This window comes from Sphingosinicella soli (genome assembly GCF_014199685.1).
GTDB classification, from domain to species: Bacteria; Pseudomonadota; Alphaproteobacteria; order Sphingomonadales; family Sphingomonadaceae; genus Sphingosinicella; species Sphingosinicella soli.
The window spans coordinates 1-56,122 of sequence record NZ_JACHNZ010000020.1 but is presented as its reverse complement, the minus strand read 5'-3'; the positions used below and the strand labels follow the sequence as shown (position 1 = coordinate 56,122).

Annotated in this window: 54 protein-coding genes and 1 pseudogene (1 of these 55 cut by a window edge); 30 read left to right on the top strand and 25 right to left on the bottom strand. The window is 66.9% G+C overall.

Going from position 1 to position 56,122, the window contains the following annotated elements:
* The 4 genes in view from GGQ98_RS09890 to gluQRS are tightly spaced (at most 56 nt apart) and all read right to left on the bottom strand, a layout consistent with a single transcriptional unit that may run on beyond the window.
* Positions 1-10: the start of a cob(I)yrinic acid a,c-diamide adenosyltransferase gene (locus GGQ98_RS09890; protein WP_184068771.1), read on the bottom strand. 545 nt of this gene lie to the left of the window's left edge; only the first 10 of its 555 coding nucleotides appear in the window; it begins with the start codon at positions 8-10; its stop codon lies off the left edge, out of view.
* Positions 11-14: 4 nt separating this feature from the next.
* A complete protein-coding gene (locus GGQ98_RS09885; protein ID WP_184068768.1) occupies positions 15-218 on the bottom strand; it encodes a twin transmembrane helix small protein in 204 nt (67 codons plus the stop codon).
* A 55-nt stretch (positions 219-273) separates the two neighbouring features.
* Positions 274-1,230: a DUF481 domain-containing protein gene (locus tag GGQ98_RS09880; protein ID WP_184068765.1), complete on the bottom strand. Its 957-nt coding sequence runs from the start codon at positions 1,228-1,230 to the stop codon at positions 274-276.
* A gap of 56 nt (positions 1,231-1,286) precedes the next feature.
* Positions 1,287-2,132 (bottom strand): tRNA glutamyl-Q(34) synthetase GluQRS, encoded by an 846-nt coding sequence (gene gluQRS, locus GGQ98_RS09875; protein WP_184068762.1) that lies wholly within the window; start codon positions 2,130-2,132, stop codon positions 1,287-1,289.
* Positions 2,133-2,300: 168 nt separating this feature from the next.
* Here gluQRS and GGQ98_RS09870 point away from each other — a divergent pair, with 168 nt between their 5' ends.
* Together GGQ98_RS09870 and ppc are read left to right on the top strand one after the other, a co-directional pair.
* Positions 2,301-2,879, top strand: a complete 579-nt coding sequence (locus GGQ98_RS09870) for an HNH endonuclease (RefSeq protein ID WP_184068758.1) — start codon at positions 2,301-2,303, stop codon at positions 2,877-2,879.
* Positions 2,880-2,925: 46 nt separating this feature from the next.
* A complete protein-coding gene (gene ppc / locus GGQ98_RS09865) occupies positions 2,926-5,625 on the top strand; it encodes a phosphoenolpyruvate carboxylase (protein ID WP_184068755.1) in 2,700 nt (899 codons plus the stop codon).
* Positions 5,626-5,737: 112 nt separating this feature from the next.
* Here the strand turns inward: ppc and dapE are convergent, their stop codons facing one another.
* Positions 5,738-6,874 carry a succinyl-diaminopimelate desuccinylase gene (gene dapE, locus GGQ98_RS09860; protein WP_184068753.1) on the bottom strand — a complete coding sequence of 379 codons (1,137 nt, stop codon included), beginning with the start codon at positions 6,872-6,874 and terminating at the stop codon, positions 5,738-5,740.
* A 41-nt stretch (positions 6,875-6,915) separates the two neighbouring features.
* Between dapE and GGQ98_RS09855 the strand changes: the two genes are divergently transcribed.
* Positions 6,916-7,368 (top strand): cupin domain-containing protein, encoded by a 453-nt coding sequence (locus GGQ98_RS09855; protein WP_184068750.1) that lies wholly within the window; start codon positions 6,916-6,918, stop codon positions 7,366-7,368.
* A gap of 17 nt (positions 7,369-7,385) precedes the next feature.
* Here GGQ98_RS09855 and GGQ98_RS09850 read toward each other — a convergent pair whose 3' ends face one another.
* Positions 7,386-8,153, bottom strand: a complete 768-nt coding sequence (locus tag GGQ98_RS09850; RefSeq protein WP_184068748.1) for an alpha/beta hydrolase — start codon at positions 8,151-8,153, stop codon at positions 7,386-7,388.
* Between the two features lie 50 nt (positions 8,154-8,203).
* Positions 8,204-10,465 (bottom strand): NADP-dependent malic enzyme, encoded by a 2,262-nt coding sequence (locus tag GGQ98_RS09845; RefSeq protein ID WP_184068745.1) that lies wholly within the window; start codon positions 10,463-10,465, stop codon positions 8,204-8,206.
* A 104-nt stretch (positions 10,466-10,569) separates the two neighbouring features.
* Here GGQ98_RS09845 and mutS point away from each other — a divergent pair, with 104 nt between their 5' ends.
* The 3 genes from mutS (at position 10,570) to GGQ98_RS09830 (ending at position 16,496) form a co-directional block, all read left to right on the top strand.
* A complete protein-coding gene (gene mutS / locus GGQ98_RS09840; RefSeq protein WP_184068742.1) occupies positions 10,570-13,164 on the top strand; it encodes a DNA mismatch repair protein MutS in 2,595 nt (864 codons plus the stop codon).
* A 2-nt stretch (positions 13,165-13,166) separates the two neighbouring features.
* Entirely contained in the window at positions 13,167-15,896 is a 2,730-nt protein-coding gene (locus tag GGQ98_RS09835) for a [protein-PII] uridylyltransferase (RefSeq protein WP_184068841.1), read from the top strand.
* 315 nt (positions 15,897-16,211) lie between these two features.
* Positions 16,212-16,496 (top strand): hypothetical protein, encoded by a 285-nt coding sequence (locus GGQ98_RS09830; RefSeq protein ID WP_341534182.1) that lies wholly within the window; start codon positions 16,212-16,214, stop codon positions 16,494-16,496.
* On the opposite strand, the gene GGQ98_RS09825 is transcribed toward GGQ98_RS09830, so the two are convergent.
* The 3 genes from GGQ98_RS09825 to recF all read right to left on the bottom strand — a co-directional run bounded on the left by GGQ98_RS09825 (position 16,444) and on the right by recF (position 20,800).
* Positions 16,444-17,241, bottom strand: a complete 798-nt coding sequence (locus GGQ98_RS09825) for a universal stress protein (RefSeq protein WP_184068739.1) — start codon at positions 17,239-17,241, stop codon at positions 16,444-16,446. The genes GGQ98_RS09830 and GGQ98_RS09825 overlap by 53 nt on opposite strands.
* 87 nt (positions 17,242-17,328) lie before the next feature.
* Positions 17,329-19,695 carry a DNA topoisomerase (ATP-hydrolyzing) subunit B gene (gene gyrB, locus GGQ98_RS09820; protein ID WP_184068736.1) on the bottom strand — a complete coding sequence of 789 codons (2,367 nt, stop codon included), beginning with the start codon at positions 19,693-19,695 and terminating at the stop codon, positions 17,329-17,331.
* A gap of 7 nt (positions 19,696-19,702) precedes the next feature.
* Positions 19,703-20,800, bottom strand: coding sequence for a DNA replication/repair protein RecF (gene recF / locus GGQ98_RS09815; RefSeq protein WP_184068733.1), 1,098 nt, complete (start codon positions 20,798-20,800; stop codon positions 19,703-19,705).
* 49 nt (positions 20,801-20,849) lie between these two features.
* On the opposite strand from recF, the gene GGQ98_RS09810 reads away from it, so the two are divergent.
* Complete coding sequence (locus GGQ98_RS09810) at positions 20,850-21,563, top strand: hypothetical protein (RefSeq protein WP_184068730.1); 714 nt, start codon at positions 20,850-20,852, stop codon at positions 21,561-21,563.
* A gap of 45 nt (positions 21,564-21,608) precedes the next feature.
* Here GGQ98_RS09810 and dnaN read toward each other — a convergent pair whose 3' ends face one another.
* The 3 genes from dnaN to GGQ98_RS09795 form a co-directional block, all read right to left on the bottom strand.
* Entirely contained in the window at positions 21,609-22,709 is a 1,101-nt protein-coding gene (gene dnaN, locus GGQ98_RS09805; RefSeq protein WP_184068727.1) for a DNA polymerase III subunit beta, read from the bottom strand.
* Positions 22,710-22,889: 180 nt separating this feature from the next.
* On the bottom strand, positions 22,890-23,531 hold the full coding sequence (locus tag GGQ98_RS09800; RefSeq protein WP_184068724.1) for a CoA transferase subunit B: 642 nt from the start codon (positions 23,529-23,531) through the stop codon (positions 22,890-22,892).
* Positions 23,531-24,238 carry a 3-oxoacid CoA-transferase subunit A gene (locus GGQ98_RS09795; RefSeq protein ID WP_184068720.1) on the bottom strand — a complete coding sequence of 236 codons (708 nt, stop codon included), beginning with the start codon at positions 24,236-24,238 and terminating at the stop codon, positions 23,531-23,533. The genes GGQ98_RS09800 and GGQ98_RS09795 overlap by 1 nt, the downstream gene beginning before the upstream one ends.
* 102 nt (positions 24,239-24,340) lie before the next feature.
* Here GGQ98_RS09795 and GGQ98_RS09790 point away from each other — a divergent pair, with 102 nt between their 5' ends.
* On the top strand, positions 24,341-24,994 hold the full coding sequence (locus GGQ98_RS09790; RefSeq protein ID WP_184068718.1) for a histidine phosphatase family protein: 654 nt from the start codon (positions 24,341-24,343) through the stop codon (positions 24,992-24,994).
* A gap of 33 nt (positions 24,995-25,027) precedes the next feature.
* Positions 25,028-26,242, top strand: a complete 1,215-nt coding sequence (gene rlmN, locus GGQ98_RS09785) for a dual-specificity RNA methyltransferase RlmN (protein WP_243451802.1) — start codon at positions 25,028-25,030, stop codon at positions 26,240-26,242.
* 23 nt (positions 26,243-26,265) lie between these two features.
* Here the strand turns inward: rlmN and GGQ98_RS09780 are convergent, their stop codons facing one another.
* A complete protein-coding gene (locus GGQ98_RS09780) occupies positions 26,266-26,733 on the bottom strand; it encodes a septal ring lytic transglycosylase RlpA family protein (RefSeq protein WP_184068715.1) in 468 nt (155 codons plus the stop codon).
* Between the two features lie 129 nt (positions 26,734-26,862).
* Here GGQ98_RS09780 and GGQ98_RS09775 point away from each other — a divergent pair, with 129 nt between their 5' ends.
* From GGQ98_RS09775 to GGQ98_RS09745, 7 genes are all read left to right on the top strand, one after another.
* On the top strand, positions 26,863-28,086 hold the full coding sequence (locus GGQ98_RS09775; protein ID WP_184068712.1) for an SAM-dependent methyltransferase: 1,224 nt from the start codon (positions 26,863-26,865) through the stop codon (positions 28,084-28,086).
* Positions 28,083-28,823: a lysophospholipid acyltransferase family protein gene (locus GGQ98_RS09770; protein ID WP_184068709.1), complete on the top strand. Its 741-nt coding sequence runs from the start codon at positions 28,083-28,085 to the stop codon at positions 28,821-28,823. The genes GGQ98_RS09775 and GGQ98_RS09770 overlap by 4 nt, the downstream gene beginning before the upstream one ends.
* A 122-nt stretch (positions 28,824-28,945) precedes the next feature.
* Complete coding sequence (locus GGQ98_RS09765; protein ID WP_341534181.1) at positions 28,946-30,352, top strand: efflux transporter outer membrane subunit; 1,407 nt, start codon at positions 28,946-28,948, stop codon at positions 30,350-30,352.
* Entirely contained in the window at positions 30,349-31,749 is a 1,401-nt protein-coding gene (locus GGQ98_RS09760; RefSeq protein ID WP_243451801.1) for an efflux RND transporter periplasmic adaptor subunit, read from the top strand. Before GGQ98_RS09765 ends, GGQ98_RS09760 begins: the two co-directional genes overlap by 4 nt.
* Positions 31,739-32,440, top strand: coding sequence for an ABC transporter ATP-binding protein (locus GGQ98_RS09755; protein ID WP_184068701.1), 702 nt, complete (start codon positions 31,739-31,741; stop codon positions 32,438-32,440). Before GGQ98_RS09760 ends, GGQ98_RS09755 begins: the two co-directional genes overlap by 11 nt.
* Positions 32,440-33,648 (top strand): ABC transporter permease, encoded by a 1,209-nt coding sequence (locus tag GGQ98_RS09750; protein WP_184068698.1) that lies wholly within the window; start codon positions 32,440-32,442, stop codon positions 33,646-33,648. Before GGQ98_RS09755 ends, GGQ98_RS09750 begins: the two co-directional genes overlap by 1 nt.
* Positions 33,649-33,728: 80 nt before the next feature.
* Positions 33,729-34,163, top strand: a complete 435-nt coding sequence (locus GGQ98_RS09745) for an RrF2 family transcriptional regulator (protein ID WP_184068695.1) — start codon at positions 33,729-33,731, stop codon at positions 34,161-34,163.
* Here GGQ98_RS09745 and GGQ98_RS09740 read toward each other — a convergent pair.
* From GGQ98_RS09740 to paaG, 6 genes are all read right to left on the bottom strand, one after another.
* Positions 34,114-34,338: a DUF2783 domain-containing protein gene (locus GGQ98_RS09740; RefSeq protein ID WP_184068692.1), complete on the bottom strand. Its 225-nt coding sequence runs from the start codon at positions 34,336-34,338 to the stop codon at positions 34,114-34,116. The genes GGQ98_RS09745 and GGQ98_RS09740 overlap by 50 nt on opposite strands.
* A complete protein-coding gene (locus GGQ98_RS09735; RefSeq protein ID WP_184068689.1) occupies positions 34,335-35,894 on the bottom strand; it encodes an FAD-dependent oxidoreductase in 1,560 nt (519 codons plus the stop codon). The genes GGQ98_RS09740 and GGQ98_RS09735 overlap by 4 nt, the downstream gene beginning before the upstream one ends.
* Before the next feature lie 4 nt (positions 35,895-35,898).
* A complete protein-coding gene (locus tag GGQ98_RS09730) occupies positions 35,899-36,858 on the bottom strand; it encodes an MBL fold metallo-hydrolase (RefSeq protein WP_184068686.1) in 960 nt (319 codons plus the stop codon).
* Positions 36,859-37,090: 232 nt separating this feature from the next.
* Positions 37,091-37,669: a TetR-type transcription factor C-terminal domain-containing protein gene (locus GGQ98_RS09725; RefSeq protein WP_184068683.1), complete on the bottom strand. Its 579-nt coding sequence runs from the start codon at positions 37,667-37,669 to the stop codon at positions 37,091-37,093.
* Between the two features lie 78 nt (positions 37,670-37,747).
* Positions 37,748-39,760, bottom strand: coding sequence for a phenylacetic acid degradation bifunctional protein PaaZ (paaZ, locus tag GGQ98_RS09720; protein ID WP_184068680.1), 2,013 nt, complete (start codon positions 39,758-39,760; stop codon positions 37,748-37,750).
* Between the two features lie 23 nt (positions 39,761-39,783).
* Complete coding sequence (gene paaG / locus GGQ98_RS09715; protein ID WP_184068677.1) at positions 39,784-40,572, bottom strand: 2-(1,2-epoxy-1,2-dihydrophenyl)acetyl-CoA isomerase PaaG; 789 nt, start codon at positions 40,570-40,572, stop codon at positions 39,784-39,786.
* 73 nt (positions 40,573-40,645) lie between these two features.
* Between paaG and paaI the strand changes: the two genes are divergently transcribed.
* From paaI to GGQ98_RS09675, 8 genes are all read left to right on the top strand, one after another.
* Positions 40,646-41,140, top strand: a complete 495-nt coding sequence (paaI, locus tag GGQ98_RS09710; protein ID WP_341534180.1) for a hydroxyphenylacetyl-CoA thioesterase PaaI — start codon at positions 40,646-40,648, stop codon at positions 41,138-41,140.
* Positions 41,137-42,339, top strand: coding sequence for a 3-oxoadipyl-CoA thiolase (pcaF, locus tag GGQ98_RS09705; protein WP_184068675.1), 1,203 nt, complete (start codon positions 41,137-41,139; stop codon positions 42,337-42,339). Before paaI ends, pcaF begins: the two co-directional genes overlap by 4 nt.
* Before the next feature lie 140 nt (positions 42,340-42,479).
* Positions 42,480-43,466 carry a 1,2-phenylacetyl-CoA epoxidase subunit PaaA gene (gene paaA, locus GGQ98_RS09700; RefSeq protein ID WP_184068672.1) on the top strand — a complete coding sequence of 329 codons (987 nt, stop codon included), beginning with the start codon at positions 42,480-42,482 and terminating at the stop codon, positions 43,464-43,466.
* Between the two features lie 14 nt (positions 43,467-43,480).
* Positions 43,481-43,765: a 1,2-phenylacetyl-CoA epoxidase subunit PaaB gene (gene paaB, locus GGQ98_RS09695; protein WP_184068669.1), complete on the top strand. Its 285-nt coding sequence runs from the start codon at positions 43,481-43,483 to the stop codon at positions 43,763-43,765.
* Positions 43,765-44,517: a 1,2-phenylacetyl-CoA epoxidase subunit PaaC gene (paaC, locus tag GGQ98_RS09690; protein WP_184068666.1), complete on the top strand. Its 753-nt coding sequence runs from the start codon at positions 43,765-43,767 to the stop codon at positions 44,515-44,517. The genes paaB and paaC overlap by 1 nt, the downstream gene beginning before the upstream one ends.
* Positions 44,514-44,981: a 1,2-phenylacetyl-CoA epoxidase subunit PaaD gene (gene paaD, locus GGQ98_RS09685; protein ID WP_341534179.1), complete on the top strand. Its 468-nt coding sequence runs from the start codon at positions 44,514-44,516 to the stop codon at positions 44,979-44,981. The genes paaC and paaD overlap by 4 nt, the downstream gene beginning before the upstream one ends.
* 8 nt (positions 44,982-44,989) lie before the next feature.
* Positions 44,990-46,069 (top strand): 1,2-phenylacetyl-CoA epoxidase subunit PaaE, encoded by a 1,080-nt coding sequence (gene paaE, locus GGQ98_RS09680; RefSeq protein ID WP_184068663.1) that lies wholly within the window; start codon positions 44,990-44,992, stop codon positions 46,067-46,069.
* Positions 46,070-46,162: 93 nt separating this feature from the next.
* Positions 46,163-46,840, top strand: a complete 678-nt coding sequence (locus GGQ98_RS09675) for a PEP-CTERM sorting domain-containing protein (RefSeq protein WP_184068660.1) — start codon at positions 46,163-46,165, stop codon at positions 46,838-46,840.
* 21 nt (positions 46,841-46,861) lie between these two features.
* Here GGQ98_RS09675 and GGQ98_RS09670 read toward each other — a convergent pair whose 3' ends face one another.
* Together GGQ98_RS09670 and GGQ98_RS09665 are read right to left on the bottom strand one after the other, a co-directional pair.
* Entirely contained in the window at positions 46,862-48,487 is a 1,626-nt protein-coding gene (locus GGQ98_RS09670; protein WP_207791338.1) for a long-chain fatty acid--CoA ligase, read from the bottom strand.
* A gap of 8 nt (positions 48,488-48,495) precedes the next feature.
* Positions 48,496-48,975, bottom strand: a complete 480-nt coding sequence (locus tag GGQ98_RS09665; RefSeq protein WP_184068657.1) for a 2,4'-dihydroxyacetophenone dioxygenase family protein — start codon at positions 48,973-48,975, stop codon at positions 48,496-48,498.
* Between the two features lie 168 nt (positions 48,976-49,143).
* On the opposite strand from GGQ98_RS09665, the gene GGQ98_RS09660 reads away from it, so the two are divergent.
* The 5 genes from GGQ98_RS09660 to GGQ98_RS09640 all read left to right on the top strand — a co-directional run bounded on the left by GGQ98_RS09660 (position 49,144) and on the right by GGQ98_RS09640 (position 53,153).
* Complete coding sequence (locus tag GGQ98_RS09660) at positions 49,144-49,929, top strand: SDR family oxidoreductase (protein ID WP_184068655.1); 786 nt, start codon at positions 49,144-49,146, stop codon at positions 49,927-49,929.
* Between the two features lie 2 nt (positions 49,930-49,931).
* Entirely contained in the window at positions 49,932-50,684 is a 753-nt protein-coding gene (locus tag GGQ98_RS09655) for an SDR family oxidoreductase (protein WP_184068652.1), read from the top strand.
* A gap of 10 nt (positions 50,685-50,694) precedes the next feature.
* Complete coding sequence (locus GGQ98_RS09650; protein ID WP_341534178.1) at positions 50,695-51,249, top strand: VOC family protein; 555 nt, start codon at positions 50,695-50,697, stop codon at positions 51,247-51,249.
* A 14-nt stretch (positions 51,250-51,263) separates the two neighbouring features.
* Entirely contained in the window at positions 51,264-52,556 is a 1,293-nt protein-coding gene (gene paaK / locus GGQ98_RS09645) for a phenylacetate--CoA ligase PaaK (RefSeq protein ID WP_184068649.1), read from the top strand.
* 66 nt (positions 52,557-52,622) lie between these two features.
* Complete coding sequence (locus GGQ98_RS09640; protein ID WP_184068646.1) at positions 52,623-53,153, top strand: dihydrofolate reductase family protein; 531 nt, start codon at positions 52,623-52,625, stop codon at positions 53,151-53,153.
* A 199-nt stretch (positions 53,154-53,352) separates the two neighbouring features.
* Here GGQ98_RS09640 and GGQ98_RS09635 read toward each other — a convergent pair whose 3' ends face one another.
* Together GGQ98_RS09635 and GGQ98_RS18805 are read right to left on the bottom strand one after the other, a co-directional pair.
* Positions 53,353-54,114, bottom strand: a complete 762-nt coding sequence (locus GGQ98_RS09635; RefSeq protein ID WP_184068643.1) for a helix-turn-helix transcriptional regulator — start codon at positions 54,112-54,114, stop codon at positions 53,353-53,355.
* Between the two features lie 16 nt (positions 54,115-54,130).
* The gene (locus tag GGQ98_RS18805; protein WP_341534177.1) at positions 54,131-55,225 is read right to left on the bottom strand and encodes a helix-turn-helix transcriptional regulator; all 1,095 of its coding nucleotides are present in this window, start codon (positions 55,223-55,225) and stop codon (positions 54,131-54,133) included.
* 277 nt (positions 55,226-55,502) lie between these two features.
* On the opposite strand from GGQ98_RS18805, the gene GGQ98_RS09625 reads away from it, so the two are divergent.
* Complete coding sequence (locus GGQ98_RS09625; RefSeq protein ID WP_184068640.1) at positions 55,503-56,048, top strand: TonB-dependent receptor plug domain-containing protein; 546 nt, start codon at positions 55,503-55,505, stop codon at positions 56,046-56,048.
* Here GGQ98_RS09625 and GGQ98_RS18375 read toward each other — a convergent pair.
* Positions 56,024-56,122: pseudogene (locus GGQ98_RS18375) on the bottom strand (IS481 family transposase); the annotation flags it as partial. The gene GGQ98_RS09625 and the pseudogene GGQ98_RS18375 overlap by 25 nt on opposite strands.

The window sequence follows — 56,122 nt, the reverse complement described above, 5'->3', positions numbered from 1 at the left end:
GTTTCACCATGACGTCAGCCTCCGTTGCGGGTCATCAGGATAAGGACGATGACAAGCAGAACGGTGAGCCCCTGCAGCAGCACGCGATAACTCATCAGCCGGTTCGATTGCCGGCCGGTGATATCCTTGCCGCGCGCCATCACGATGATGCCGCGCACGAGCACGGCGGCGGTCGCAAGCGCGCCGATGACGATGAGAGCGATGACGAGTCCGGTCATGGGGCCAGAGTCATAGGGGTTTCGGCGCGCTTGTCACCTGTCGGCATAACGGCGCCTAGAATTTGTAGACGAGGCTGGCGCGCGTGACGGTATCGGTCTTCACCTTGTCGTCGGGCGGATCGGTTTCGTGCTTCACGTCGAACGACAGCCGCGTCGAAAGATTGCCGATCAGCTTGGTGGTGAGCGCGCTGTTCGCGAACAGCGTGTCGTTACCGTTGCCCACGACGAAGCCCGCATCCTCGGTGAAAACCAGATCGCCGATCACCGTCCAGCGCAGCGTGGTTTTGCCGCGCATGCTCAGTTCGTTCCGGCTTCGGTCGGCGTCGGGTTCCATATCGTCGAAGACGAAGCGCGTCTGGCGAAGCGCCGGACCGCCTTCGAAGACCAGCCGAAGGCGCGGCTTTTCCGCCGCGATCCAGCCGAAACCGGCCGATTCGGTGAAGCGGCGGTTGAAGCCCGCGAACCGGTCGCTTTCCCAGCCGACGAAGCCGAAGGTGTAGAAACGCGGGCTGAACCGCTGGTCCGCCTGATAGGATGCGCTGTAGCGCTCGCGCGTGCGCTCTCCGTCCGATTCCTGAAAATCGGCTTCGGCGAACAGGCGGTGCCGCCAGGTCAGCCCCTGCTTCACGAGATCGATCTTGCCCGAAGCGCCGCGCTGATCGGTGTTGCCCGTGGTGAAGGTCGCGCCGACCGCCGCCTCGCCTTCCCAGCCGTTGGTGAAGCCCTGCGTGGCGAGCAGCTGCCTGCGCTGCTTCTCGGCCTCCTGCGCGGCGCGGATTTCCGAAACCAGCGCATCGATCTCCGCCATCGCCTGCGGCTGTGTGCGCCGCGCGAGCGCCGCGATCGTATCGAGCTGGCCGGGCTCGGCGGCGCGGATCATGTCGCTGACGGCGGCGGGCAGCACGCCTTCGGCGGGGCGTTCGGTGGGGGTTTGGGGCGGAGCTTCGGGCGGCACCTGCGCAAGCGCGGCGGACATCATGAAAAAAGGGGCGCCGAGCGCGATACGCAACACGTGTCGATCTCCTCGTTTCGCCCCCCGGCGCGGCCCGCCTAGCAAAAGTCGCCGCGTCAGGCAAAACCGAGTTGATGCTTTATGGCGTCTGCGGAGACGCCCCGTGCGCGAAGTTCGGCGAGTGTCTCGGCGCGGTCGCGTTTGGCGAGGCGCTTGCCGTCCGGGCCCGTGAGCAGCGCGTGGTGGTGATAACGCGGCGTCGGCAGGCCGAGCAGCGCCTGCAGCAGCCGGTGGATGTGCGTCGCCGAAAACAGATCCTCGCCGCGGACGATATCGGTGACACCCTGCAGGGCGTCGTCGAGGGTGACGGAGAGGTGATAGCTGGTGCCGGCGTCCTTGCGCGCGAGCACGACGTCGCCTTCGGCCTCGAGCGCTGCCGCGATGTCGCCGCGCGCGGTGTCGTGCCACGAAAGCGGCCCGGTGATTGCGGCGGCGCGGGCGATGTCGATGCGCCACGCGTGCGGCTCGGCCATGCGGCGCGCGCGCGTTGCCGCGTCCAGCGCGCGGCAGGTGCCGGGGTATAGCGGCTGCGCGCCGTGCGGCGCGGCGGCGGCTGCGGCGATGTCGGTGCGCGTGCAGAAACAGGGGTAGACGAGATCGGCCGCCTGCAGCCGCGCGAGCGCCTGGGCGTAGTCGTCCCTATGCGCGGACTGGCGGCGCACCGGCGTTTCCCACGCAAGGCCGAGCCAGGCGAGATCTTCGTAGATGCCGTCGATATATTCGGCGCGGCAGCGCGCCGTGTCGATATCCTCGATCCGCAGCAGAAAACGCCCCCGGCGCGCCTCGGCAAGGCGGAACGCGGTCAGCGCCGAAAAGGCATGGCCCAGATGCAGCCGCCCGGTGGGGCTCGGCGCGAAACGCGTGACGACCGTGATGACCGGCTCTCCCGAAAATCTTGGCACATCTGCACAAAGCGCATTGACCTCAACCCAGATCAAGTGGTGTCATAGCGGCGACACACAATACGCTGTAGGGTACGAAGAGTAGAGTTGCGGACGGCCGGTGCGGCCGCCTTGCGTGCGACAGGGTAGGCTAGCATCCCGGCGGTCCGCAGGATTGCGGGCTGGTGCATGTACACGACCGAACTTCTCGAAGCGCGCGCGGTGTCGCCGGAAAGCTGTCCGGCGCTGGTGCTGAACGCCGATTATACGCCGCTGTCTTATTATCCGCTCAGCCTGTGGTCTTGGCAGACGGCGATCAAGGCGGCGTTTCTCGACCGTGTTTCCGTCGTCGCCGAATACGATCGCGTGGTGCACAGCCCGCGCTTCGCGATGCGGCTGCCTTCGGTCATTGCGCTGCGGGATTATGTGAAGCCCTCGTCGCACCCGGCGTTCACGCGCTTCAACCTGTTCCTGCGCGATCGCTTCTCGTGCCAGTATTGCGGCGCGCGCGGCGATCTTACGTTCGATCACGTCGTGCCGCGCGCTTACGGGGGGCGCACGACATGGGCGAACGTCATCACGGCCTGCGCGCCGTGCAATCTGCGCAAGGGCGGGCGCACGCCGGCGGAGGCGCACATGGCGCTGCGCTCTGCCCCGCGCCAGCCGACCGCGCACGAGCTTCAGGTGAACGGCCGCGCGTTTCCGCCGCACCACCTGCATGAAACGTGGCGCGATTACCTCTATTGGGACACCGAACTGGAAGCCTAGACGTTCTGCTGTTGCGGTGCAGCATCGGCGGGAATAGCCTTGCCGCATGAGCCCTGTTCCCCTTCGCCAGCCCGCCATGCTTTCCGACCGGGACGAGGTGCGCCACCTCGGCCGCCTGCTCGGTGACGTCATCCGCGATTTCGACGGCAAGGCCGCGTTCGACACGATCGAGGCGCTGCGGCAGGCCTCCGTCGCGGTCCACCGCGACGACGGGCCGGAACGGCGCGCGGAGCTTGCGCGGCTGCTCGCCGGGCTCAGCCTCGACGACGCCGTGCGCTTCATTCGCGGCTTCCTGAACTTCTCGCTGCTCGCCAACATCGCCGAGGACCGGCAGACGGGACTCGTGCCCGAGGGCGCGGAAAAGCGGCCGGAACGCCTCGAAGGCGCGCTTGACGAACTCGCACGCCACGGCGTCGCGCCGGGCGAGGTCGCCGCGACGCTCGCGGGCGCGCTCATCTCCCCCGTGCTCACCGCGCACCCGACCGAAGTGCGGCGCAAGAGCGTGATCGACCGCGAAAGCGCGATCGCCGAGCTTGTCGCGCGGCGCGCGGCAGCGGCGGACAGGCAGGCGATCGATTCCGAACTTTACCGCCAGATCGCGCTGCTCTGGCAAACGCGCCCGCTGCGCGCGGTGCGCCTGCTCGTCGTCGACGAGATCGCGAACGCGCTCTCCGTGATGCGCGACAATCTGCTGCCCGTGCTCCCGGCCCTGCATCGCCGCGCCGAGACGCTGCTCGGCGCCGACGTCGGCAGCTTCCTGAAACCGGGAAGCTGGATCGGCGGCGACCGCGACGGCAATCCCTTCGTCACCGCCGAAACGCTGCGGACCGCGCTCGCCGGGCAGGCGCGGGCGGCGCTGCAATATTATCTCGGCGAAGTGCACCGGCTCGGCGCCGAGCTTTCGATCAGCGCGTCGATCGCCCGCATCACCCCGGAGCTTGCCGCGCTCGCCGACGACAGCGGCGACGAGTCGCCGCACCGGCAGGACGAACCCTATCGCCGCGCGCTTTCGGGCATCTACGCCCGGCTCGCCGAAACCCACGCGGAGCGGACCGGCACCCGCCCGCCGCGCGCCTCGGCACTGATCGCGGAAAGCTATCCGGGGCCCGGTGCGCTGGTTGCCGATCTGGAGGTGGTGCGCGCAAGCCTCGTCGCGCACGGCGGCGAGCGGCTGGTGGGCAACCGTCTCGACGATCTGATCCGCGCGGTGGGCATCTTTGGTTTCCACCTCGCGTCGCTCGACATGCGGCAGAACAGCGGCGTCCACCGCGCGGTCGTCGCGGAGCTGCTGCGCGAGGCGGGCGTTTGCCCCGACTACGAAGCGCTCGGGCCGGATGAACGGACGGAACTGCTGCGCCGCGAACTCGCGCACCGGCGGCTGCTCGGCAGCCCGTTCGCCGACTATTCGGAGGTCACGCAAAGCGAACTCGCGATCCTGCGCGCCGCCGCCGAGGCGCACGCGCGCTACGGCCCGGCCGCCGTTCGCAACTATGTCATCTCGCATTCGACCTGCGTTGCCGACCTGTTCGAAGTGTACCTGCTTTTGAAGGAGGTCGGCCTCTACCGCCCCGGAGACGTGCCCGCGTGTGACGTCATGGTGTCGCCGCTCTTCGAAACGATCGAGGATCTGGAAGCCGCGCCCGCCGTGATGCGCGCCTTTCTGGCGATGCCCGAGTCGCGCGCGCTCGCCGACGCGCGCGGCGGCGTGCAGGAAGTGATGATCGGCTATTCGGACAGCAACAAGGACGGCGGCTATCTGACGTCTAGCTGGGCGCTGTTCGAAGCCTCGCGCGCGCTTGCCGACGTGTTCGCGGACGCGGGCATCCGGCTGCAGCTGTTCCACGGGCGCGGCGGTACGGTCGGGCGCGGCGGCGGATCGGCGTTTGCGGGCATCCGCGCGCAGCCGCCGGGCACAGTGGGCGCGCGCATCCGCATCACCGAGCAGGGCGAGGTGATCGCCTCCAAATACGGCACGCCCGCGCTTGCCGCGCTCAGCCTGGAAACGATGACGTCAGCGACATTGCTCGCGACGCTGGCGCCGCCGGAGACCGACCCCGCCGACCTCGCGCGTTTCCGCGCCGCGATGGAGATGCTGAGCGGTTCGGCGCGCGCCGCCTATCGCGGCCTCGTGTATGAAACGCCGGGCTTCAACACCTATTTCCGCGCCGCGACGCCGGTGGGCGAAATCGCGGAACTGAAGATCGGTTCGCGCCCGTCGTCGCGCACGAAATCCGACCGGATCGAGGATCTGCGCGCGATCCCCTGGGTGTTCAGCTGGTCGCAGGCGCGCGTGATGCTGCCGGGCTGGTTCGGCGTCGGCGCGGCGCTGATCGGGTTCAGCGACAAGGGGCTGCTGCGGGCGATGAACGCGCAGTGGCCGTTTTTCGCCGCGACGCTTTCGAACATGGCGATGGTGCTCGCGAAATCCGATATCGCGATCGCCGCGCTCTACAGCGAGCTGGTGGAGGACGAGGCGCTGCGCGCCGAGGTGTTCGGCACGATCAGCGCGGGCTGGAAGCGCACGCACGATTCGCTGCTGGAGATCACCGGAAAGACCGACGTGCTCGGCGACGATCCCGTGCTCGCGCGCCGCATCCGCATGCGTCTGCCCTATATCGAGCCGCTGAACGCGCTGCAGGTGGAACTCATCCGCCGCTACCGGCGCGGCGAGACGGATGCGCGCGTGCGCGAAGGCATCCACCTTACGATCAACGGCATTGCGGCGGGGCTGCGGAACAGCGGGTAGGCGCAATCCCTCCTTCGCGGGAGGGGCCGATGGGGCGTATCCTCAAGCCCGGCGTGGAGCAGTGAAACTGCCCCACCCCAACCCCTCCCCTGAAGAGGAGGGGCTTTACGACTTACGCGAAATAATCCCGCAAAATGCGCCCGTAGATGCGGGTGAGCGCGTGGAGGTCGTCCACGGCGATATGCTCGTCCACCTTGTGCATCGATAGCCCCGGCAGGCCGAATTCCACGACCGGGCACAGGCGCCGGATGAAGCGCGCGTCGGATGTGCCGCCGCTTGTCGAGAATTCGGTCTCGATGCCGGTTTCGGTGCGGATCGCGTTTGCCAGCAGCGCGCTGAAATCGCCCGGCGCGGTGAGGAACGCCTCGCCCGAGATTTTCGCCTCGACGTTCGCACCCGCCGTTTCGCGCGCTGCGACCGCCTCGATCCACTGCACCAGGCCCGCGCCGGTGTGTTCGTCGTTGAACCGGATGTTGATCCGGGCTTCCGCCGTCGCCGGGATCACGTTGGTCGCCGGGTTGCCCACGGTCATGTCGGTGATTTCAAGGTTCGACGGATCGAACCACGCATTGCCCGTATCCAGTTCGCGCGCCTGCAGCGCGTGGAGGATGTTGACGAGATGGCGCACGGGGTTGTCGGCCATGTGCGGATAGGCGACGTGGCCCTGCGCGCCCTGGACACGAATCCACACGTTCACCGAACCGCGCCGCCCGATCTTGACCATGTCGCCGAGGCGCTGCCGGCTGGTGGGCTCGCCGACGAGGCAGTGGTCGGGGACGTTGCCGGTCGCCTCCATCCAGTCGAGCAGCGGCTTCGTGCCGAACGTGGCGGGGCCTTCCTCGTCGCCGGTGATGACGACGCTGAGCGAGCCGCGCGCGGGAAGGTTTTCGGCCGCCGCCGCGACGAACGCCGCGATCGCGCCCTTCATGTCCGCCGCGCCGCGCCCGACGAGCTGGCCATTCCGCACCTCGGCGGCGAACGGCTCGACCGACCAGCCCTCGCGGCTGCCCACGGGAACCACGTCCGTATGTCCGGCGAAGGCGAAATGCGGGCCTTCCGTGCCGATCCGCGCGAACAGATTGTGCACCGGGCCGTCGGGCGCTTCGCCCCACATGTGACGCCAGACCCTGAAGCCGATCGCCTCCAGCGCTTCGGCGAGCACGGCCTGCGCGCCTTCGTCGCGCGGCGTGATGCTGGGGCAGTGGATGAGCGCGCGGGCGAGCGCTAGCGGATCGATGACAGCGGACATGAGAGGGGCTTATACCCGTGTCGCGCCCTTAAGGAAGCACCATGCCGAAACTCGATCTCGATGCGATTCCCGAAGTCTGCCGCACCGGCTATCCGGCGCCCCACAACGCCGCCGTCGCGGGGCGTCACTACCGGCGGCTCGCCGCGCCCGGCGGGCTTACGGATTTCGGCGCCAACCTCTGCCGCCTGGAACCGGGCGCGTGGTCGAGCCAGCGCCACTGGCACAGCAGGGAAGATGAATTCGCAATCGTGATTTCCGGCGAGGCGGTGCTGGTGACGAACGCGGGCGAAACGCTGATGCGACCGGGCGACTGCGCGGCGTTCCCGAAGAACGACGGCGACGCGCATCATTTCGTGAACCGTTCGAACGCGGACGCGGTGCTGCTTGTCGTGGGCAGCGATGTTCCCGACGATACGTGCACCTACCCCGACATCGACCTGCATTTGCCCCGGAACGACGGGCCCTTCACGCGCAAGGACGGCAGCCTGTTCTGATCGATCCGTGGGTAGCCTTACGCGAACTGCCCGAGAAAGGCGTCCATCTCGGCCGCGACCTTTTCGCGGACGGGATCGTGGAACAGCCAGTGCCCCGCGCCGGGGATCTCGCGGTAGTCGGTGTGGCCGGTGAGCGCGCGCGCCGTCGCGCGGGCGACCGCGATCGGCGTGATGCGATCGTGATCGCCGACCAGCACGAGCGCAGGCATCGAAAGCCTGTCGTAATCCACGCGCGTCGCGCGCGTCTTGTCCGCCCACGGCATGGAAATCTGGAACAGCACGCGCCCGGAATCCCAAACGAGCTTGGCGATTTCCGCATTGGCGATGTCGGCGGGCACTTCGTTGAAGATGCCCCAGCGGGCGCGCTCGGCATCGATTTTGGTCGGCTGCTTCCACCACTGGCGCTTCACCGTGATGCCGAACACCGTGCGCAGCGGGGCGATCGACAGGCTCTGCGCCGTCGCCGTCGGCGCGGGCGACAGCAAGGCGAGACCGCGCGCGCCGGTGGCTTCGGCGACCTTCTGGGCGAGCATGCCGCCCATCGAATGGCCGACGATCACCGGGCTTTCGGGCAGCGTGCGCACCGTGGCGGCTACAGCATCGACATAATCCTGAACGCCGATGCTCGCGAGGATCGGCGAGGGCGGCGCGTCGGGATCGACATCGTGATAGGGCAGCGCGGGCACATGGACCGCGTGACCGGCCGCGCGGTAGCGATCGGCGAACCAATCCCAGACGTGCGGCGTGGACCACATGCCGTGAATGAACAGAAGCGGTGGCTTCATCATGGTTTCAGACTAAAGCCTCCCCCGGCCGTGTCAAAATCAATCGGTATTCAGTCGACGACGCCGCTCGCGGCGAGCACCGCCATCGTCACGAGGTCGCTCGTCGTCGACGTCATCGGAACGATCTGCACCGGCTTCGACATGCCCATCAGCAGCGGCCCGAACACGCGCCCGCCGCCCAGTTCCTTCAGCAGCTTTGCCGAAATGTTCGCCGAATGCAGCCCGGGCATGATGAGCACGTTCGCGGGGCCGGTGAGGCGGCTGAACGGATAGAGCTTCGCCATGTCGCGGTTGAGCGCGACGTCGGCCGACATCTCGCCTTCATATTCGAAGCCGACGCGGCGATCGTCGAGCACCGCCACCGCGTCGCGCAGCACGGTGGTGATTTCGCCCGGCGGATTGCCGAAATTCGAATAGGACAGGAAAGCGACGCGCGGGGTCTTGCCCATGCGGCGCGCGACGTTCGCGGTCTGCTCGGCGATATCGGCGAGCTGTTCGGCGGTCGGGCGTTCGTTCACGGTCGTGTCGGCGATCAGGAAACTGTCCGACCGGCCCACGACGAGATGGATGCCGAAGGGGATATGGCGCGGCGCCGGATCGATCACCTGCTCCACCTGGCTCATCGTCTGGCTGAAATGGCGCGTGACGCCGGTGACGAGCACGTCGCCGTGGCCGAGCGCGACGAGCAGCGCGCCGAAGATGTTGCGGTCCTGGTTCACCATGCGCTGCGCGTCGCGGTAGAGCACGCCCTTGCGCTGCAGCCGGCGGTAGAGATGCTCGGCCATGCCGGGCACGAGCGGGCTGATGCGGCTGTTGTGGATCTCGAAGCTGGCGGCGTCCTCGATGCCGAGCTTGCGCAGCCCGTCCTTCACGCGGTCGTCGCGGCCGACGAGAACGGGGATGCCGTAGCCCGCGTTCTTGATGGTGATCGCGGCGCGCAGCACGGTTTCTTCCTCGCCCTCGGCGAAGACGATGCGCTTGGGGTTCGCCTTCGCGGCATCGTAGCTGTTCGAAAGCACGGCGGTCGTCGGGTTCAGGCGGGCGCGCAGCTCGGAGCGGTAGGCGTCTTCGTCGATGATCGGGCGCTGCGCCACGCCCGTGCGCATCGCCGCGCGCGCCACGGCGAGCGGAATCGCCTCGATCAGGCGCGGATCGAAGGGCGCCGGGATGATGTATTCGGGGCCGAACACGGGCTGCTTGCCGTAGGCGACGGCGACCTCGTCGGGCACGGTCTCGCGCGCGAGATCGGCGAGCGCCTCTGCGGCGGCGATCTTCATCTCCTCGTTGATCGTCGTCGCGCGCACGTCGAGCGCGCCGCGGAAGATGTACGGGAAGCCGAGGACGTTGTTGACCTGGTTGGGATAGTCCGATCGGCCCGTCGCGATGATCGCGTCGGAGCGCACGGCGTGCGCCTCCTCGGGCAGGATTTCGGGAACGGGATTGGCCATCGCGAAGATGATGGGATTGGGCGCCATCGCCTTCACCATCTCGGGCGTCACCGCGCCGGCGGCGGACAGGCCGAGGAACACGTCGGCGCCCTTCATGGCATCGAGCAGCGTGCGCTCTTCGGTCTCGATCGCGTAGGCGGATTTCCACTGGTTGAGGTCGTGGCGGTCCTTGTGGATCACGCCCTCGCGGTCGCACATGCGCACGTTCGTGCGCGGCATCCCCATGGCGATGATCAGCTCGGCGCAGGCGATGGCGGCGGCGCCCGCGCCGTTCACCACCATCTTCACGTCCTTGATCGATTTGCCGGTGATCCGAAGCGCGTTGATGAGACCGGCGGACGCGATGATCGCGGTGCCGTGCTGGTCGTCGTGGAACACCGGGATGTTCATGATTTCGCGCAGACGACTTTCGATGATGAAGCAGTCCGGCGAGGCGATGTCTTCAAGGTTGATGCCGCCGAAGCTCGGCTCCATCAGCGATATGGCGCTCACCAGCCGGTCGACGTCTTCGCTGTCCAGCTCGATGTCGATCGCGTCGACGTCGGCGAAGCGCTTGAAGAGCACGGCCTTGCCTTCCATCACCGGCTTGGAGGCGAGCGCGCCGAGGTTGCCGAGACCGAGGATCGCGGTGCCGTTGGAGATGACGGCGACGAGGTTGCCCTTGGCGGTGTAATCGTAGGCGAGCACGGGATCGGCGGCGATCGCCTGCACCGGCACTGCGACGCCGGGCGAGTAGGCGAGGCTGAGGTCGCGCTGCGTGGCCATCGGCTTCGACGAGATGATTTCAATCTTGCCGGGGCGCCCCTGCGAATGGAACTGCAGGGCTTCCTGATCGCTGAACTTGATCGAACTGCCTTTTGACAAATGTTTTCTCCACCAACGCGCCTCAGACCGCTATTAGCGTCCGCATGTGCGCCGACGCCAGCCCTCAATCCGCGAAATCCGCAAAAGCGGATTCGCCCTCGCCGATGATAGAGCAGTACCTCGCGCTGAAGGCGGAGGCCGCAGACAGCCTGCTGTTCTTCCGTATGGGCGATTTCTACGAAATGTTCTTTCAGGATGCTGTCGCGGCGACCGCAGCGCTCGATATCGCGCTGACGAAACGCGGCCAGTACATGGGCGAGGACATCCCGATGTGCGGCGTTCCCGCGCACAGCCATGAAACCTATCTCGCGCGGCTCATTTCAAAGGGCTTCCGCGTCGCCATCGCGGAGCAGGTGGAAGATCCCGCCGAAGCCAGGAAGCGCGGCGGCAAATCGGTGGTGCGCCGCGCGGTCGTCCGCGTCGTCACGCCCGGCACGCTCACCGAGGAAACCCTGCTCGATGCGCGCAGCGCCAACCGGCTCGCGGCGCTCGGCGAGGCCGAGGGGCGCATGGGGCTCGCGTGGTGCGATCTCTCCTCGGGCGAATTCATGACCGCGCCCGTGGACGCGGCGCTTGTCGGCGCGGAGCTGGCGCGGCTGCGCCCGGCGGAGCTGCTCGTGGCGGAAGGGCGCGAGCCGCCGCCGGGGCATCTCGTCGCCATGCGCCCGCGCGGCGATTTCGACAGCACGGCGGGCGAACGCGGGCTTTGCCGCCGGTTCGAGGTCGGCACGCTTGAAGGCTTCGGCGCCTTCACGCGCGCCGAACTCGCGGCGGCGGGCGCGCTCATCGCGTTTGTTGAAGCGACACAGAAAGACGCCGCCGTCCGCCTGCGCCCGCCCGCGCGGCACCTGCCCGAAAGCGCCATGCTGATCGACGCGGCGACGCGCGCCAGCCTGGAGCTTGCCGAAACCCAGGCGGGCAGCCGCAAGGGCTCGCTGCTCGACTGCATCGACCTCACCGTCACCGGCGCGGGCGCGCGTCGGCTCGCCGCCGATCTCGCTGCGCCGCTCACCGATCCGGACGCCATCGCGCACCGCCTCGATCTGCTCGGCTGGTTCGTCGGCGCGCCCACGATACGCGAGCGCGTCCGCGCCGCGTTGAAGCGCATCGCGGATATCGAGCGCGCGCTCGGCCGGCTCTCCGCCGGGCGCGGCAGCCCGCGCGATCTCGGCCTGCTGCGCGATGCGCTCTCGGGCGCGCTCGATCTTAAGCGCCTGCTTTCCGAAAGCCGGCTCGGCGTCCCGGCCATGCTCGCCGAGTGTCTCGGCCGCATCGGGCCGCACGGCGCGCTCGTGGAGGGTCTTGCCGCCGCGCTCGTTGCGGAGCCGGGCTTTTCGGTTTCCGACGGCGGCTTCATCGCGGAGGGCTTCGACCCCGCGCTCGATGAACTGCGCGGCCTCGCGCAGGACGGGCGCCGCCATATCGCGGCGCTCGAAGCGCGCTACCGCGAGGCGACGGGGATCGCCGCGCTCAAGATCCGCCACAACAACGTGCTCGGCTATCACGTCGAGGTTGCGGCGCGCCATGCCGACCCGCTGATGGCGGCGGACAGCGGCTTCACGCACCGGCAGACGCTCGCGGGGGTCGTGCGCTTCAACAGCGTCGATCTCGCCGATCTCGCCGCGCGCATCGCGGAAGCCTCGACGAAGGCGCTCGCTGCGGAAACCGCGCACTTCGCGGCGCTTCGCGAAACCGTGCTCGAAGAGGCCGACGCCGCCGGAGACACGGCCGGGGCGCTCGCCCGCATCGATGTCGCCGCGGCGCTCGCGGAGCTTGCCGCGCGCGGCGGCTGGGTGCGGCCTGCCGTGGACGCGGGCACCGCGTTCGACATTCGCGGCGGCCGCCATCCGGTCGTCGAAGCGGCGCTCGGCGCGAAGCGGGAAGCCTTCGTCTCCAACGATTGCGATCTCGGGCCGGAGCGGCGTCTGTGGCTGCTGACCGGGCCCAACATGGCGGGTAAATCGACCTTCCTGCGCCAGAATGCGCTGCTCGCGGTGCTTGCGCAGACGGGCAGCTTCGTGCCTGCCGCATCGGCGCACATCGGCGTCGTCGACCGCTTGTTCAGCCGCGTCGGCGCGTCGGACAATCTGGCCGAAGGCCGATCGACCTTCATGGTGGAGATGGTCGAGACGGCCGCGATCCTGCGCCAGGCGACGCCGCGCTCGCTCGTCATCCTCGACGAGGTCGGGCGCGGCACCTCCACCTACGACGGGCTCGCCATCGCGTGGGCGGTGGTGGAGGCGGTGCATGACAGCCTCGCCAGCCGCTGCCTGTTCGCGACGCACTATCACGAACTGACCGCGCTCGCCGGACGCCTCTCCGCGGTCCATCTCGCGACCGTGAAGGTGCGCGAATGGAAGGGCGATCTGGTGTTCCTGCACGAGGTGATCGCGGGCGCGGCGGACCGCAGCTACGGCCTTGCCGTCGCGCGCCTCGCGGGGCTTCCGGCGGCGGTCACGCACCGCGCATCCGAAGTGCTGACGCGGCTGGAGCAGGGCAAGGCGAAAACCGGCGGCATCGCGGCGGGCCTCGGCGATCTGCCGCTGTTCAGTGCGGCGGCGCCGGCGACCCCGGCGCGCGACGCGCTGCGCGATGCGCTCGCCGCGCTCCGGCCCGACGAGATGAGCCCGCGCGCCGCGCTCGATACGCTCTATGATCTCAAGCGCTTGGCAGATGCGGGCGGAGAGACGATATCATGAGCATGATCGACCGTTTCCACCGCGTCACCGAGCGCCGCGCCATCATCGACCGCCGCGAGGTTTCCGAGGCTCTGGCCGCGGTTCCCGCTGACCGCGCCGCTGCGGTCGATGTGCTTCGCGTCGCGCTTGCGGGCGGGCGGGCCGAACTCAAACGGCGGCTGGAAGCCGCGCCCTACAAGGGGCTGGAGCTTGCGAACGGCCAGGCGTTCCTCACCGACCAGCTCGTGCGCCTCGTTTTCGATTTCGCCGCGCAGCGCCTGTATCCCGCCAGCAACCCCAGCGCCGCCGAACGCATCGCCGTCTGCGCGGTCGGCGGCTACGGCCGCGCCGAGATGGCGCCGTTCTCGGACGTCGACATCCTGTTCCTCACCCCGCAGAAATCCACCGGCTGGATCGAGCAGGTGGTCGAGACGATGCTCTACACGCTGTGGGATCTGGGGCTGAAGGTCGGCCACGCCACGCGCTCGATCGCCGATGTCGTGCGCCTGTCGCGCGAGGACGTGACGATCCGCACCGCCATGCTGGAAGCGCGCTACGTGTGGGGCGACGAGGCGCTTTACGACGAGGCGAATGCGCGGTTCCTGAAGGAGGTCGTGTCCGGCACCGAACGCGATTTCACGCAGGCGAAACTCGCCGAACGCGACGCGCGGCATACGCGCATGGGCGACAGCCGCTACGTCGTCGAGCCCAACATCAAGGAGGGCAAAGGCGGGCTTCGCGACCTCCACACCTTGTTCTGGATCGGCAAATATGTGTTCCGCGTGGAGCGCGCGGCCGATCTCGTCGACAAGGGGCTGCTGACCCCGCGCGAATACCGCCAGTTCAACAAGGCCGAGAACTTCCTGTGGGCGGTGCGCATCAACCTGCACGACATCGCGAAGCGCGGCGAGGAACGCCTGACCTTCGACATGCAGCGCGAGCTTGCGGCGCGGCTGCACTATCAGGACCGCGCGGGCATGTCGGCGGTCGAGCGCTTCATGCGCCATTATTTCCTGATCGCGCGGCAGGTCGGCGATCTCACGGGCCTGTTCCTCTCGCACCTCGAAGAGACGTATGCGGAAAGCCGCATCCGTCTGCCGAGCATGCGCCGCGCGCCGCGCACGCTGAACGGCTTCACCGTGCAGCGCGGCCGCATCTGCGTGCCGACCGACGATTTTTTCGCGAAGGATCCGGTCCGCCTCATCGAGATGTTCGCGCTCGCCGAGAAGCATGCGCTTGAAATTCATCCGCAGGCGATGCGGCAGGCGGGCCGCGACACGAAGCTGATCGACGCGCGGATACGCCGCGATCCGCGCGCCAACGCGCTGTTCATGGATGTGCTGACCAGCCGCCGCGCGCCCGACACGGTGCTGCGCTGGATGAACGAGGCGGGGGTCTTCGGCCGCTTCGTTCCCGATTTCGGCCGCGTCGTCGCGCGCATGCAATACGACATGTACCACCACTATACGGTGGACGAGCACACGATCCGCGCCATCGGCCTGCTCGCCCGGATCGAGAACGGAGAGCTGACGGCGGAGCACCCGACGAGCGCCGTCATCATCCACCAGATCACCTCGCGCCGTGTCATCTACGTGGCGGTGCTGCTGCACGATATCGCCAAGGGGCGCGGCGGCGATCACAGCGTTCTGGGCGCCGATGTCGCGCTGGCGCTCTGCCCGCGTCTCGGCCTCACGCCCGCCGAAACCGAAACCGTCTCGTGGCTGGTGCGCTATCACCTGCTGATGTCCGAAACCGCGACGCGGCGCGATCTTTCGGACTTCAAGACGATTCAGGATTATGTCGGGGTCGTCCAGGATGTCGAGCGCCTGCGGCTGCTGATGATCCTCACCGTCGTCGATATTCGCGCGGTCGGGCCCGGCCGGTGGACGGAGTGGAAGGCGCAGCTTCTGCGCGACCTTTATCTCGCCGCTGAAGAAATGCTGCGTCTCGGCCACCAGCAGCGCGGGCGCGTCGAACGCATCGCCGCGAAGAAGGACGAGCTGAAGGCTGCGCTGGGGTGGAGCGACCGGGTCTTCAATGCGCATACGAAGCGTTTCTTCGACAGCTACTGGGTGGCGGAGCCCGCAGGATCGCTGATCGCGAACGCGCGGCAGATCGCGGATGCGAAAGACGAAATTTCGGTCGCGATGACCTGCGACGACGCCCTCGGCGCCACGCAGGTATCGGTCTATGCGCCCGATCATCCGGGCCTTTTTTACCGGATCGCGGGCGGCATCACGCTGTGCGGCGCGAACATCGTCGATGCGCGCATCCATACGACGCGCGACGGCATGGCGGTCGACAACCTCGTCGTTCAGACGCCTTCGGGACGCGCGCTGGAGGAAGCGCACGCGCTCGACCGGCTGAAGGCGACGATCATCGAAGCGGCCTCGGGACAGTTGAAGCTCGCCGAGCGGCTGGCCGCGCGGCCGCTCTCCCGGCACCGCGCGGACGTCTTCAAGGTGGAGCCCAACGTCCTTGTCGATAACAAGGCGTCGAACCGGTATACGGTTGTGGAGGTGCATGCGCTCGATCGGCCGGCGCTTCTGTACGGGCTCACCCGCATCCTGTTCGATTCGCGCCTGTCGATCAGTTCGGCGCACATCGCCACCTACGGCGAGCGCGCGGTTGACGTTTTCTACGTCACCGATCTCACCGGCGACAAGATCGAGAACGCGCAGCGCCTGAGAACCATCACGCGCAAGCTGCTGGCGGTGGCCTCGGGCGAAACCGAAGCAAGAACCGCAGCCTGAAAAAGGACCCGCGCCCCTTTGAGGCACGGGTCCAACTCCCCGGGTCAGCGTGGAGTGTCTCCGAATATCCTCGTCACGGCTGCAAACGCGGCAACGCAGCCGAACGCGCGAGTGAAATCTGCCGACAGCGTCCGCTCGCGTAAAGACCTAACTTGAGACGAAGCGCGCGATCCTGCAACCGATTGTGTCGGATCCCGCAATATTGTTGCCGCGCATCGCCGTTCCTGTTGCCGAAACATCACAGATGTCCGTGCGGCGGGGACCGGAACCTATCGGCTGCGCGGGGCTTGAACGCAGAGGGAAAAGGAGCGCGCCGTGCTGGAAATCGTGAAATGGTCCGCGTCGATCAGCGGCATGGTGGCGGCGCTCGCCGTCGCCGCCGATCTGGGCCGCCGGGTCACGGGATGGGGGTTCGTGCTGTTCCTGCTGTCGAGCGCGGCATGGATCACCGCCGGGCTCATCGACGAGGAGCCGGCGCTCTCCACGCAGAACGCCGTGCTCTTCATCATCAACGTGGTCGGCGTCTACCGCTACCTGATCCGGAAGGTCAGTGCGACAGCACCAGAGGCAGCGGAGCCTCCGTCAGCAGCGAGCGGGTGACGCCGCCGAGAATGAACTCGGCAAAGCGCGAGCGGCCATAGGCGCCCATCACCATATAGCCCGCGCGGACCTCGGCGGCGATGCTGCCGAGCGTGTCCGCCACGCTGCCGCTCTTCGCGCGGGCGTGGACTTCGGCCTTGATCCCGTGGCGGGAAAGGTAGGAGGCCGCCTCGCGCGCAGGGATGTGCGACGCCGAATCCTCCTCGATGCAGGCGATGTGGGCACTTTTTGCGGCGGTGAGCATGCTCATGGCGTTGCGCACGGCCTGCGCGGCTTCGGGCGAGCCGTTCCAGGCGATGAGCGCGGTGGCGGACGGATCGAAACCGATCCGGTCGTCGCGAACCACGAGCACGGGCGCACGCACCTTCGTGGCGATCTCGCCGACGATCGGCAGCGCGGCATCGGGATCGGTCAGCTTGCCCGGGGGGCTCAGCACGATCAGGTCGGTCAGCGGGCTGTGCATCATCACCGCCGCCGATCCGCTGCCGCGCGAATCGATCCAGTCCCAGGACACGCCTTCGTTCTGCAACTGCGCCTCGATGCGCGTGCGCGTCGCCTCCATCGTTTCGGCATAAGCCTCGTAGGCGATCATCGCGCCGGTGAAGGGCTCGCCCGCATAGGCCGCGAACGGCATCGCCTGGAGGCAGGTGAGGTGCCCGCTGTAAAAGCGCGCGACATCGAGTGCGGCCTGAAGCCGTGCGGCCTGCCCGGCATCGTCATGGATATGGACGAGTATCGATTTCATCTTCGCTCTCCCGTTGTTCACCCGAACGGATGTACCCGCCGCCAACGCAGGAAACATTGCGGCAGATCAAGACGGAGAGCGCGGTGGCTAGACGTCCAGATTGGCGACGTTGAGCGCGTTCTCCTGAATGAATTCGCGGCGCGGTTCCACCACGTCGCCCATCAGCCGCGTGAAGATATCGTCGGCAAGGTCGGCCTGCGCGATCTCCACCCTCAGCATCGATCGCACGGTCGGATCGAGCGTCGTTTCCCAAAGCTGGTCGGCGTTCATCTCGCCGAGGCCCTTGTAGCGCTGGATCGCAAGACCCTTGCGGCCGATCTCGAAGATCGCCTCCAGCAGCGCCGAGGGGCGCATCACCTGGCGCTCGCCGAGCAGGATCGGTGTGCGGTAGGCGGCGGCCTCTCCGCCCAGCAACTGGTTGATCTTGCGCGCCTCGGCGGAAAGCAGGAAGGCGCGGTCGATGGCGTAATGATCCGAAACGCCGCGGTAGGTGCGCGTCAGCGTGTAGCCTTCGTCGACGCGGACCGCGCTCCACTGCGCATCGTCGTGCCCGTTCAGCCAGACGGCAACGTCCGCCGCGGCGTCGCGCTCGGGGTTCAGGCCCCCGGAAATCGCCAGCGCCTCGATGATGTGCGGGTCGTAGCGGCCCGGCACATAGGCCATCAGCGATTTCAGCTTGCGCGCCTGATCGACGAGCGTGCGCAGATCGGCGCCGGTGCGCTGGCCGTCCGCCGTCTGCGCGACGATGCCGTCGAGGCCGGTGCGGATCAGATAGTCGTCGAGCGCGGCCTGATCCTTCAGGTAAACTTCGGAACGCCCGCGCGACACTTTGTAGAGCGGCGGCTGCGCGATGTAGAGGTGCCCGGCCTCGATCAGCTCGCGCATCTGCCGATAGAAGAAGGTGAGCAGCAGCGTGCGGATGTGCGCGCCGTCCACGTCGGCGTCGGTCATGATGACGATCTTGTGATAGCGCAGCTTGGCGATATCGAAATCGTCGCGCCCGATGCCCGTGCCGAGCGCCTGAATGAGCGTGCCGATCTCGCGCGAGCCGAGCATGCGGTCGAAGCGCGCGCGCTCGACGTTCAAGATCTTGCCGCGCAGCGGCAGGATCGCCTGGAAATGCCGGTCGCGGCCCTGCTTGGCCGATCCGCCCGCCGAATCGCCCTCGACGAGGAACAGTTCGGACTTCGCGGGATCCTTCTCCTGGCAGTCGGCGAGCTTGCCGGGCAGCGAGGAGATCTGCAGCACGTTCTTGCGGCTCGCCTCGCGCGCCCTGCGCGCGGCCTCGCGCGCCACGGCGGCGGACACGATCTTTTCGACCACGATTTTCGCCGGGCCGGGATTTTCCTCCAGCCATTCGGCGAGCTTCTCGCCCATCAGCGATTCGATCGGCTGCCGCACCTCGGACGAGACGAGCTTGTCCTTGGTCTGCGACGAGAACTTGGGATCGGGCACCTTGACCGAAACGATGGCGGTCAGCCCCTCGCGCATGTCCTCGCCCGTCGGCGACACCTTCTCCTTCTTCAGGATGCCGGAGCTTTCGGCGTAGTTGTTGAGCGTGCGCGTCAGCGCGCTGCGGAACGCGGCAAGATGCGTGCCGCCGTCGCGCTGCGGGATGTTGTTGGTGAAGGGCAGAACCTGCTCGTAATAGCTGTCGTTCCATTCCAGCGCGACATCGATGGAGATGCCGTCGCGTTCGCCCTGCATCAGGATCGGCTCGGAAATCAGCGGCGCCTTGGTGCGGTCGAGATACTTCACGAACGCGGCGACGCCGCCTTCGTAGAACATTTCGATCGACTTCGGCTCGGTGTGGCGGGCGTCGGTCAGCACCACCTTCACGCCGGAATTGAGGAACGCCAGCTCGCGGTAGCGGTGCTCCAGCTTCTCGAAATCGAACTCGATGACCTTGAACGTCTCCTCCGAGGCGAAGAACGTCACCTGCGTGCCCTTGCGGCCGTTCGCGTCGCCCACGATCTTCAGCGGCGCAACGGCATCACCGCGCTCGAAGCGCATGTGGTGTTCCTTGCCGTCGCGGAAGATGCTCAGCTCCAGCCAGTCGGAAAGCGCGTTGACCACCGAAACGCCGACGCCGTGCAGGCCGCCGGAAACCTTGTAGCTGTTCTGATCGAACTTTCCGCCCGCGTGCAGCTGCGTCATGATGACCTCGGCGGCCGAAACGCCTTCGCCCTCGTGAATGCCGGTGGGGATGCCGCGTCCGTTGTCGGTGACCGTCACCGAGCCGTCGGCGTTGAGCGTGATCGTCACCGTGTCGCAGTAACCCGCGAGCGCCTCGTCGATGGCGTTGTCGGACACCTCGAACACCATGTGGTGCAGGCCCGATCCGTCTTCGGTGTCGCCGATGTACATGCCGGGCCGCTTGCGCACGGCATCGAGCCCCTTCAGGACTTTGATCGAATCGGCGCTGTAATCGCTGGAGGGCGCGTTGCTGCTCATGTTTTCCTTAAAGTCTGCTGAGGAGACCGTTTGACACTTCTATATAGGTAGCATCCGGCCCGATTGCACGGAAAAGTGACGCATCGGTGCCGGTCATCCACACCTGCATGGCGTCTGCCTCCAGCATGGCGAAAAGCGCCGTGCGCCGTGTCTCGTCCAGATGCGCGGCAACCTCGTCGAGCAGCAGCACCGGGCGGCGCCCCGTGCGGGCGGCGACGACGCGGGCATGCGCGAGAACGAGGCCGAGCAGCAGCGCCTTCTGCTCGCCCGTGGAGGCGCGCGCGGCGGGCTGGTCCTTGGCGAGATGCGTGACGGCGAGGTCGCTGCGGTGCGGGCCCACGGTCGTGCGCCCAGCCGCCAAGTCGATGCGGCGCGCGTCCGCGAGCGCCTGCGCGAGCGAGTCCGAACTCCACGCTTCGCCTTCCAGCAGCAGCGCGCCTTTCGGGAAGGGCCCCGCCTCCGAAACCGCGATCTCTTCGCCGAGCGCCGCGATCGCCATGCGCCGCGCGGCGTCGACCGCCGCGCCGTGCTCAGCCATCTGCTTTTCAAGCGACGCGAGCCACTGCGTGTCGGGCGCGCGCTCCCCGGTCAGCAGCTTGTTGCGCGATTGCATGGCGGCGTCATAGCGCTGCGTGTGGCCCGCGTGCTGGGGCACGAGCGCCAGCGTCAGCCGGTCGAGGAAGCGGCGCCGCCCGCCCGCGCTCTCCAGAAACAGCCGGTCCATCGCCGGGGTCAGCCACAGCACGGAAAGCCACTCGGAAAGCGCGTTCGCCGCCGCGCCCGCGCCGTTCACGCGCACCAGCCGCCGGCCCGGCGTTTCGGCCTGCGTGCCCGTGCCGATCTCCACGGGCGCCTCCGCGCCGCAGCCGAGCGTCGCCGAGACCGCGAAGCCGCCGCCGCCGCCCGTGCGCGCCATTTCCGGCAGGCCCGCGCGGCGCAGCCCGCGTCCCGGCGCGAGCAGCGAGATGGCTTCAAGCAGGTTGGTCTTGCCCGCGCCGTTGTCCCCCGTCAGCACGACCGCGCCCGGCCCGGCGGAGATATCCGCAAGCGTGTAGCTGCGGAAGTCCGTCAGGCGCAGCCGGTCTATGGTGCGGGGCGTGGGCATGGCGGCCCCGTCTATCGCGTGCTAGTCTCGCGTGCAAAGGGAGGCCTTTATGATCCGTGCTGTCACCTGTGTTGCCGCGATGCTGCTCTCGTCCGCCGCGCTTGCCGACCAGACCGTGGTCTACAAGGGTGAGGACGGCAAAAACCTCACGCTGGAGATCGCCGACAGCGGCGCGGTGCATGTCGCCGGGCCGGTGCCGGGGCAGACGGCGGTGATCCTGGATGGCGCGCTTTATCTCGTCGATACGACACGCGCCGAGGCCCGGGTCATGCGGATCAGCGATTTCGCCGCCGTGGTCGGCGAAGCGATCGGCCCCGTTTTCAAGGGCCTGTTCGAGACGGCGGCGAAGGCCGATCCCGCGCCGAACGTGCCGCTTGTCATCGAGGCTGCGGGCACGGCGAGCGTCGCGGGTTTCACCGGGGAGCGCTACCGCGTGAAGGGCCTCGACGACCAGAAGCCCGACGAGGTGGTCGAATGGATCGCCACGCGCGATCCCGCGCTGGCGCCCGCGGGCAAGGCCATGCAGCAGTTCATCGAGGCGACGATGGTGCTCTCCGCCCCGTTCCTCGGCGATGCCGCGCCCGACATGATCGCCCAGATGCGGCAGGCGTTCGCGCTCGGCACGCCGCTCCGCGCGGGCGCGAAATTCGAGCTGGTCAGCGTGAAGGACGGCGCCGTCGATCCCGCCCGCTTCAAACTGCCCGCCGAACCGATCAGCCGCGCGGACCTGCTGAAGGAGATGAAGGCAGGCTGTCCGGCGTAGTAAGCTGAAGCGGACAGCCTCGATGTCACCCGAGTCCGGCGCGCGTCAAACGCGCATCGGCATCAGCACGTAGAGCGCCGGAGACGACGGGCCTTCGCGGATCAGCGTCGGCGCGGCAGCGTCTGCGAGATGAATCTCGATCTCGTCGGTTTCGATCTCGCCGAGGATGTCGAGCAGATAGCGCGCGTTGAAGCCCACATCGATGGCGTCCGACGCATAGTCAGCGGGCACTTCCTCGGCGGCGGTGCCGGTTTCCGGGCTCGTGACCGACAGCACGATGCGGTCGCGGTCGATGCTCATCTTCACCGCGCGCGTCTTTTCGGTGGCGATCGCGGCGACGCGGTCGACGCCTTCGGCGAGCGATTTGGTATCGACCTTCAGAAGCCGGTCGTTCTTCGTGGGGATCACCCGCGAATAATCCGGGAAGGTGCCGTCGATCAGCTTCGAGGTGAGCACGGCGGTGCCGGCGCGGAAGCGGATCTTGGTGGAGGAGAGCGAAATCTCGATCTCGCCCGTCACTTCGTCGAGCAGCTTGCGCACTTCGGCGACGCACTTCCGGGGCACGATGATGTCGGGCATGCCGTCCGAGCCTGCGGGCGCATCGAGCGCGACGCGCGCCAGCCGGTGGCCGTCGGTCGCGACGGCGAGCAGCTTGCCGTCGACGACGTGCATGAAGATGCCGTTCAGGTAATAGCGCGTCTCTTCGGTGGAGATGGCGAAGCGCGTCTTGTCGATGATCTGCTTCAGCGTTTCGGCGGGAAGCTGGAACTTCGTCGGCAGGTCGCTTTCGGCGATCATCGGGAAATCGTCGCGCGGCAGCGTCGCGAGGTTGAAGCGCGCGCGGCCCGCCGCGATCGACATCTTGTCGCCCGCAACCGCGAGTTCGACCTGGCTGCCTTCAGGCAGCTTGCGCACGATATCGAACAGCGTATGCGCCGAAACCGTCGTCGCGCCTGCCGTTTCGACCTGCGCGGCGATCGAATCGACCACCTGCAGATCAAGGTCGGTCGCCATCAGTTTCAGGCCGCCGTTTTCAACCTCGATAAGGACGTTCGACAGGATCGGGATCGTGTTGCGACGCTCCACCACCGACTGGACGTGACCAAGGCATTTGAGCAGCGTCGCCCGCTCGACCGTCGCCTTCATGCGTTTCCCTTCAAACCCCCGATTAAGAGCGCGCGACTATAGCGGCTCAGTTGGGCATCGGTAGGGGGAATCACTGCTCGAATGCAAGCCGCTAATCGATCCTCTCCCCGTCGTTACTAGAATGAAAGCGCAGCCTTCGCGCGCGATGCAGTTTCGATGAGCCGCGCGAAACCGACGCTGCTAGAGCGCGACTTCGTAGCGCGCCTCGGTCTTCGCGGCGACTTCATCCAGCGTCACGTCGGGCGCGAGTTCGATCAGGCGGAAGGTCTGGCCCTTGGCCGGGCGCTCGAACACGCCGAGGTCGGAGATCACGACGTCGACCACGCCCTGGCCGGTCAGCGGCAGCGTGCAGGCTTTCAGGAACTTCGATTCGCCCGCCTTGTTGGTGTGGTCCATCAACACGACGATGCGCTTCACGCCCGCGACAAGGTCCATCGCGCCGCCCATGCCCTTCACCATCTTGCCGGGGATCATCCAGTTGGCGAGGTCGCCGTTTTCCGCGACTTCCATCGCGCCGAGGATGGAAAGGTCGATATGGCCGCCGCGGATCATCGCGAAGCTGTCGGCGGAGCTGAAATAGCTCGTGCGGCGCAGCTGCGTGATCGTCTGCTTGCCCGCGTTGATGAGATCGGCGTCGACTTCGTCTTCGGTGGGGAACGGCCCCATGCCGAGCATGCCGTTCTCGCTTTGCAGCGTCACGTCGATGCCTTCGGCGATGTAGTTGGCGACCAGCGTCGGCATGCCGATGCCGAGGTTTACGTAAAAGCCGTCCTGCAGTTCCTTCGCGGCGCGCGCCGCCATACCGTCACGGTTCCAGGGCATCAGGCGGCCTCCTTCCGAATCGTGCGCTGCTCGATGCGCTTCACGTACGCCTTGCCGACGAACAGCCGCTGCACGAAGATGCCCGGCGTGTGGATGTGGTCGGGGTCAAGCTCGCCGGGGCCGACGAGTTCTTCGACTTCAACCACCGTCACCTTGCCCGCCGTCGCCATCATCGGGTTGAAGTTGCGCGCGGTCTTGCGGAAGACGAGATTGCCGTACGGGTCCGCCTTCCACGCCTTCACGATGGAAAGATCCGCGACGAGCCCGGTTTCGAGGATGTACGTCTCGCCCCCGAAATCCTTCTGCTCCTTGCCTTCGGCGACCAGCGTGCCGACGCCGGTTTTGGTGTAGAAGCCGGGGATGCCCGCGCCGCCCGCGCGGATGCGTTCCGCCAGCGTGCCCTGCGGGTTGAATTCAAGCTGCAGCTCGCCCGACAGATACTGGCGCTCGAACTCCTTGTTCTCGCCCACGTATGACGAGATCATCTTGGCGATCTGCCGCGTCTGCAGGAGCAGGCCGAGCCCGAAATCATCGACGCCCGCGTTGTTCGATATGACCGTAAGGCCCTTCGTGCCCGAATCGCGAAGCGCCGCGATCAGGTTTTCCGGGATGCCGCACAGCCCGAAACCGCCGGACATGACGGTCATCCCGTCGAACAGAACGCCCTGAAGGGCGCTCGCTGCGTCGTCGTAAAGCTTGTTCGCCACGTGGCCTCCCGCGCTGCTGCAAAGACTGCGGCCCTGCTAGCGCACGCGCCGGGCTTAGGAAAGAGTAGGTTTTCTGTAAAAATCTTTGCATAAGCGCCGCGCATGACGAACCCCACCGCGCCCACACTCTATCTCGCACGGCACGCCGAAACCGTGTTCAACGCCGCCGCGCGCATGCAGGGGCACATGGGCCATACCCCGCTCACCCGCAACGGCATCCGTCAGGCCGACGACATGGGCCGCGCGCTTCGGGGCATCCTCGGCCCGAAGCCCGATATCGATCTCTGGGCGTCGCGTTCCGGGCGCACGATGCAGACGGCGGCGATCATCGCCGAGCATCTCGAGCGCGATTTCTTCGATATCCGCGCCGACGACCGGCTGCTCGAAATCGACGTCGGCGACTGGGAAGGCCGCAGCTATGCGGAGATCGTCGCCGAATCCGGGCCGATCGTCTGCCCGGACCGGCGCGTCTTCCTCAGGAAGCCGCCGAACGGCGAATGGTATCCCGATATCGCGCGAAGGCTTTCGATGTGGCTTGCGGACCTCGATCCCGCCCGGCCCGCGCTCGTCATCAGCCACGGCATCACCGCACGCGTGCTGCGCGGCGCGCTCGTCGGCGGCACACCCTTCGCGCCGGACTGCGCGCCGCTTGCCGCCGATGCGCCGCAGGGCACGGTCTTCCGCATCGAAGCCGGGCGCGAGGAGGCGATCCACGTCGGCCACGGCTCGGCGGACGGCAAAGCGAAGGGCTTCTAGGCAAAACGCCTGAAAAGCCCTACAGGACGCGCCATGCCGACTGCAGCCATGACGATTCCCGGCGGGGCCGACCCCGTTCCCGTGCCGCGCGCACAGACCGTGCGCGAGGACGGTCGCGTCGATCTTGTCGGGCTGAACAAGGCGGAAATGGCGGCGGCGCTGATCGCCGCTGGGGTTCCTGAAAAGCAGGCCAGGCTTCGCGCCAAGCAGGTGTGGCACTGGATCTATCACCGCGGCCTCACCGACTTCGCGGGCATGACCGACATCGCCAAGGACACGCGCGCGCTGCTCGCCGAGCGGTTCGTCGTCGGCCGCCCGGAGGTGACGCAGCAGCAGGTCTCGACCGACGGCACGCGCAAGTGGCTGCTGAAGACCGACGACGGCAACGAATACGAGATGGTGTTCATCCCCGACGCCGATCGCGGCACGCTGTGCGTTTCGAGCCAGGTGGGCTGCACGCTCAACTGCCGCTTCTGCTATACCGGCACGATGAAGCTGGTGCGCAACCTCACCGCCGGCGAGATCGTCGGGCAGGTGATGCTCGCGCGCGACGCGCTCGGCGAATGGCCGCAGCCGGGCGAGGATCTGACCGGCGAGGCGCGCATGCTTTCCAACATCGTGATGATGGGGATGGGCGAGCCGCTTTACAATTTCGACAATGTTTCCAAGGGCCTCGGCATCGTCATGGACGAGACGGGCCTTGCGCTCAGCCGCCGCCGCATCACGCTGTCGACAAGCGGCGTCGTGCCGATGATGGCGCGCGCGGGCGCCGAGATCGGCGTCAATCTCGCCGTTTCGCTGCATGCCGTGACGAAGGATGTGCGCGACGAGATCGTCCCCATCAACCGCAAGTACGGCATCGACGAGCTTCTGAAGGCGTGCGCCGCCTATCCCGGCGCGAACAATGCCCGCCGCATCACGTTCGAATATGTGATGCTGAAGGACAAGAACGATTCAGATGAAGACGCGCGCGAACTCGTGCGGCTCATCCGCAAATATAATCTGCCCGCGAAGGTGAACCTGATTCCGTTCAACCCTTGGCCCGGCGTCGCCTACGAATGCAGCGACGACGCCCGCATCGCGCGCTTTTCCGACATTATCTACAAGGGCGGCATCTCTGCGCCGGTGCGCACGCCGCGCGGGCGCGACATCATGGCCGCCTGCGGCCAGCTGAAGAGCGAAAGCGAGAAGCTGTCGCGCGCCGACCTCGATCGGATCGCGGCGGAAAAGCAGGCCGCGCTGGCCTGAGCGCCGATACTGTCAGATGCCGATCAGGCGGTGGGGAGAAGTTCCAGCGTCACGTCGGTGAGCCCGGCGTTCAGCATGCCCAGTTCGCGCGCCGCCGCTTTCGAGACATCGATCACGCGGCTGCCGGTGAAGGGGCCGCGATCGTTGACGCGAACCGTCACGCTGCGGCCGGTCTTCTCGCAGGTCACCTTCACGATACTGCCCATCGGCAGTGTGCGGTGCGCTGCGGTCAGTTCGTCCTGGTCGAAGATTTCGCCGTTCGCCGTGCGGCGGCCATCGAACTTGTCGGCATAATAGCTGGCGCGTCCGGCGCCGATCAGCTGCGTTTCGCTTGCGAAAACCGCATCATCGGCGTCGAGGGTCGCGGAAAGTTCATCGGCGAGCGGGGAGGGCGTCGACGCTTCGGCAAACGCGCACAGCGCAAGCGCCGTCGCTGCCGCAGCAGCAGCGCGGATCCAGCGTCCGCGAATCTGAACGAGATTTGACCCCATCGCGATGCTGCACTGACGACTTCGGTTCGCCGTATCCACTCGTCTGCGACGAAGCGTTCTGCCCTTGCGTTCCGGCGAACCGCCGAACAGGGGATTTGCACGCGCCAAGTTCTTGATTAGGATCGCATCATGCTGCTGCTCGATCGCATGCTGAAGCGGCTCGTCCGCGACGGCGAACTGACGGTCACCACCTCGGATCGGCGTGTGCGCCGTTACGGCAGGCCTCATCCTGCGCTGGTGCCCGTATCCCTGCATTTCACCGACGCGCGCACGCCGCTGCGCATTGCGCTGAGCCCTGCGATCGGCGCCGCCGAAGCGTTCATGGACGGGCGGATGCAGTTCACCGCAGGCGGCATTTCAGACCTGCTCGACCTTGTCGCGTGGAATGCCCGCTGGTCGGACGACAATGGCATCCGCAGCGAAACCCGCCGCGCCCAAAGCCTTGCCGCCTCTCTCTATCAGCTGAATTACCGCCGCGCCGCGAAGCGCAACGTCGCGCACCACTACGACCTGTCCGACCGGCTCTACGACCTCTTCCTCGATGCGGACCGCCAGTACAGCTGCGCCTACTACCGCACCGGCGCCGAACCGCTCGAACAGGCGCAGGTCGACAAGAAGGCGCACATCGCCGCCAAGCTCGCGCTCGCGCCGGGGCAGAAGGTGCTCGACATCGGCTGCGGCTGGGGCGGCATGGCGCTGTACCTGAACCGCGTCGCCGATGTGGATGTGCTCGGCATCACGCTGTCGGAGGAACAGCTCAAGGTCGCGCGCCGCCGCGCCGCCGAGGCCGGGGTCGCCGACCGCGTGCGGTTCGAGCTGATCGACTACCGCGACGTGACGGGCGCGTTCGACCGGATCGTTTCGGTGGGCATGTTCGAGCATGTCGGCACCCCGAACTACCGCACCTTCTTCCGGCATGTCCGTGAACGGCTGACCGAAGACGGTGCCGCGCTGATCCACACCATCGGCCGGGCGGACGGGCCGGGCGCGACCGATGCGTTCACCGCGAAATACATCTTCCCCGGCGGCTATTCGCCCGCGCTTTCGGAAATCGTACCCGTCATCGAGCGCGAGATGCTGTGGATCACCGATGTCGAGGTGCTGCGGCTCCACTACGGGAAGACGCTGGACGAGTGGCTGCGCCGCACGGAGGCCGCGAAGGCGGAGATCGTCGCGCTCTACGACGAGCGCTTCTACCGCATGTGGACCTTTTATCTCGCCGCCGCGCGGGGCGCCTTCCGGCACGACGGGCACGTCAACTTCCAGATCCAGCTCGCGCGCCGCCGCGATGCGCTGCCGATCACGCGGGATTATATGGCAGAGGCCGAGGCGCGTTACGCCGGGATGATATGAACCACCGGCCTTTCGGACGCGCGCGCGCGGCGCTCGGCCTTGCGGGTGCTGCCGTGCTGGTCCCGCCCTGGCTGCTGATGCACCCGGCGAGTTCTCCCGCAAAAGCGCTCGAACGCGGCTTCCACCGCGCGATCGCCGCGGGTTTCGGTCTGCGGCCGCAGGTGCGGGGAACGCCGGGCGCAGCGGGCACGATGCTCGTCGCCAACCATATCAGCTGGGCCGATATCATCAGCGTCGCGGCGGTGGTGGATACGGATTTCGTCTCGAAAGCCGATGTCGCGGCCTACCCCGGCCTCGGCGCGCTCGCGGCGCGCACCGGCACGATCTTCGTGGAGCGCGAGCGGCGTTCGCAGGCGGTCAGCCAGATGGAAACGATCCGGGCGCGGCTGCGCGCCGGTCGGCGCGTGCTGATGTTCCCCGAGGGCACGACGTCGGACGGGCGCGGGCTTCTTCCGTTCCGCAGCAGTCTTTTCGCTGCGGCGGATGCCGCCGTCGCGGTCCAGCCCGTCACCATCCGCTACACCGCGCCCGGCGGCGGCCCGCTCGATCCCGCCGTGCTGGACGCGATCGCCTGGATCGGCGACGAGGACATGCTGCCCAATGCGCTCGGCCTCGCGCGTCAGCGCGTCGGGGTTCTGCTGCATTTCCACGAGCCGGTCGCCGCGTCGGCGTTCGATACGCGAAAGGCGCTCGCCGAACATTGCCGCGATATCATGCTTCGCCACTACCGGGCGTAAACGCGGTGGCGCTCTCGCCCGAATATTTCTTGCCTGTATTCATCCCGCTTGCAGGGAATACGCTGTACGACGCACGTATTGCATTGATGGCGACACCCCGTTGCCGCCCCTGTCGAAAAAAGGTGCGCGTGAAGACACTGTTTCCCCTCCTTTCCGGGTTGGCGCTCGCGGCGTGTGCGGCAGGCCCGGATTACCGCGCGCCTGCACCCGCTGCGCTCGGCGTTCCCGCTGCGTGGAGCGACGGCAGCGCAGCGCCGGGCGGCGACGCCGCACTTGCCGAATGGTGGCGCGTTTACAACGACCCCGCGCTCGATGCGTTTGTCGCGCGCGCGATCGAAAACAATCTGGATATCGCGCAGGCGGTGTCGCGGCTTCGCCAGGCGCGCGAATCGCTGCGGCAGTCGCAGGCGGATTTCCTTCCCTCGGTCAGCGCCTCGGGTGGCGGCGGCCGCACGTTTCGCGAAGGCGCGCCCGACGGCAACAGTTTCTCGGCGGGCGCGGACGCATCGTGGGAGATTGATCTTTTCGGCGGCACCCGGCGCGCCGTGGAGGCTTCGCGCGCCGATCTGGCGGCGGCGGGGTACAGCCTTGCCGACGTGCGCGCGGCGATCGTGGCGGAAACCGTCAGCAACTATGTGAGCGCGCGGCTCGCGCAGGAGCGCCTCCGTATCGCGCGCGACACGCTGAAAACGGTGGAGGACAACTACGATATCGCCCGCTGGCGGGTGCAGGCGGGGCTCGTTTCCTCGCTTGACGAGGAGCAGGCGCGGGCCCAGCGCGCGCAGAACCGCGCGTCGATCCCGTCGATCGAACAAAGCCTCGCCGGCGCGCTCAACCGCATCGCCGTGCTCACCGGCGCGGCGCCCGGCGAAGCCACGCGCGCGCTGGAAACGCCTGCGCCGATCCCCGATGCGCCCGAAGCGATCACCGCCGGAATTCCGGCCGACACGCTCCGCCAGCGGCCCGATGTGCGGCTGGCCGAGCGCGCGCTCGCCGCCGCAACGGCGCGCATCGGTGTCGCGCAGTCCGCGCTCTACCCCTCGCTGCGCATCAGCGGCGATGTGGGCACGAGCGCGCTGTCGCTCGGCAGCCTCGGCGACATCATCACCGGCGGCCTGTTCGCCTCGATCGGTCAGCTCATCTTCGACGGCGGCGCCACCGCGTCGCGGGTCCGCGCGCAGGAAGCGGCGGCGGAAGGCGCGTTCGCGGCCTACAAGGCGTCGGTGCTCCGTGCGCTGGAGGACGTGGAAAACGCGCTCGTCGCGCTGCGCGCCGCGCGCGAGCGGCAGGTGCAGTTCGCCGAGGCTTTCGATGCGGCGAGCAACAGCGCCATCATCGCGCGCAGCCAGTATCAGGCCGGGCTCACCGATTTCCAGACGCTGCTCAGCGCAGAGCAGTCGCTGCTGTCGGCGCGGCAGGGGCTCGCCGACGCGCAGGGCGACGAGGTGTTCGCGGCCGCGCAGCTCTACAGCGCACTCGGCGGCGGATGGCAGACAATGAACACGATTGACGGATGGCAGCCCGAATGAACGACACAAACACCCAGTCACTCGATGACTTCCTGGGCGCGCAGCCGGAAAAGCCGTGGCGCAAATGGGCGATCTACGGTGCGGTCGCCGTGGCGGTGATCGTGTTCGTTCTTGTCGTGCGCGGCATTCTTGCCGACGATACGCCGCAGTTCGACACGCGGCCGGTCGCGCGCGGCGATCTTACCGTCACCGTGTCGGCAACCGGCAATCTGAAGCCGATCAATCAGGTCGATGTCGGGTCCGAACAGTCCGGCCTCATCACCAGGGTGTACGTCGATGTGAACGATCCGGTCACACGCGGTCAGCAGCTTGCCGAGCTTGATCCCTCGCGCCTTCAGGATGCGGTCGCGCAGGCGCGCGCGCAGGTGGCGTCGGCCGAGGCAGGGATCGCGCAGGCGAACGCCGCCGCCGCGCTTTCGAAGGCGACGCTGAGCCGGCAGGAAGAGGTTTCGCGGCTTTCGGGCGGCCGCGTGCCCTCGAAGACGGAGCTGGATACGGCGCGTGCGAACTACAGCCAGTCCATCGCCGGGCAGCGCTCCGCAGAGGCGCAGCTGCTCGTCGCGCGCGCGCAGCTTTCGTCGGCGGAAACCAACCTTTCCAAAGCCCGCATCGTGTCTCCCGTCACCGGCGTCGTGCTCTCGCGCGACATCGAGCCCGGCCAGACGGTCGCCGCGTCGCTGAACGCGCCGGTGCTCTTCACCATCGCCGAGGATCTGAAGCAGATGGAGGTCGAGGTGTCCGTCGACGAGGCGGATGTCGGTCAGGTGAAAGACGGCCAGCCCGCCACCTTCAGCGTCGACGCCTTTCCCGGCCGCACGTTTCCCGCGAAGGTCACGCGCATAAACGTCGGCTCGAACGCGAGTTCGGGCAGCAGCAGTTCCTCGACCTCGACGGCGACCGCCAGCACCGTTGTCGCCTACACGGCGGTGCTGAACGTCGACAACAGCGACGAAACGCTGCGCCCCGGCATGACCGCGACGGCGGATATCGTCGCGAGCCGCGTGGAAGACGTGCTTCTGGTGCCCAACGCCGCGCTGCGCTTCAATCCCTCCGCGCAATCGGGCGCCTCGGGCGGCGGCATCACCAGCCAGCTCGTCATGCGGCCGCGCCGCGGCGGCAATGCGCAGAAATCGGTGGGCTTCGGCGCGGGCAGCACGCAGACGATCTACGTCGTCGGCGCGGACGGCGCGCCCCAAGCGGTGGAGGTCGTCGTCGGCGACAGCGACGGCACCAACACGGCGGTCCTCAGCGGCGACATCAGGCCGGGCATGAACGTCATCGTCGGCCAGCTCGTCGCCGGGCAGGAAGCGCCCCGTCAGCGCGGCGCCGGATCGGGTGGCGGCGCTGGAGCGGAGGGCGGTCGGCGATCGGCGGAAAAGGCCGGCAATGGCCAATGATCCGATCATCCGCCTCCGCCGGATCGTCAAGACCTACGGCACGGGTGCGACCGCCTTTCAGGCGTTGAAAGGCATCGATCTCGATATCGCGCGCGGCGATTTCGTGGCGGTGATGGGGCCGTCGGGATCCGGCAAGTCGACCGCCATGAACATCCTGGGCTGTCTCGACATGCCGACGAGCGGCGAATATCTCTTCCACGGCCATCACGTCGAAACGCTGGACCGCGATCAGCGCGCACTGCTTCGTCGCCGCTATCTCGGTTTCGTGTTCCAGGGCTTCAACCTGCTGTCGCGCACCACGGCGCTCGAAAATGTCGAATTGCCGCTGCTCTACCGCGGCGAGGATCGGCATGTCCGCTACGATCACGGCATGGCGGCGCTCGACAAGGTCGGTCTGAAACCCTGGTGGGATCATACGCCCGCCGAACTTTCCGGCGGCCAGCAGCAGCGCGTGGCGATCGCCCGCGCCATTGTCACGAACCCCGACGTTCTGCTCGCCGACGAGCCCACCGGCAATCTCGATACCGAACGCTCGATAGAGATCATGGAACTGCTCACCGATCTCAATCGCAGCGCCGGGATCACCGTCATCATGGTCACGCACGAGCCGGAAATGGCGGCCTTCGCGCGCACCATCGTGCATTTCCGCGACGGCGTCGTCGAGCGCATCGAGACGGGCGGAGCGCACTGATGCTGGGCACCACGATCACGCTCGCCTTCCGCGCCATCATGCGCCACAAGCTGCGCTCGTTCCTCACCACGCTCGGCATCATCATCGGCGTGGCCGCCGTCGTCACGATGACGACGCTCGGCAACGGCGCGACGGCGGCGGTCCGCGAACAGATTTCCAGCCTGGGCGCGAACATCCTCCAGCTTCGCCCCGGCCAGGGCTTCGGGCGCGGGGGCGGCGGGCCGCGTCCGCCCGATTTCAAACCCGAAGACGTCACCGCGATCGCCAGCCAGCTCACCGGCGTGCGCGCCGTCGCGCCGATGGCGCAAAGCTCGGGCACCGCGATCTACGAAGGCAACAACTGGAACACGACCGTGAACGGCACCACCGCCTCTTATTTCGAGGCGCAGCAGTGGCCGATCGCGGGCGGGCGCCTGTTCATGCCCGAAGAGGAACAGGCGGGTAAGCCCGTCTGCATCATCGGCAACACGCTGCGGAACAACCTGTTCCGGCAAACCGACCCGATCGGTCAGCGCTTCCGTATCAGGGGCGTGTCCTGCCAGGTGATCGGTGTGCTCGGCACACGCGGGCAGGGCGGCTTCGGGCAGGATCAGGACGATGTCGTCGTCATGCCGATCAAATTCGTGCAGCGGCGTTTCACCGGCGATCGCGATATCGGCCAGATCATGGTTGCGGTCGATGATGCCTACGACACGCAGACCGTGCAGGCGTCGCTTGAAGACCTGATGCGCGAGCGGCGCAAGATCAAGCCGGGCGACGCGGACAACTTCAACGTCTTCGACACCAAGCAGATATCCGACACGCTGACCGGCACCACCACGATCCTCACGCAGATCGTCAGCGCGGTCGCCGCGATTTCGCTGCTCGTCGGCGGCATCGGCATCATGAACATCATGCTCGTGTCGGTGACGGAGCGCACGCGCGAGATCGGCATCCGCCTCGCGATCGGCGCGGTGGCGCGCGAGGTGCTGATGCAGTTCCTCGTCGAAGCCGTGGTGCTCTCGTGCCTCGGCGGCCTGATCGGCCTCGTCATCGCGTTTTTCGCCTCGATCGCGATTGCGCCCTTGATGCAGGTGCCCTTCATCTTCGATCCGCAGATCAACATGCTCGCGTTCGTCTTCTCGGCGGCGATCGGCGTGGTGTTCGGCTATTTCCCGGCGCGCCGCGCAGCCTCGCTCAACCCCATCGATGCGCTCCGCCACGAGTGAGCGGTCTTTCCGCCGCCGATATTCGGCAAGGGCGGTGGGTCTGCCCTTGCATTGCCGGATAGGGCCGTCATAGGAGAGATATGCTTTCTCAACGGACGCGGTATACAATTCGCGCGCTCCAGCACCTGGCCGATCATTACGGCGAGGGGCCGATCCGGCTGTTCGACATCGCCGAGGCGCAGAACATCCCGAAAAAGTTCCTCACGGTGATCCTTTCGGAATTCGCCCGCCTCGGCATCGTCAGCACCAAAAGGGGCCCCGACGGCGGCTACTGGCTGGCGGTGCCGCCGGTCGATGTGCGCTACGGCGACATCGTGCGGCTGACGCGCGGTTCGGTGGCGCTGGTGCCCTGCGCGAGCCGCTTCGACTACAAGCCCTGCGAGAATTGCGTCACCCAGAAAGACTGCCGCCTGCACCGCCTGATGGTGATGGTGCGCGACGAGACCGCGCGCATCCTCGACACGGTTACGCTGGCCGATCCGATCCCGATCCCGGAGTCGGAACTGACTCTCTAGCCGCCGCAATGGCAGCCTTGATGCGCGTATCATCGCCGATCTGGTTGATGAGCAGCAGCACGAGCCGCGCGGAAAAGCGCAGGCTTTCGGCCTCGGTCATGCCCGCCTGCGCGGCGATCAGCGCCTCATAGATATCGTCGGGGCGCGCCACGTTCGGTTTCGTTTCCAGGCTCATGCGGCGGCGCCCGCGCGGGCGAGGGCGGCGGCGATCTTCGCGGGCGTCGGCCTTCGCCAGCGCGCCGCGACATACTGATCGGGCCGGATCAGGTACGCCGACCCGGCTCTCAGGTCATAGCGTTCCTCCGCGATTCCGGCGCCTGCCGCGTCGATCACGGGCACCAGCGCCTCACCCGCCCAGCCGTTCGCGATCAGCCGGAAGCCGCCGCCGAGGCTGCCGAGCAGCCAGTCGTTTCCGATCGGCGCATCAAGCGCGGGCGATCCCGGCGCGATGCCGTCCCAGTCCGCATCCTCGTCGGGGGTCGAAAGCGGGCTTTCGGGGTACGAGACCGCCATCGAAAGCCGCCCGCTGTTCACGAACGGCCGCGCGAAGGCATGGTCGCCCGCAAGGCTCAGCACGGCGTCGCGGTAGGCGGTGCTTGCCGCCGATTTCGGCGTCAGAAAATCCGTGGACCGGGTGGAATTCAGGATGTTTTCGTCGGCGGCCAAGACGGCTTCGTCGTTATAGCTTTCCAGCAGACTTTCCGGCGCGGCCCCGTCCAGCACCATCGCCAGTTTCCATCCCAGATTGTCGATGTCCGCCAAGCCTCCGTTGCAGCCCCGCGCGCCGAACGGCGACACGAGATGCGCGCTGTCCCCCGCGAAGAGCACGCGTCCGTGCACGAAGCGCTGCATCCGGCGGCACTGGAAGGTGTAGACGCTGTACCACTCGCGCTCGAACTCCACGGCTTCGCCCAGCATCGCGCGCACCAGCGGCTCGACGTTTTCGGGGCGCATCGCCGCCTCGCGGTCGATGTTCCAGCCGAGCTGGAAATCGAGCCGCCAGACGTCGTCGGGCTGCTTGTGCATCAGCGCGGACTGGCCGGGGTTGAACGGCGGGTCGAACCAGAACCAGCGCTCGGCGGGGTGTTCGCCCTTCATCCTGATGTCGGCGATCAGGAAATTGTCCTCGAACACGCGCCCTTCGAAATCGAGGCCCATCAGTGCGCGCACGGTCGATTTGTTGCCGTCGCAGGCGATCAGCCAGTCGGTGGTCAAAGTGTAGCGTCCGTCCGGCGCGTCCACCGTCACGCTTGCGCCGTCCGCGCGCGTATCGAGCGCGGTCAGTTCATGCCCCCAGCGGATGTCGACATTGGGATAATCGCCAAGCGCGTCCACCAGAACCGCTTCCACATGATACTGCTGCAGGTTGATGAACGCGGGCCGCCGCTGGTCCTTCACCGGCAGCAGGTCGAATTCATAGACCGGCGCCGGGCTTTCGCCCCAGAACACCTTGCCGAGGTTCCACACGACGCCCCGGTCCACCATCGCCTGCCCGACGCCGAGCCGGTCCCAGATATCGAGGCTGCGCTTCGAATAGCAGATGCCTTTCGATCCCGCCGCGATGAAGTCGAGCCGGCTCAGCACCGTCACCTTGCGGCCCCGCCGCGCGAGGTCGAGCGCCATCGAAAGCCCGATCGGCCCGGCGCCGACGATCAGCGTTTCAAGATGCTCGCCGTCCGTTCCCACCGGCGACCCGCCGATCGGCCGGTGAACCGGAATTGCTGTCGTCATGGCGTCAGTCCTGAAGCTCGGCCCAGACCTCGCGGTCGCGTTCCATCGTCCAGATGCGCGGCCAGTCGATGCCCTCGAATTCGTCCCACAGCCGCTGCACGTCGAAGGGCAGGCAATGCTCGAAGATCGGCCAGCGCCCGAACTTGGGGAACAGCGCTTCGTGCGTCGCCTCGAACGCCTGCTTCAGCGTGCCGCCCGCGCGGTGCACGGTGCCGACCTTGTCGATCATGGTCTTCAGGAATTCGCGCGTCTGCTCGATCGCCGCGTCGGTCTCGGCGAGGCCACGCGGCACGCGACCGCGCCCGCCGATCAGGTTTTCGGCGCGGTACGCCTTCACCGTGTCGAGCGTGCCCGCCGCCCAGTCCATGTGGAAGGCGTCGCCCGTGTAGAGCGCCGCTTCCGCCTCCACGAGATCGCCCGCGAACAATGTTTTCGATTTGTCGTGCCACACCACGATGTCGCCCGCCGTGTGCCCGCGCCCGCAAAAGGCGAGGTCGAGCTTGCCGCGATTTCCGCCCAGTTCGATCTCGAACGTGTCGGCGAAGGTCTGCGTCGGCCAGGTGAGCCCCGGCACCGAATCGGGCTCCTTGAACAGGCGCGGCATCCGGCCGAACTCGCTCGCCCAGTCCTCCATGCCGCGTTCCTCGATCAGTTTGCGGGTCGCGTCGCTGGCGATGATATGCTCGGCCTCGAAGGCGCTCGCGCCGAGCACGCGCACGGCGTGGTAGTGCGTCAGGATCAGGTATTTCACCGGCTTGTCGGTGTGCTCGCGCAGCTTCGCCAGCCAGTCGCGCGCGGCAACCGGCGTCGCCCGCGCCTCGATGGCGACAACGAAATCCTCACCCTCGAACGCGCCCACATTGGGGTCGCCCTCGGCGGTCAGCGCGTAAACGCCGTCGGCCAGGATCTCCAGCGTTTCGGTTTTCTCGGCGGTGTCCGCCGAAGATGCGAATGGTTTAGCCAAGGGTAAGCCTCCTCAAATGTCACGCCGCGTTTGCGGGCCTTGAGGGGGAGTTTAGACGAGGGGCGCCCGCCCGTCTGTCGATAGACCTGATGACAAGCACCACTCCTCTCCCGCCTGCGGGAGAGGATACGAAGCGTCAGCCGCAGGCCTGCGCGCAGTTGGTGAGGGCCTTCCCTCACCCTCCCACCGCTTCGCGGCAGGCTCCTCCCTCTCCCGCAAGCGGGCGAGGGGTTTAGCGCAGCCCGCCCAGCATCTGGTCGATCACCGTATCGGCGAGCGCCTCGACGGTGAAGCTGCCCTTGGGGTGGAACCACGTGTGCGACCAGTTGATCATGCCGAAATACAGCATGGCGCGCACGCGGGCGTCGTCCTTGGAAAGCGCGGGCGCGATTTCGCCGATGGTGCGCGCGACAAGATCGACGAGCGTGCGTTCGGTGTCCACGATATGCCGGCGGCGCCCTTCGGGCAGCTTGTCGAGGTCGTTCACCAGCACGCGGTGCCGCGCGGAGGCGTCGGCGTAGAGTTCGAGGAAACCGTGCGTCAGCTTGCCGAACCGCGCCTTCGGGTCGGGCTCGCTCCGGCATGCGTCGGCGACTTCGGCAAGCGCGCCGATGTGGCCGTCCATGATCTCGAAGAGGATATCCTCTTTCGACGCGAAATAATGATACAGCAGCGACTTCGACATGCCGCACGCGGCGGCGAGGTCGGCGATCGAGCAGCCGTGGAAGCCCGCATGCGCATAAAGCTCGGCCGCCTTGTCGAGCACGGTTGTCCGCCGCTCGTCGTAATCAGCCGCCTGTGTCCGCGCCACCCGCGCCCCTTTCGTTTCGAAGTCCGGAGCGTCCGTGTCTAGGCGGAGCGCCCTGCGCCTGCAACGGCTTCGCCCCGCTTACACCGCGTTCATCGTGAGGAGGTCGTACGTCGCGCAAAGCTCGTCGTCCTGGTTGGTGACGCGCACGGCCCAGCGCGCCTCGCCCATCTCCGGCGAACGCTGCGATTTCGATTTCACGGTGAGCGACACCTTCATCGAATCGCCCGGCTTCATCGGCTTCACGAAGCGCAGGTGCTCCAGGCCATAGTTGGCGAGCACCGGCCCCGGAGGCGCATCGACGAAGAGACCCGCCGCGAACGACAGGATCAGATAGCCGTGCGCCACGCGCCCGCCGAAGATCGGGCTCGCCTTCGCGGCCTCTTCGTCCATGTGCGCGTAGAAATTGTCGCCGGTGAAGGCCGCGAAATGCTCGATGTCTTCGAGCGTGATCGTGCGCGAACCGGTTTTCAGCGTATAGCCCGGCTCCAGCTCGCCGAGGCGCAGGCGGAAGGGGTGGACGGGGCCTTCCTGCATCGGCGCGCCGGGCAGATATTCGCCGAGCGCTTTTGAAAGCAGCCCCGGATCGCCCTGCAGCGCGGTGCGCTGCATGTAGTGCTTCACGCCGCGGATGCCGCCCATTTCCTCGCCGCCGCCCGCGCGGCCGGGTCCGCCGTGAACAAGCACCGGAAGCGGCGATCCGTGACCCGTCGAGCTTTTCGCGGACTCGCGGTTGAGGAACGCCATGCGACCATGGAATGCGCCGGATTCGAGCAGCAGTTCGCGCGCGGTCGCGCCGTCGTGCGTGAACACCGAAACCGCGAGCGAGCCCTTGCCGTGGTTGGCGAGCGCCGCCGCATCGGCGAGATCGGCATAGGGCATCAGCGTCGCGACCGGGCCGAACGCCTCGACCTCGTGGATCGCGTCCGCCTTCCACGGATCGTCGGTGCGCATCAAGACCGGCGCGAAGAACGCGCCCTTGCCGTCGTCCGCCGCGTTCGGGTCGCCGTAAACGACCGGCGCGACCGCCGAAAGCTCGGCGATCTTCGCGCGCACGTCGTCGCGCTGCGCCCGGCTGACGAGCGCGCCCATGGTGACGCCTTCGGTGCGCGGATCGCCGACCACCGTTTTGGCGAGCCGCGCCGACAGTGCTTCCTGCACGGCATCGATCAGGCCCGCAGGCACGAGCGCGCGGCGGATCGCGGTGCACTTCTGCCCCGCCTTCACCGTCATCTCGCGCGCGACTTCCTTCACGAACAGGTCGAACTCCGGCGTGCCCGGCGCCGCGTCGGGCGCGAGGATCGAAGCGTTCAGTGAATCCCGTTCCGCCGTGAAGCGCACGGCTTCGCGCGCGATCACCGGCACCTGCTGCAGTTTCGCGGCGGTGTTTGCCGATCCCGTGAAGGCGACCGAATCCTGGCCCGTCAGATGGTCGAACAGATCGCCCGGCATGCCCGCGATGAACTGCAGCGCGCCTTCGGGCAGCACGCCGCTTTCGATCATGATGCGGAACGCGGCCTCGGCCACATACGCCGTGGCGGACGCAGGCTTCACGATCGCCGGAACGCCCGCGAGCAGCGTCGGCCCCAGCTTTTCGAGCATGCCCCACACGGGGAAGTTGAACGCGTTGATGTGCAGCGCGAAGCCCTGCATCGAGGTGTAGACGTGCTGGCCAATGAAGGTGCCGTCGCGCGCCAGCACTTCGGTGTCGCCGTCGAGGAGGATGCGGTCGTTCGGCAGCTCGCGGCGGCCTTTGGAGGCGTAGGAGAACAGCGTGCCCGCGCCGCCTTCGATATCGATCCAGCTGTCGGTGCGCGTTGCGCCGGTATCCCACGACAGGTCGTAAAGCTCTTCCTTGCGCTCCATGATCGCCTGGCCGAGCGCCTTCAGCATCACCGCGCGCTCGTGGAAGGTCATCGCGCGCAGCGCCTTGCCGCCCTTCCTGCGGGCATGCTCCGCCATGCCGCCGAAATCGAGCCCGTCGCTGCCGGTTTCGGCAACGACATCGCCGGTGAGTGCGGAATGGATGGGCGAAAGCCCGCCCGCGCTCTTCACCCAGCGGCCTTCGGCGTAGTTTTCGAGAAACGTAGTCATGACGTCATCGCTCCGATATCGGCTCAGGCGCCGGTAAATTTGGGTTTGCGCTTTTCCATGAAGGCGGCGACGCCTTCCTTGTAATCGGCGGAAAAGCCGAGGCGGCGCATCAGGTCGCGCTCGTTCTCAAGCTCTTCATCGAGCGTGTTCGCCCACGCGCCGCGAATGGCCTTCCGCGTCGCGGCGAGCCCCTGCGTCGGTCCGGCGGCGAGGCGGACGGCGAGCGCGCGTGCTTCACCGGCCAGCGCCTCATCGTCGATGCACTTCCAGATCAGGCCCCAGTCCTCGGCACGTTCCGCGCTCAGGGGCTCGCCGGTGATGGCGAGGCCGAGCGCACGCGCCTGGCCGATCAGGCGCGGCAGCACCCATGTGCCGCCGCTGTCGGGGATCAGGCCGATCGCCGCGAAGGACTGGATGAACTTGGCGCTTTTCGCGGCAAGAACGATGTCGCAGGCAAGTGCGATGTTCGCGCCCGCGCCCGCCGCGACGCCGTTCACGGCGCAGACGACGGGAATGGGAATCGTGTTCAGGCGGCGGATCAGCGGATTGTAGAACCGCTCCACCGAATCGCCGAGATCGACGGCGCTGTCGCCCGGCGCCACGGCGCGGTCGGAAAGATCCTGCCCCGCGCAGAAGCCGCGCCCCGCGCCCGTCAGCAGCAAGGCGCGCGCGCCCTCCTTCTCGGTGCGGTCAAGCGCCTGCGCGACCTCTCCGTGCATCTGCACGGTGAAGCTGTTCAGGCGGTCCGGGCGATTCAACGTCAGTGTCGCGACGCCTTCGCTGAGATCAAAAAGGATCGTTTCGAAAGACAAGCGGGAGCCTCCCCAATCTGAAATCGTTAATCATAGAATGAACGGTCGAACAATTATTGGCAAGCGTGAAATCGTGCGCTATCTGCTTTGCATGTCCGATCCGATGAAGCCGAATCCGGTGCCCCCCGCAAAGCAGTCCTCCGATGATACGGCGCTGCGCATCGCGCGCGCCATGGCGGCGAAGGAAGGCACCACGCCCGCGCTGGGGCTGGAAATCGAAGCCGCGCGCGAAGGCTATGCGCGCGTCGCGATGCGGCTGTCGCCCGGTACGCTGAACGGCTTCGGCATGGCGCACGGCGGCATGGTGTTCCTGCTCGCCGACACGGCCTTTGCCTATGCCTGCAATTCGCGCAACGTGCAGACGGTGGCGCAGCACGCGAGCATCAGCTTCATCGACGCAGGCCGCGCGGGGGAACGGATCGTCGCCGAGGCGCAGGAGCGCGCCGTGAAGGGCCGCACCGGGGTTTATGCCGTCAGCGTCATGGGCGAAGACGGCCGCATCATCGCTGAATTCCAGGGGCTCAGCCGCACCATCGGCGGACCCGTGATCGAAGAGGAACAGGAATGACCGACGCTTTCATCTGCGACGCCGCGCGCACCGCGATCGGCCGCTACGGCGGATCGCTCGCCGAGGTTCGGCCCGACGATCTTGCCGCGGTGCCGCTGAGGGCGCTTGCCGCGCGCAATCCCGGCATCGATTGGGATGCGCTCGACGACGTCATCATGGGCTGCGCCAATCAGGCGGGCGAAGACAATCGCAACGTCGCGCGCATGGCGGCGCTGCTTGCGGGGCTCGGCGAAAGCGCGCCCGGCACCACGATCAACCGCCTGTGCGGCTCCGGCCTCGACGCGGTGGCGATGGCGGCGCGCGCGATCCGCAGCGGCGACGCCGATTTCATCGTGGCGGGCGGCGTGGAGAGCATGACGCGCGCACCCTTCGTGATGCCGAAGGCGGACAGCGCCTTTTCGCGCAGCAACACGGTTTACGACACCACGATCGGTTGGCGCTTCGTCAATCCGCTGATGAAGGCGGGCTTCGGCATCGATTCGATGCCCGAAACCGCCGAAAACGTCGCGGATGATTTCGGCGTTTCGCGCGCGGATCAAGATAAGTTCGCGGTCGAAAGCCAGCGCCGCGCTGCAGCCGCGCAGGCTTCGGGGCGCTTTGCCCAGGAAATCGTGCCGGTCACGATCGCGCGCAAAAAAGGCGATCCGGTGATCGTCGAGCGCGACGAACATCCGCGTGAAACGAGCATCGAGGCGCTCGGCAAGCTGCGCCCCATCGTGCGCGCGGACGGCACGATCACGGCGGGCAACGCCAGCGGCGTCAACGACGGCGCGGCGGCGCTGCTGATCGCGAGCGAAGCGGCGGCGGCGCGCCACGGGCTGAAGCCGATCGCGCGCATTCTCGGCGGCGCTGTCGCGGGTGTGCCGCCGCGCATCATGGGCATCGGCCCCGCACCCGCCACGCGCAGGCTGCTTGCGCGCGCCGGCGTGGCGCTCGGCGATGTGGACGTGATCGAACTCAACGAGGCGTTCGCCGCGCAGGGCCTCGCGGTGCTGCGCCAGCTCGGGCTTCCCGATGATGCCGCGCACGTGAACCCCAACGGCGGCGCCATCGCGCTCGGCCACCCGCTCGGCATGTCGGGCGCGCGTCTTGCGATGACCGCCGCCATCGAACTGCAGAACCGGGGCGGGCGCTACGGCCTCGCCACGATGTGCATCGGCGTCGGGCAGGGCATAGCCCTGCTCATGGAACGCGTCTGATTATCCTCCCTCGCCCGCCGGGGAGAGGGCCGGGGAGAGGGGCAAACAAACCCCCCTTTTCTCCATACGACGAAAGACCAAATAATAATTGACCGTCCGGTCGATTTATTATAAAGTCCACAGTGAGGAAGGAGCCCGCCGTGTACACCACCGAACTTCAGAAATCCGATTCAAAGCCGGTCGCCATCAAGGAGCCGCAGGAGCTGATCGATGCGTTCGAGGCGCGGGTCGCCGCCGACGCGTTCATCGAGCCCAAGGACTGGATGCCCGACGCGTATCGCCGCACGCTCATCCGCCAGATTTCACAGCACGCGCACAGCGAGATCGTCGGCATGCTGCCCGAAGGCAACTGGATCACGCGCGCGCCCTCGCTCAAGCGCAAGACGATCCTGCTCGCCAAGGTGCAGGACGAGGCGGGCCACGGCCTCTACCTCTATTCCGCCGCCGAGACGCTTGGCGCCTCGCGCGAGGAGATGATCGACGCGCTGCACAGCGGCAAGGCGAAGTACTCCACCATCTTCAACTATCCGACGCTGACCTGGGCCGACATCGGCGCCATCGGCTGGCTGGTGGACGGCGCCGCGATCATGAACCAGGTGCCGCTGCAGCGGACGTCTTACGGGCCCTATGCGCGCGCGATGGTGCGCGTGTGCAAGGAAGAAAGTTTCCATCAGCGGCAGGGCTATGATGCGCTGATCGTGATGTCGAACGGCACCGACGAGCAGAAGGCGATGGTGCAGGATGCCATTGACCGCTGGTGGTGGCCCGCGATCATGATGTTCGGCCCGCCCGACGACAATTCACCCAATTCGGCGCAGTCGATCCGCTGGCGCATCAAGCGCGAAACGAACGACGAGCTGCGCCAGAAGTTCATCGACGCCACCGTGCCGCAGGTCCACCTGCTCGGCATGAAGGTGCCCGATCCCGATCTGAAGTGGAACGAGGAACGCGGTCACTACGATTACGGCGCGCTCGATTGGGACGAGTTCTACGCCGTCGTGCGCGGCGAAGGGCCGACCGCCAAGGAACGCATGGAAGCCCGCCGCAAGGCGTGGGACGACGGGGCCTGGGTCCGCGAAGCCGCAGACGCCCATGAAGCCCGCCGCCGTCTCAAGGCCGCAGCCTGAAGGAAAGACGAAACATGAAGACCGATTGGCCTCTCTGGGAAGTGTTCGTGCGCGCGCGGGGCGGGCTTTCGCACCGTCACGCCGGATCGGTGCATGCGCCCGACGCGACGATCGCGCTGCGCCACGCGCGCGATACCTACACGCGGCGCATGGAAGGCGTCAGCCTGTGGGTGGTGCGTTCGTCGGATATCGCGGCGTCCGATCCCAAGCAGGCGGGGCCGATGTTCGAACCGGCCGAAAGCAAGGTCTACCGGCACCCGACGTTTTACGACCTTCCCGACGCCGTGAAGCACATGTGATGGAAAACGCGCTCTTCTCCTATGCGCTGCGTCTCGGCGACGACAGCCTCGTGCTCGGGCAGCGGCTTTCCGAGTGGTGCGGCCATGCCCCTGCGGTCGAAGTCGATCTCTCGCTCGCCAACATCGGGCTCGATCTCATCGGTCAGGCGCAGCTGTTTCTCGGCTATGCGGGCGAAGTCGAAGGCAAGGGCCGCAGCGACGATCGCCTCGCCTTTCACCGCGACGTGATGGCGTGGACGAACTGCCTGATGGTCGAGCAGCCGAACGGCGATTTCGCGCGCACGATGGCGCGGCAGTTCCTGTTCTCGACATGGCAGAAGGCGCTGTTCGACGGGCTCGCCGCCTCCAAGGACGCGCGCCTCGCCGAAATCGCGGCAAAGGCGGTGAAGGAAGTCACCTATCATGCCGAACTCGCCGGCGACTGGGTGATCCGTCTGGGCGACGGCACCGAGGAAAGCCGCAGGCGGATGATCGACGGGCTCGATTGGCACTGGCGTTTCGTCGAAGAGCTGTTCCAGGCCGATGCGGTCGTGGAAACGCTCGTTGCCGAAGGCGTCGCGGTCGATCCGGCGGGGCTGCGTCCGGGCTTCGACGCGCGCGTCGCGGCGGTGCTTGCCGAGGCGGGCCTGCCCGAAATGCAGCTGCCGCGCGGCGTCGTCGGCGGCCGCAAGGGCCATCATTCCGAACATCTCGGGCACATCCTCGCGGTGATGCAGCATATCCCGCGCACGTATCCGGACGCCGTCTGGTGAACGACGCACGCGCCATCATGGCCGTGCTCGCCTCCGTACCGGACCCGGAGATTCCGGCGGTGTCGCTCGTCGATCTCGGCATCATCCGCGACGTGCTCGCCGATGCCCAGCCGCCGCGCGTCCTCATTACGCCGACCTACACCGGATGCCCGGCAACTGCGGTGATCCAGCTTTCCGTCCGCGAGGCGCTCGACGCGGCGGGGATGCGTGACGTCACCGTCGAAACCTGTCTGTCGCCGCCGTGGACCACGGCGTGGATCACGCCGGAGGGCCGCGAGAAACTGCGCGCCTACGGCATCGATCCCCCGCCCGACGACGTCCGCATGAACGGCGAGCCGGCCACCTGCCCCCGCTGCAATTCGCGCAGCACGCACGAGATCAGCCGGTTCGGTTCCACCCCCTGCAAGGCGCTCTGGCAGTGCAACGACTGCCTTGAGCCCTTCGACCGTTTCAAATGCCATTGAGGCCCTGAATGTCCACGCATTTCCACACGCTGAAGATCGCCGAAATCCGCCGCGAGACGCCGAGCGCCATCTCGATCCTGTTCGACGTGCCCGAAGCCGAGCGCGAGACCTTCGCCTTCCGCGCCGGACAGCACATCACGCTGCGCGCGGACGTGGGCGGCGAAGATCTGCGCCGCAACTATTCGCTCTGCGTCGCCCCGCACGAAGGCCAGCTTCGCGTCGCGATCAAGGCGATCGCCGACGGACGTTTCTCGCGCTGGGCGAACACTGCGCTCGCGGCGGGCGACACGATCGAGGTGATGCCCCCGCACGGCAGCTTCTCGTGGGATTTCGATTCCGCCGCGCAGAAGCACTATGTGGGCTTCGCGGGCGGATCGGGCATCACGCCCGTGCTCTCGCTGCTCAAGACCACGCTTCTGGAAGAGCCCAAAAGCCGCTTCACCTTGTTCTACGGCAACCGCGCCAGCAACGAGATCATGTTCCTGGAAGAAATCGCCGCGCTCAAGGACCGCTTCCTCGACCGGCTCGAAGCCTACCACTTCCTTGAAGACGAAGACGACGAGGATATCGCCCTCTTCAACGGCCGCCTCGATTCCGGAAAGCTCGCCGAACTGCTCAGCGGCCTCATCGACGCCGAAGATGTCGATGCCGCCTTCATCTGCGGCCCGGGGCCGATGATGGATGCCGTGGAAACCGCGCTCACCGCCGCAGGCGTCCCCGCCGACCGCATCAAGGTGGAACGCTTCACCATCGACCGCCCCACCGACGAGCAGGCCGCGGCGGAGCGCGAGATCGAAAAGACGGCGGAAGGCCGCAAGGTCGAGGTGACGCTGGAAGGCCGCCGCCGCCGCATCACCTTCGACAGCGCGCAGGGCAGCATCCTGGAAAACGCGCGCGCCGCCGGTATGCAGACCCCGTTCGCCTGCAAGGCGGGCGTCTGCGCCACGTGCCGCGCCCGGCTGACAAGCGGCGAGGTGCACATGAAGGCGAACTACGGCCTCTCCCCGGAAGAAGTCGCGCAGGGCTACATCCTCACCTGCCAGGCGGTGCCGATGACCGACGACGTCGCGGTCGATTACGACGCCTGAGTTCGAGACGACGCCTGACGGTCGCGTTCCAATCGAATCGTTGTCGCAACAGTCAATTAACCATAGCCTCCCTTCAAACAGGGGAGACAGACGATGCGTGTACTTTCGTGCGCGGCGATTGCTGTGTGTGTCGCTTCGCCAGCGATTGCAAAGTCGGTCATACTGAGCCCTGCCGCTTCCGGCTCGTTTGTCGGAGAAATACCGGAGGGCTATGACCCCGAAAATGGCAACAATTGCAATACATCGCGACCGGGGCCCGTTTTATGGAGCGCGGGTACGTCCGATTACGGCCAGATCGGAAATATGGGTGGCTGGTTCTTCGCCGACGATAATCGTGCCAGCTTTGAGTTTGATATTTCTAACGTCAAGAAGAAGGTGAAGAGTGCCACGCTGAGATTCAGCGCACTCGACCACTACGGCGACGGCAATTCTCGAAACTGTATTTTCGCCTATACTGGGGACGGCGTAACAACTCTTGACGACTATACACTGGTAGGAAAGTCGGAAATCTATTCCTTTGAGATGGAATGGAACGATAGCGACGGGACGTACGGGCTCGACGGTGTCTTCGACATTACAGCTTTGCTCAATGTGATGCTGAAGGAGAAAGCGGACTTTCTCGGGATACAGTTTGCGACGGACAATTATGCCGACACGATCATCGGGCTCTCGGATATGCGGATCGTCATCGAATCCGTTCCCGAGCCCACCACCCTCGCGCTGTTCGGCCTTGGACTGGCAGGACTTGGATTGAGACGCCGCAGGGGCTGACCTTATACGACGACGACCTGCTCAGCCCGCCGCCTCGTCCAGACAGTTCAAATAACGCGCGCGCAGGGTCTTCTTGTCGATCTTGCCGGTCGCCGTGAGCGGCACGGCGTCGAAGACGATGCGGTCGGGCATCCACCATTTCGCGATGGCCGGGGCGAGGTGTGCGCGCATCGCCGCCTCGGTGACGTCGGCGTCCTCATAGAGGTCGAGCACGAGGATCGGGCGCTCTTCCCATTTCGGGTGATGCACCCCCACGACCGCCGCGACCTTCACGCCCGGTAGGCCGACGGCGATATTCTCGATGTCGATCGAGCTGATCCATTCGCCGCCCGATTTGATGACGTCCTTGGCGCGGTCGGTGATGCGCATGAAGCCGTCGCCGTCGATGGTGGCGATGTCGCCGGTATCGAACCAGCCGTCTTCGTCGAGCGTGCTGCCGTCCGCGCGGTAATAGCGCTCGATCGTCCATGGCCCGCGCACCTTGAGCGCGCCGGAGGTCTCGCCGTCGTGCGGGAGGACGCGGTTCTCCTCGTCGGTGATGCGAAGCTCGACGCCGAACTGCATCCGGCCCTGCCGTGTCCAGATGATGTCGTCGACATGATCCGCGCCGCCTTCCGCGAGCGCGGGCGTCGGTGTCGCGACGACGCCGAGCGGGTTGAGTTCGGTCATCCCCCAGAGCTGCAGCACCTTGACGCCGTAGGTGCGCGAATACGCCTCCGCCATCGCGCGCGGCACGGCGGAGCCGCCGATCACCAGCCGCTGGAGCTGCGCCGTGGTCTCGCCGGTGCGCCCGAGATAATCGAGATACATCGTCCAGATCGTCGGCACCCCGCCCGAGAAGGTGACGCCTTCACCCAGCACGAGTTCATGCAGGCTCGCCGGGTCCATGCGGTCGCAGGGCAGCGCGAACGCGCAGCCATTCAGCGCGCCTGCGAACGGCAGCCCCCAGCCGGTCGCGTGATAGAAGCTGCTGCACGGCATGATGCAATTGAACACATCGAGCCCGAACGCCGACGTCAGGCTCGCCGCCATCGCGTGGAGCACGGTCGATCGGTGGCTGTAGACGACGCCCTTGGGATGACCAGTCGTGCCCGACGTGTAGCAGAGGAACGCCGCCGCATTCTCGTCGAGGCGCGGCCAGTCGATCGTATCGGGCTGGCCCGCGATCAGCGTTTCCCAGGATTCCGCACCCACACTGCCGGGGATCGTATGCTCGGCATCGCTCAGCATGATGAAGCGCGTGAGTTGCGGCAACAGCGCCGCCAGACGTTCGACGAGATCGGCGAAGCTGCGCTCGTAGACCAGGATCGTGCTGCCCGCATGTTCGATCGTGTAGGCGATCTGCTCGTCGGTGAGGCGCGGGTTCGCCGTGTGCAGCACCGCGCCGATGCCGGGGGCGGCGAACATCAGCTCCATGTGGCGGTGCGTGTTCCAGCCGAGCGAGCTGATCCGGTCGCCGGGCGCCACGCTTATGCTGCGCAGCAAATGCGCAGCACGCGCGGTGCGCGCGGCGAGTCCGGCATAGTCGTAGCGCCACATCGGTTCATCCACGAGGCGCGATACGATCGGCCGCTTGCCGTGCGCGGCGGCGGCGTGGGTCAAGAGCCCGCTGATGAGCAGCGGACTATCCTGCATCAACCCCAGCATTGTTCCCCTTACCAGTCAGCCGGCTTTTCGATGTGATCGGCAGCGCCCTGCGCGGCGGCAAGACCGTACATGAATTTCGCGTCGACAACAGCGGCGATGCTGCCGTCGGCATTGTAGCCCACGAGCGGCCCGTTCACGACCGCGAACATCACCATGCCGTCCGCGTCGGTGTCGGGAATGTGGTTGATGCCGCCCATCTCGCGCACGTAATCGCCGGCGCGGCCGCGATCGTCGCCGTAGCCGAAGCCGCCGTCGATCAGGATGCCCTCGACCGAACCGACATGGCCGTGGACAGGCGCGGTGTTGTTCGGCCCCACCTTCAGCAGCATCGTGAAGCCGCCGGTGAAGGGGTTGACGTTGAGCAGCTTGAACCAGGTGTCCGGCATCACCCAGTCGTGCCAGGGCAGATCCTTTAGATTGTAGAACGCCGGGGCGTGGCGCTTCGTCTCTTCGATATCGGGCGCATCTTCGCGTGTCAGCAGAACCATGATCGAACCTCCCTCGTTCCTCAATTTCAGGCGGGGATAGTGACGCGCGGACCGGAACCCTGAAATGGCGGGAAACACCTACGTGCTTAGGTGGTTCCCGCTATTGGAATGGCTGCCCGTCCCTCTAGCTTTCACCGGCGTGAAATCGGGAACTGAGAGGGTCAGGCCATGCGCCTTCAGGGCAAAGTCGCCATCGTGACGGGAGCGGCGTCCGGCATCGGGCGCGCGACGGCCATCGCCTTTGCGCGGGAGGGCGCGCGGGTCGGCGTCACCGACATCAATCTCGCCGGGGCCGAAGCGACTGCCGCCGCAATCGGCGATGCCGCGCTCCCGCTTCGGCTCGACGTGACGGACGAGGCGGCGTGGGCGGAGGCGCCCGCCGCCACGGTCGGGCGCTTCGGCAAGCTCGACAGCCTCGCGAACGTCGCGGGCATCGGCTTTCCCGGCTCGATCATGGACCTGACGATCGAGCACTGGAACAAGATGATCGCGGTGAACCTCACCGGCGTGATGCTGGGGTGCCAGGCGGCGATCCGCGCGATCTCGCAGACGGGCGGCTGCGGGGCGATCGTGAACGTGTCGTCGCTCGCCGGGCTGGTCGGCATCTCGGACGTGGCGGGGTACTGCGCGTCGAAGGGCGGGGTGACGACGCTGTCGAAATCGGTCGCGCTTTACTGCGCGGAACAGCGCCTGCCGATCCGCTGCGTGTCGGTGCACCCCACCTATGTGGACAGCGAGATGCTGGACCCTGTCGCCGACGCGATCGGAGACCGGGCGGCGATGATCGCGGGCATGGCGCGCCTCGTGCCGATGGGCCGCATCGCGAAGCCGGACGACATCGCAAGCGCGATCCTCTTCGCGGTTTCCGACGAAGCCGCCATGCTGAGCGGATCGCCGCTCATCATCGACGGCGCGCAGCTCGCCGGCCCCTCCAGCGCGCACACGAAAGGCTGAACATGGGACGCGTTTCAAACAAGGTCATCATCGTCACCGGCGCGGCGGCGGGGCTCGGCGCGGCGATCGCGGACCGGCTGGCGGAAGAAGGCGCGGTCGTCATCCGCACCGATATCGCGGGCGGCGCGGGCATCACCCGCCAGGACGTCGCCGAGGAAGCGGGCTGGCAGACGCTGATCGCCGACACGCTGGCGAAACACGGCCGCCTCGACGGGCTCGTCAACAATGCGGGCATCTCGTCGAGCAAAAGCCCGATGGACCCGGAAGGCGCGGAACTTGAAGACTGGCGGCGCATCAACACGGTGAACGTGGAAAGCGTGTTCCTCGCCTGCAAATACGCGATGCCCGCGATCGCGAAGGGCGGCGGCGGCGCAATCGTCAACATGTCGTCGATCGGCGCGCTGGTGCCCACGCCGTTCATCGCGGCCTACGGCGCATCGAAGGCGGCGGTCGCGCAGTTCACGCGCACGATCGCGCTGCACTGCTGCGAGAAGAACTACGCGATCCGCTGCAACAGCGTGCACCCGGGGCAGGTGCGCACGCCGATGCACGACGTGCTGATCGCGCGCACCGCCGCCGAGCACGGCATCAGCGAGGAGGACGCCGCGCAGGCCTTCCTCACCAAGGTGCCGATGAAGACGTGGCAGGAGGCGGTGGATATCGCGAACGCCGTGCTGTTCCTGGTGTCGGACGAAGCGCGCTTCATCACCGGCACCGCCGTCGTCGTCGACGGCGGCATGAGCCTCACCAACTAGGAGACAGGGCGTGCGCACACTCAATTTCGGCCAGCCGATGGGCGCCATCATGCAGGTCGCCTACATCGTGCCGGACATCACGGCGGCGATGAAGCACTATATGCCGCGCCTCAATTGCGGGCCCTGGTTCGTCATCGAGCACTTCCCGCTGCTCGACGCGCAGTATCGCGGCCAGCCGACCGAGCTCGATATCACGCTCGCCATCGGCTTCTCGGGATCGATGAGCTTCGAGCTGATCCAGCAGAACAACTGGGAGACGCCGTCGGTCTACACCGAGGTTCAGCAGAAGCGCGGCTGGGGCTTCCACCACTTCGCGGTCTCGTGCGCGGATTTCGACGCGGACGTCGCGAAATACCAGGCGCAGGGCCACGACATGGCGCTGTACGGCGTCGCTGGAGTCGGCGCGCGCGCGGCCTATATGGATACGTCGGACGTGCTGCCCGGCATGATCGAGCTGATCGAGATGACCGACCAGACCGAGGCCTTCTTCACGATGATGCAGGCCGCGTCGCAAAACTGGGACGGCAGCGACCCCATCCGCGTGTTGCAGCCCCCGGCCGCGTAAGGCAGAACCGCGACATGAAGAATGCCAGGGGCCTCGACGCCATTGAGACAGCGAGCCGTGACGAGATAACGGCGTTGCAGCTGTCGCGTCTGCGCGCGAGCCTTGCGCACGCCTACACCGGCAACCCGGCGTACCGCGCGAAGTTCGATGCGGCGGGGGTGCGCCCGGACGATCTCAAATCGCTGTCGGACCTTGCGAAGTTCCCGTTCACGACGAAGGCAGACCTGCGCGACGCCTACCCGTTCGGCTTCTTCGCGGTGCCGCAGGAGAAGCTGTCCCGCATCCACGCCTCGTCGGGAACGACGGGCAAGGCCACGGTGGTGGGCTACACGAAGGCCGACATCGAGACATGGTCGGCGCTCGTCGCGCGCTCGATCCATGCGGCGGGCGGGCGGCCGGGGAACAAGGTGCACGTCGCCTACGGCTACGGGCTCTTTACCGGCGGCCTCGGCGCGCACTACGGCGCGGAGGCGCTCGGCTGCACGGTGATCCCGATGTCGGGCGGGCAGACCGAGAAGCAGGTGCAGCTGATCACCGACTTCGCCCCCGAGATCATCATGGTGACGCCGAGCTACATGCTGGCGATCCTCGACGAGTTCCGGCGGCAGGGCCTCGATCCGGCGGCGTGCTCGCTGAAGACCGGCATCTTCGGCGCCGAGCCGTGGACCGAGGCGATGCGCGCCGAGATCGAGAATGCGTTCGCGATTGATGCCGTGGATATCTACGGCCTCTCCGAAGTGATGGGGCCGGGGGTGGCGCAGGAGTGCGTGGAGACGAAAGACGGCCTCACCATTTGGGAGGATCATTTCTACCCCGAGGTGATCGACCCCGAAACGGGCGCGGTGCTCCCCGACGGCGCGGAGGGCGAACTTGTGTTCACCTCGCTGACCAAAGAGGCGATGCCGATCGTGCGCTACCGCACGCGCGACCTCACCCGGCTGCTGCCGGGCACGGCGCGCAGCATGCGGCGCATGGCGAAGATCACCGGGCGCAGCGACGACATGATGATCATCCGCGGCGTGAACGTGTTCCCGAGCCAGATCGAGGAGCATATCCTGTCGATCCCCGCGCTCGCGCCGCACTTCATGATCGAACTGACCCGGCCGGACCGGATGGACATGGTGCGCCTGTCGGTCGAGGCGCGCGAGGACACCGATGCGGCGACCCATGCGGCGCACGCCGACACGCTCGCCCACCGCATCAAGACCATGGTGGGCATCAGCGTGAAGATCGACGTCCACCCTGCGGGATCGCTGCCTCGCTCGCAGGGCAAGGCGGCGCGGGTGGTGGACAAGCGTTCGCGCTAAGGTCGCGCAGTTACAAATGCCTCATCGCCATTGGGTTTTGGGAAAATTGCGCATAGAATCATTCCCATGGCGAAGCTCGTTTATGCCCTCAACCAGTCGCTGGACGGCTATGTCGACCATATGGCGTTTGCACCCGATCCTGTGCTTTTCCGTCACTTTATCGACGACGTTCGCGGGCTGGCCGCGACCATCTACGGTCGCCGCATGTACGAGACGATGCGCTACTGGGACGAGGATCATTCCGATTGGGACGACGCGCGGCGCGACTATGCGGCGGCGTGGCGGCGCCTGCCGAAGTGGGTGGTGTCGCGTACATTGACGTCGGTCGGGCCGAACGCCACGCTTGTCGATGATGCGGTAGAGTCGGCGATCCGCATGCTCAAGGATCGGTTTGACGGAGAGATCGAAGTCGCCGGACCCGAACTGGCCGCGAGCCTCACCGAACTGCGCCTTGTCGATGAATATCGCGTGTATGTTCATCCGGTCGTGCTCGGCGAAGGGAAAGCATTCTTCGCCGGCTCGCGGCCGTCGCTGCGGCTCGTTGCGCACGACCGTATCGGCGAACATGTGGTCAGGCTGACATACGTTTCGGCATAACGACCGCGTATTAAAACTGCGGTCTCCCCAAGGTAGCGCGCGCTGATCGCACCCCCCCACCGTCATACGGCGCAGGCCGGTACCCATACAGCGGCGGTTATGGATACCGGCCTGCGCCGGTATGACGATGGGGGGCGGAAAGGCTGAACCAGGCTCAGCATGCCCGAAGGCCCGTCATCGCCGCCGCGACAAGTGAAACTCAGTCGAGGATCGCGGGCAGGAAATCGGATGCGCCGGAGAAGCCGAGGCGCTGGTAGGCGCGCTGGCGGTAGGTGAGGACGCTGCTGCGGCGGATCGCGAGCGCGTCTGCGGTGCGCTCGGCGGTCCAGCCCGCGATGGTGCGCGCGGCGACCTGCCGCTCGCGGAGTGTCAGCGACGGGAAGGTGCGGGCGAGGCGGGCTTCCAGGCGTTCGACGATCCGGCCCTCCGGGCTCGGTGCCGCGATGGTCTGCCGGGCGAGCGCGGTGAGGCCGACGTTGGCGAGCGCGGCGAGCGCGGCGGTGCCGTCGCTGTCGCCCTGCATGCCAACGCCCCCGTCCCGCCGGTAGAAGCTGAGCACGATCGCGCGCCCGGCGCCGCGCCAGCCGAAGCAGAGCTTGTCGGCGAAGCGCGGCTGCTCGAAACAGATCGCGCGGTAATCGCGCAGGCCGATCTCCCCGGCACGCACGCAGGCCACGAAGCCGCGACCCGCGGCCGTGCGGCGGCGCGCGTGGACGACGGGATCGTGATGGTAGAAACGCTCCGCATAGTGGCGCGCGCGCAGATCGTGGTCGCCGCGCTCGCTGATCGACGAGAGCGCGACCGGGCGCTGCCCGTCCTGGACGTGATAGGCGAAAATCTCGTCCACCCCCGCCACGCGCTGCGCGGCGTTCAGCATCAGCAGGCCGAACACGGGCGTTCCCGCCGTTTCAACGAGCGCGGCGCCGACATCGGGATCAAGCAGGGGAGGACATTCGGCCATGCCGCAGTATCTGCCGTTACTGGATGTGCAGCAAGCGCGAGACGAGCTGCGTCCGGCTGCTCACCCCCACCTTGCGGTAGATCGAGCGCAGGTGGTTCTCGCCCGTGCGCAGCGAGATGCCGAGTTCGTGGCTGAGCGAGGCGTTGCATTTGCCCGATGCGATCTGCCGCGCGATCTCGGTTTCGCGCTCGGTGAGGCCGAAGCGGCGGCAGGCGTCGCCGATCGCATGGCGCGGGCCGCCGCCGCTCGTGACGACGAGATGGAAGGTGCGGCCGTCCGCGGTTTCGAAATTGCGCACTTCAATGTCGAACGCGCGCATGCCGCTTGTCTTGAAGCCGAATGCCGCGCCCGGCGCGCGATCCGCCGCCAGCAGGCGCTGCTTGATCTCGCCGAGCACCGACGATCCGCCGAGCGAAGCCCCGGCAAGGCCCAGATCCTCCATGCCCTTGGCGTTGCCGTTGCGCACGACAAGATCCTCGTCGAGGATCAGGAAGCCCATTTCGGCGCCCGCCTCGCGCGCGGCAAGCGCGATGGTTTCGGACAGCGCCAGCGCTTCGCGGCAGGCGAGCGCATAGAGCACCGAGCGGATCGCGGGCACCAGCCGCTGAAACCAGGCAAGCTGCTGCGGCAGGAAGGCGATGTCGCCGTGGCGGCGATGAAAGCCGACGCAGGCGAGCTGCGTTTCAAGGCCGGTCTTCATCGGCATCGCGACCGCGACGACGTGGCCGATGTCGTAGGGGCGCAGGAAGGTGTCGCGATACTGCGGATCGTCTTCCAGATCGTGCTCGAACGATCCGGTCAGCAGGTTCGGTGCGGGTCCGCGCGCCGCGTCCATCCAGTCCATCACCGGGCGGATCACCGGATCGAGCGCGTAGAGCCCGTCGACATACGCGTCCACCGAAGCGGGCGTGCCGCCGACATAGCTGCGCGCGCCGAAATGCCGGCCGCCGCAAGGCGACGAAAAGATCTGCATGAACACGCCGCTCGTCGCGCCGAGCGCATCGACCATCGGCTCCAGAAGCGTTTCACCCACCGCATCGGCGGATTCACACGAGAGGATCTTCTCGAAGATTCCCGCCGAGGGGTCTTCACAGAAATTCGCGCTGGGCACTCTGGCCTCCCCTTTTTCTGCAACGGTCGGCTACGCTCTACCGGCGCCCGTATATTGAACGACCGATCGTTCAATGAACTCTTCCCCGTGCATTCCCTATTCAATCAGAAAACGGCGCGCAGGAAAAGTCCCGGAATCTAGCGGCTTTCGCGCGGCACCCCGGCATGAGTGTTTCCCGTTATAGGCGGTGCGCGGCGAACGGGGCATGACAGGGGCCGAGAAGCAAGATCGCCGGCGCCGCGTGCGCGACCGGCCTTTCGGGGGAGGTACGAGACTGATGAAACGGACCAGCGGGTTCAACACGGGCGCCGGCGTTTTCGCGATTGCGATCGCGCTCTGCGCGACGCATGCGGCGGCCCAGGAGACCGGGGTAAGCGGCGACACCGTCGAGGAGATCGTCGTCACCGCAACGCGGCGCGCCGCGAACGTGCAGGATATCGGCATCGCCGTGACGGCGCACGGCGGCGACCGCCTGCTCGAACTCGGCCTGCGCGACACCACCGACCTCGCGGCAATGACGCCGGGTCTGCAGTTCGTTTCGCCCGGCGGCCCGCCGGTCGCGGGTCTCATCTCGATCCGCGGCGTGTCGCAGAACGATTTCGCCGGCCACATCGAGCCGGCGAACGCCTTCTACATCGATGAAGTGTACCAGCCTTCGAGCGGATCGAGCGTGCAGCAACTGTTCGATGTCGGCCGCGTCGAGGTGCTGAAAGGCCCGCAGGGCACGCTGTTCGGCCGCAATGCGACGGGCGGCCTCGTCCACATCATCTCCAACCAGCCCGGCGATGAACTCGACGGTTATGTGTTTAGTCCCTCGTTTTGATGGTGCGGTTCTCTGATAAACCGTTTTGGCTGCTCGGACCATATTTTGCAGACATATTCATATGGGGTGAGGCC

Bases quoted from the DNA above. Each gene is read 5' to 3' on its own strand.
- GGQ98_RS09775 (WP_184068712.1), top strand. From the start codon at position 26,863: ATGCTGCTGCTCGATCGCATGCTGAAGCGGCTCGTCCGCGACGGCGAA.
- rlmN (WP_243451802.1), top strand. From the start codon at position 25,028: ATGCCGACTGCAGCCATGACGATTCCCGGCGGGGCCGACCCCGTTCCC.
- ppc (WP_184068755.1), top strand. From the start codon at position 2,926: ATGAGCCCTGTTCCCCTTCGCCAGCCCGCCATGCTTTCCGACCGGGAC.
- GGQ98_RS09675 (WP_184068660.1), top strand. From the start codon at position 46,163: ATGCGTGTACTTTCGTGCGCGGCGATTGCTGTGTGTGTCGCTTCGCCA.
- GGQ98_RS09885 (WP_184068768.1), bottom strand. From the start codon at position 218: ATGACCGGACTCGTCATCGCTCTCATCGTCATCGGCGCGCTTGCGACC.
- dnaN (WP_184068727.1), bottom strand. From the start codon at position 22,709: ATGAAGGCGACGGTCGAGCGGGCGACGCTGCTCAAATGCCTTGGTCAC.
- GGQ98_RS09665 (WP_184068657.1), bottom strand. From the start codon at position 48,975: ATGGTTCTGCTGACACGCGAAGATGCGCCCGATATCGAAGAGACGAAG.
- GGQ98_RS09790 (WP_184068718.1), top strand. From the start codon at position 24,341: ATGACGAACCCCACCGCGCCCACACTCTATCTCGCACGGCACGCCGAA.
- GGQ98_RS09810 (WP_184068730.1), top strand. From the start codon at position 20,850: ATGATCCGTGCTGTCACCTGTGTTGCCGCGATGCTGCTCTCGTCCGCC.
- paaK (WP_184068649.1), top strand. From the start codon at position 51,264: ATGAAGAATGCCAGGGGCCTCGACGCCATTGAGACAGCGAGCCGTGAC.
- GGQ98_RS09735 (WP_184068689.1), bottom strand. From the start codon at position 35,894: ATGACGACAGCAATTCCGGTTCACCGGCCGATCGGCGGGTCGCCGGTG.
- GGQ98_RS09870 (WP_184068758.1), top strand. From the start codon at position 2,301: ATGTACACGACCGAACTTCTCGAAGCGCGCGCGGTGTCGCCGGAAAGC.
- pcaF (WP_184068675.1), top strand. From the start codon at position 41,137: ATGACCGACGCTTTCATCTGCGACGCCGCGCGCACCGCGATCGGCCGC.
- paaC (WP_184068666.1), top strand. From the start codon at position 43,765: ATGGAAAACGCGCTCTTCTCCTATGCGCTGCGTCTCGGCGACGACAGC.
- GGQ98_RS09755 (WP_184068701.1), top strand. From the start codon at position 31,739: ATGGCCAATGATCCGATCATCCGCCTCCGCCGGATCGTCAAGACCTAC.
- GGQ98_RS09740 (WP_184068692.1), bottom strand. From the start codon at position 34,338: ATGAGCCTGGAAACGAAACCGAACGTGGCGCGCCCCGACGATATCTAT.
- gyrB (WP_184068736.1), bottom strand. From the start codon at position 19,695: ATGAGCAGCAACGCGCCCTCCAGCGATTACAGCGCCGATTCGATCAAA.
- GGQ98_RS09660 (WP_184068655.1), top strand. From the start codon at position 49,144: ATGCGCCTTCAGGGCAAAGTCGCCATCGTGACGGGAGCGGCGTCCGGC.
- GGQ98_RS09635 (WP_184068643.1), bottom strand. From the start codon at position 54,114: ATGGCCGAATGTCCTCCCCTGCTTGATCCCGATGTCGGCGCCGCGCTC.
- GGQ98_RS09640 (WP_184068646.1), top strand. From the start codon at position 52,623: ATGGCGAAGCTCGTTTATGCCCTCAACCAGTCGCTGGACGGCTATGTC.
- GGQ98_RS09780 (WP_184068715.1), bottom strand. From the start codon at position 26,733: ATGGGGTCAAATCTCGTTCAGATTCGCGGACGCTGGATCCGCGCTGCT.
- GGQ98_RS09760 (WP_243451801.1), top strand. From the start codon at position 30,349: ATGAACGACACAAACACCCAGTCACTCGATGACTTCCTGGGCGCGCAG.
- GGQ98_RS09855 (WP_184068750.1), top strand. From the start codon at position 6,916: ATGCCGAAACTCGATCTCGATGCGATTCCCGAAGTCTGCCGCACCGGC.
- paaE (WP_184068663.1), top strand. From the start codon at position 44,990: ATGTCCACGCATTTCCACACGCTGAAGATCGCCGAAATCCGCCGCGAG.
- GGQ98_RS09745 (WP_184068695.1), top strand. From the start codon at position 33,729: ATGCTTTCTCAACGGACGCGGTATACAATTCGCGCGCTCCAGCACCTG.
- GGQ98_RS09835 (WP_184068841.1), top strand. From the start codon at position 13,167: ATGATCGACCGTTTCCACCGCGTCACCGAGCGCCGCGCCATCATCGAC.
- GGQ98_RS09800 (WP_184068724.1), bottom strand. From the start codon at position 23,531: ATGCCCTGGAACCGTGACGGTATGGCGGCGCGCGCCGCGAAGGAACTG.
- dapE (WP_184068753.1), bottom strand. From the start codon at position 6,874: ATGTCCGCTGTCATCGATCCGCTAGCGCTCGCCCGCGCGCTCATCCAC.
- recF (WP_184068733.1), bottom strand. From the start codon at position 20,800: ATGCCCACGCCCCGCACCATAGACCGGCTGCGCCTGACGGACTTCCGC.
- paaB (WP_184068669.1), top strand. From the start codon at position 43,481: ATGAAGACCGATTGGCCTCTCTGGGAAGTGTTCGTGCGCGCGCGGGGC.
- paaZ (WP_184068680.1), bottom strand. From the start codon at position 39,760: ATGACTACGTTTCTCGAAAACTACGCCGAAGGCCGCTGGGTGAAGAGC.
- GGQ98_RS09670 (WP_207791338.1), bottom strand. From the start codon at position 48,487: ATGCTGGGGTTGATGCAGGATAGTCCGCTGCTCATCAGCGGGCTCTTG.
- GGQ98_RS09850 (WP_184068748.1), bottom strand. From the start codon at position 8,153: ATGAAGCCACCGCTTCTGTTCATTCACGGCATGTGGTCCACGCCGCAC.
- GGQ98_RS09825 (WP_184068739.1), bottom strand. From the start codon at position 17,241: ATGAAATCGATACTCGTCCATATCCATGACGATGCCGGGCAGGCCGCA.
- GGQ98_RS09770 (WP_184068709.1), top strand. From the start codon at position 28,083: ATGAACCACCGGCCTTTCGGACGCGCGCGCGCGGCGCTCGGCCTTGCG.
- mutS (WP_184068742.1), top strand. From the start codon at position 10,570: ATGATAGAGCAGTACCTCGCGCTGAAGGCGGAGGCCGCAGACAGCCTG.
- GGQ98_RS09655 (WP_184068652.1), top strand. From the start codon at position 49,932: ATGGGACGCGTTTCAAACAAGGTCATCATCGTCACCGGCGCGGCGGCG.
- GGQ98_RS09750 (WP_184068698.1), top strand. From the start codon at position 32,440: ATGCTGGGCACCACGATCACGCTCGCCTTCCGCGCCATCATGCGCCAC.
- GGQ98_RS09625 (WP_184068640.1), top strand. From the start codon at position 55,503: ATGAAACGGACCAGCGGGTTCAACACGGGCGCCGGCGTTTTCGCGATT.